Raw genomic sequence first — 56054 nt, 5'->3', positions numbered from 1 at the left:
TCATGTCGATGTTGAGGACCTCGCACAGGACGAGGAGGTCGTCGCCGCCGCGGATCGGGTCCGGGCAGGAGAAGACCGGCTTGAGGACACGGTCCGAGGAGTGCCCCTCGGCCTGGTTCGTGGAGGACCCGTCGAAGCCCCAGATCGGCAGCTCGGCACCCTTGGCGTCGTCCGCGAGGATCTTCGTCTTGGAACGGAGCTTGGCGGTCGGCTGGGTGCCGTCGATCCAGATGTACTCAGCCTTGAAGGTCACGGGCCACTTCCTTCGGGGATGTGTCTACGCACTTGCGGGTGCTGCGGCGCTGCGGCACTGGGGCGCCGCGGTGGATGCCCGCGAGCCTGTCAACAGGCGATTTCCCGTCGATTGCTCAAATGTGAACCCCGCGTTACCTGGCGTTCGTGTGGCGCGATTCACGGTGTGAGGGCGGGTGGGGCACAGCAAGTCGACAGGTCGACGCGTCCGGCGGCCGCGGACCGGCGATCGTGCGGCGGCTCGTATGCGATGGGGTTGCGCAGTGGCCGCCCAGGGCGCGAGGCGCTGCGCGGCTCGAGCGGAGTACTACATGGCTGTCGGTGCCGCCCACGGCGGGAAGGGGACGTGTCGAGGCCGGCGACCGTCACCCCCGTACGGTCGCCGACCTGGTGGCCTGGCTGGACGCGGTCCTGGACGACCTCGGCATCGAGGGGGCGCACCTGGGCGGACACTCCTACGGCGGCGGCCGCCGGCTTCCCCTCCGTGTCGAAGCCGGTGACCGGTCCGCGCCCGGATCCGGAGGCACTGCGCGAGCTGAACATGCCGGTCCTGCTGCTCCTGGCCGGGAGCAGCAGGACACATGACACGTACGAGGTGGCGGCGAAGGCGAGTGCGCTGGTGTCGCGCGCGCAGGTGGACGTGGTCCCCGAACTCGGCCGCCGCCTCACGGAGTTGCTGAGCCCTTGAGCCTCACCCCACCTTCTCGATCAGTGCATGGCGGATCAGGAACTTGCCGGGCTCCCGGACCTGTTCGAAGGCCGCGTTGTTGAGCAGGGCGCAGCTGCCGGAGACCGAAGTCACCTTCACCGTCGTGGACTTGTTGTTGTCCAGGTTGGTGACCTTCAGCGTCGTCCCCGCCGGGAACTGGTTGCTGGAGGCGGCAGGCGCTCCGCCCTCGCCGGAGAGGGTGACGGTGGAGCCGTTGCACACCTGCTGACCCGAGGCGGCAGCGCCACCGGCGTTCCCGTTCGCGTTTCCCGCCGGTGCCGAGGCCGTCTGCGAGGGCTGCGCGGACTGCTGCGCGCCCCCCGCCTGCTGTCCCGCACCGTTCTGCGCCGGCTGCGTCGCCTGGGAGTCCTGAGCCGACTCCCCAACAGCGCAACCGGACGCCTTCTGCTGGACCTTGATCTGCGCGATGACCGCCTCGCGGTTGGCGATCCGCGCCGCGGACTGGGCGTCGGGGTTGGCCTTCTGCCCGTCGATGAACTTCTGGTTGTTGCCGAGGGCGGTGGCGAGCCCCTGGCAGACGTTCGAGTCCGCGGCGGACAGGGTCCTGGCCCCCGGACTCTGCGCGGCGTTCGAGGTGCTCGCCATGACGAAGGCCCCGCCTCCCGCCACCGCCGCCGCGCTCACCAGCAGCGCGATCTTCTTCTTCGTACCGAGACTTCTCCTACGCGACATGCGCGCCTCCTGAGAGGTAGGGGAGCGTACGCCGCTATGTACGAGATACCGAACGAGGTTACTCAGCGGTTACAGGAGTCACTGAAGTAACGTACGTCACACGGGTGTTAACGGGAGAGGGCATCTCGTACGGTCTCCTCCGACCGCCCCACCACCGCCGTGCCGTCGTCCGCCGTGATGATCGGACGCTGGATCAACTTGGGGTGCTGGGCAAGCGCCTTGACCCACTGGTCGCGCGCCGACTCGTCCCGCGCCCACTCCTTCAGTCCGAGCTCCTTGGCCGCGGCCTCCTGGGTACGCGTGATGTCCCACGGCTCGAGGCCGAGACGGTCGAGTACGGCCCTGATCTCGTCCTCGCTCGGTACGTCCTCCAGGTAGCGGCGGACGGTGTAGTCGGCGCCCTCGGCGTCGAGCAGGCTGATGGCGCTGCGGCACTTCGAACAGGCGGGGTTGATCCAGATTTCCATGTGGCCCACGGTACCCCTGAGGATCCCCGAAAGGCCTTGTGGCCAGGGGCGATTGTCAGTGCCGGGCGGTACACTAGAAGAAGTGTTCGAGGGTGTTGGGGGGTTGCCGAAACCCCCGTTCCGACTCCCTCACCGCGACAGGAGGATGCCTGTGCCCGCTGCCGCACTGAAGCCGAAGCCGACCCAGTCCACCGCCAAGCGCGCCGTCCTGCTCGACCTGCCGTACGACCCCGTGGAGAAGCGTCCGCTGCCGCCGGGCCGTCCGCGCGAGTGGTATGTCACCCACAACCGCCGCCTCAAGGCGATGCGGCTCGCCATCGCGCTGCTCGACTCGGGGGTGTACATGCCGAACCAGGCCCGCAACGAGACGATACGGAGCACGGCGGAGGTGATCGGGATCCATCCGCCGTCGGACATGACGTGCCACATGGTGCGGGCGCTCATGCGGTACACGCGTTGAGCTGAATCCAGCACTCCGGGCGGTGAACTGAATCCAGCCCCTCCGGCGTTTGAGGAGCGGGGGTCCGGGGGCTGGCCCCCGGAATCGGGGTCGAAGGGGCAGCGCCCCTGGGGGCGGGACGGGTAGGGGCGGCGGGGGCGAGAAAATCCTCGGCGCCACCGACCCGTCCCTACCCCGCCAACTCCCGTTCCAGCGGCGTCCGGAAGCGCGGAGTGACCTTCGTCGCCCCCACCCACCCCCGCAGCCGCTCCGCCTCCGCCGCGATCGCGGCCTCGCCCTCCCGCCCGACACCGTCCGTGTCGAGCAGCCGCCAGGCGATCTCGCCGTCGGGGCGCTGGGCCCAGCCGCCCACCACCCGGCCGTTCCACCACACCGTCGGCCCCACGTTCCCGCTGTAGTCGAACAGCGGCGGACGCAACTCCGGTGCGAGATACCAGTCCCGCTCCCGCCAGCCCATCGCCGTCGGATCCAGCGCGGGCAACAGCGCGGCCCACGGCTCGGCGGGGTCGGCCACCGGATCGACGTCGCCGGCGACGACGTACCCCGTGCCCTCGTCCAGCGACACCGGCTGCGCGCCGATCGCCGCCAGTGCACGCCGTACGTCCGTCACCTTCCAACCCGTCCACCACTTCAGGTCGGCCTCCGTGGCCGGACCGCACGCCGTGAGCCAGCGGCCGAGCAGGGCCGCCTGCGCCTCGGCCACGTCGAGTTCGGGGTGCGGCGGCGCCACCGCCCACCGGAACTGGCTGGACGTCCACGAGCCGAGCGGCCGCCCCCGTACGACCTTGCCCTCCACGCCCAGCACCCTCAGCAGCCGGGTCGAGACGGTGTGCATGCCCTCGTAGCTCTTCCCGGCCGCGTACACGAACTGCTCTCTCAACCGCGGTTCGTCCTGGGCGAGTTCGGCCGCCGTCGCCTGACCGCGCCGGGCCAGCGCGGCGAGCGCGGACTCCTCGACGTCCTTCAGCCAGGCCGCGTCCGGTGCCCCGGCCTTCGCCATGTCCTTGAGCAGGGAGGCCCGTTCGCGTCCGGCGACCGTGAGGCCGGTCGAGGCGTGCACGACGGCGGTGAGGTCCGTCGGGAACACGAACACGGTGTGCCGCATGCCGTGCATACGGACCAGGGAACGGTCCCCGTACAGCGCCCGCTCGGTCTCCGGCACGGTTCTCGCCGCGTCCGCGAGCCGTGCGCCCACGGCCAGATGCACCGTCGCCGGATCCGACCCGTGCAGCGCGACCAGCGTGCCGGCCACCTCCTCCGGGCTGTCCGCCCGCGCCGCCGGGGCCAGCCGCTGCCGCAGCGCAAGCCGAGCCCTCCGCTCCGCCGCCCCGATGTACCGCATACCGTCGCCCATACCGGCCTCCCCGTCCCCCGTCCAATGACCACCCGTGATCTCATCCTGCACGACGGCACTGACAACGGGCCCGGGAAGCCTGTTTCACCCGATCCCCGTGCCCGGCATGTGCGCACCCCCTCGTACGCCTTCACTGCGATCAAGAGGCGGCGGGAGGCGTGATGGGCAGGCGCCGGATGCAGCGGTGGGCGTCATGATCACGCCCGTGGCCCGTGCCGAGGTCGGCCGGGCCGCCGGCAAACGCGTCTCCGTTCCGCGCACGCCGCGTGGATCCCGCCGTCGACCGGCACGACCCCGTCGCCGTACTGGAGCGGCAGGGGCGCGACCGGCTGCCCGAGCTGCTGCCGATCCGGTACGGGCGGATGGCCGCGTCGCCGTCCGCCTTCCTGCGCGGGGCGGCCGCCGTGATGGCCGCCGACCTCGCGTCCCGGGCGCACACCGGGCTCACCGTGCAGCTGTGCGGCGACGCTCACCTGCTGAACTTCGGTCTGTACGCCTCCCCGGAGCGGGCGCTGCTCTTCGATCTCAACGACTTCGACGAGACGTTCCCCGGGCCCTTCGAGTGGGACGTCCAACGGCTTGCGGCCTCCGTCGCCGTGGCCGGGCGTGCGAACGGGCACTCCGAGGACAAGGTCCGCCGCGCCACGCTGGAGGCGGCGGCCGCCTACCGGACCGCCATGCGGCGCCTGGCCCGGCGGGGCGAGCTCGCCGTCTGCTACGAGCGCATCGAGGCCGAGCAGCTGCTGCCCCTCGCCCGCTCGGCCCGCAGGCGCCGCGATGTCGAGTACAGCCTCACCCGGGCCCGCCGCCGCACCAGCCTGCAGGCCGTCGGCAAGCTCACCGAGGTGATCGACGGGCGGCGAAGGATCATCCAGGATCCGCCGCTCCTCCAACCCGCCGGCGCCTGCGACAGATCAAGGAGGCCCGGAAGTCCGTACTGGAGGAGCATCTGCCGAGCGGGCCGTACGTTCATCCCGGGTATCGGGTCGTCGCAGGTCAGCGGCTGTTGCAGGCGGCGAGTGACATCTTCCTGGGGTGGATGTCCGGGCCCCGGGGGGCGGGCCTTCTACTGGCGGCAGCTGCGCGATATGAAGGGCTCCGCGGACGTCGCCGGGATGAGCCCTGCCGACCTCCTGGCGTACGCCCGGCTGTGCGGGACCGCCCTGGCCCGCGCGCACGCCCGCTCCGGTGACCGCATTGCGATCGCCGCCTACCTGGGCGGCGCCGACACCTTCGAGCAGGCCGTCGCCGACTTCGCACTGGCCTACGCCGACCAGACCGCAGCCGACCATGCCACTCTGGGTGCCGCGATCGCCGCAGGCGTGGTCCGGGCGGCCCCAGAGTCGTGACATCGGGCCTACGCTGGCCTCGTGGAGTCCACTTCGCCCGCACCCGACGGCTTCGAGGTCGTCGCCGTCGCCTCCTCAGCCGGCGGCATCAACGGCCTCGGTACCCTGCTCAGCGCCCTGGACGCCGACCTCCCGGTGCCGGTCCTGGTCGTGCAGCACCTCGACCCCCGGCACCGCACCGTGATCGCCGAGGTCCTCGCCCGTCGTACGCCGCTGCAGGTGAAGCTCGCCGGCGACCACGAGCGGACCTGCCCCGGCACGGTCTACATCGCACCGCCCGACCGGCACCTCCTCGTCCGCCCCGGCGGCCTGCTCACCCTCACCGACAGCGAGCTGGTCCACTTCGTGCGCCCCTCCGCCGACCTGCTGTTCGAGTCGGTGGCGGGGGCGTACGGACCGAAGGCCATCGCATGCGTGCTCACCGGGACGGGGCGGGACGGGGCGATGGGGGTGGACGCCGTCAAGTCGCGCGGCGGCACGGTCATCGTGCAGGATCCGGCGACGGCGGAATTCAGAGGCATGCCGGACGCCGCGGTGGGTACGGGCTCAGTGGACTTCGTGCTACCTCTGGAAGAGATCGCCGCGGTGATCCGCGGACTTGTCGAAACCAAGAGGCAATAGCAGCAGTGATGGCAGCGATGGGTGACGGACAGACGGATCTGGAGACCGACGAGGAACTGGAGGAACTCCTCGGTTTCCTCAGGGATGCCCGCGGCTTCGATTTCACCGGTTACAAGCGGTCCTCGCTCGGCCGCCGCATCCGCAAGCGCATGTCCGACGCACACGTGCAGTCGTACTCCGACTACCGCGACCGCCTGGAGACCAATGCGGATGAATTCAACGCTCTGTTCAACACCATCCTGATCAACGTCACCTCCCTCTTCCGCGACCCCGACGCCTGGACCTTCCTGCAGCGCGAGGTGATGCCCGAGCTGCTCGCGCAGACCGGAACGGACGAGGAGATCCGGGTGTGGAGCGCGGGCTGCTCCAGCGGCGAGGAGGCGTACTCCCTGGCGATCATGTTCGCCGAGACGCTGGGCTTTGACGAAACACTGGAGCGGGTCAAGATCTACGGCACGGACGTCGACGACGAGGCCCTGCGCGACGCCCGCTCCGGTCTGTATCCGGCCAAGGTCCTCGCGCAGCTGGATCCCGAGCTGCGCGACAAGTACTTCGACCAGAGCGGCGCCCGCTTCGTCTTCCGCCCCGACCTGCGCCGCAGGGTGATCTTCGGCCGCCACGACATCACCCGTGACGCCCCGATCTCCCGGCTCGACCTGCTGGTGTGCCGCAACACGCTGATGTACTTCAACGTCGAGGCGCAGACACAGATCGTCGACCGGTTCCGCTTCGCGCTGCGCGAGAACGGCTTCCTGTTCCTCGGCAAGGCGGAGATGCTGCTCAACGACACCGAACGGTTCGACGTGGTGAGCATGCGGCAGCGCGTCTTCCGGCGCCGCCCCGGCGAGGCCGCCCCGCCCTACCACCCCGCCCCGGTGAAGATCAGGACCGGAATGAGCGGCGAGCTGCACAGCATGGCCCGTCACCGGCAGCTGCGTGACCTCATCCTCGACTCGACGCCGAGCGCGGCCGTGGCCGTCGACCGCGACGGCCTGGTCATCTTCGTCAACAGCCACGCGCGCGTGCAGTTCGGCCTCTCCCCGAACGACATCGGGCGCCCCTTCCAGGATCTGGAGATCTCCTACCGCCCCGTCGAACTGCGTTCCCTGATCGAACAGGCGACTCACGAGCGGCGCACCCTGCGGGTCAACGGCGCCGAGCGCCGGGCCGGCGACGATGTGCAGTACTTCGACATCCTCGTCCAACCGCTGACCGGCCTCGACGGATTGGCGGCTGCCATCAACATCACGTTCACCGACGTGACCCTCGCCACCCAGCTCAAGTCCGAGATCAAGCGCGTACGCGAGGATCTTGAGACGGCGTACGAGGAACTCCAGTCCACCAATGAGGAGTTGGAGACGACGAACGAGGAACTCCAGTCGAGCATCGAGGAGCTGGAGACCACGAACGAGGAACTCCAGTCCACCAATGAGGAGTTGGAGACGACGAACGAGGAACTCCAGTCCGGCAACGAGGAACTGGAGACCATGAACGAGGAGATGCGGGTCCGCACCGAGGAGCTGGACGAGGCCCGCACCTTCCTGGAGGCCGTGCTGACCTCCGTCGCCGCCGGAGTCGTCGTCCTGGACCAGGACCTGAAGGTCAAGAGCTGGAATCGCGGCGCCGTCGACCTGTGGGGCCTGCGCCCCGACGAGGTCATCGACCAGCCCTTCTACACCTTGGACTTCGGGCTGCCCACCGAGAAGCTGCGCCAGGCCATCCAGATGTGCCTCAAGACGGGCAGGCGGGGCGCGCCGCTGCCCGTGGCAGCCATGAACCGCCTGGGCAGGTCGATCACCTGCATGGTGCAGTCCAGCCCCTTCGACGGGCACAACGGCGGAGTAGTTCTGCTCATGGAAGAAGGCCGGACAAACAGCTCCGGATGAGAACCCGGGGCGTAGGCTTTCGGCATGGCCACCGGAGATGGGGCCCGCGATCCCATGGCTTCCGCGCAGCGGAACGCCGATGCGGCGCGTGCTCGTTCGGCGCACGAGACCGGTCGCGCCGAGCACCACGAGACCCTCGCCGACGACGCCCCCACGGATGTGCTCAGGAGTGTTCATCTGCGGATCGCCGCTCTGCACCGGTCGACGGCCGCCTGTCACGACATCTCCGCGCGTCTGCAGAGCGACTATGTGGCCCGGTTCGGGAAATGGGCCGGAGCGGGGAACACGCCGCGCCCCATGTTCATGACCGGAGTCGCGGCGGCCTGCGGCACCCGCAGCGCCGCCCTCACGCTGGTCGGGGCGACCCTCGACCAGCTCGCCCTGGCCGCCTCCGACGAACCGTCCCGCTCCGCCCAGGAGCTGGAGTTCCTGCTCGGCGAAGGCCCGGCCAGGGACGCCACGGCCGAGATCCGCCCGGTGTCGGCGACCGGTCCGGCGCTGGCCGAGCGCTGGCCCGGCTACGGGCCCGCCGTCACGGAACTCGGCATCGCCGAGGTGGCAGCCGTACCGCTCAGCCTGGCGGGGGTGTGCGTCGGCGCTCTCGCGGTCTTCGACCCGGCGCCGGGCCTGGTCGGTTCGGGCACCTTTCGCGAGGTCGCCGAGGCCCTGACAGAGTCCATGATCCTCAACCCGGACGGCGACCCCGGGCTCTACGGCGCCGTCGACCTGAGGGCCTTGGTGCACCAGGCCACCGGCATGGTCTCCGAACAGCTCGACTGCTCGGTGACCGATGCACTCGAACTGATCAAGGCACACGCCTTCGCCGAAGGCGTCTCCGCGCACACCGTGGCGGACCGCATCGTGCGGCGCGAGCTGCGTCTCGGCTGAAGCAGAGGGAGACGCCAGGACATGGACAAGGAACACTGCGGAACTCGGTCCGCGACGGACGTCCGAAACGCCAAGGGGAACCGATGACCTCCATGCCACTGACACAGCAGCGGCTCGCACGGGCGTTCGTCGACCTGGCCAGGAGCCCGGTCACCGAGCCCTCCGACCCGGCCGGGCTGCTCGCGTCCCTCGCCGCGCACGCAACCGAGCTCCTCGGAGACTGCGCCGCGATCGTGCTGTACGTCCCCGACGAACACACGCCCGCCCAGGTGGCCGGCACCGGCGAGGAACTGATGCGGCTGGCGCAGGACGCCGCCGACCTCAGTGAGGGACCGGGACGGGAAGCCTGCCGCACCGGACGCCCGGTGCCGGACACCGCCCTCGACGGAGAACAGGCCCGCCGGGACTGGCCGCGCTACACAGCCCGGGCCCGGCAACTGGGCTACGGCCGCACCGCCGCCCTGCCCCTGCACGTCGGCGACGACACCCTGGGCGCCCTGGTGCTGCTGGGCCGCGGCGGCACACCGCTGCCCGCCGAGCTCCTGGCGCTCGGCCAGTCACTCACCGACGCCGCCGGCTGGCCCCTGGAACGGGACCGGCGCCTGCGCGAGACCCGCGCCCTGGCCGACCAGCTGGGCCAGGCTCTGACCAGCCGTATCGTCATCGAACAGGCCAAGGGCACCCTCGCCGCCCGGCTCTCCATCACGGTCGACGAGGCCTTCCGTCTGCTGCGCAGCCATGCCCGCTCGAACCGCCGTCGTCTGACGGATGTGGCCCGCGAGGTAGTGGAACGGCGGCTGGAGGTGCCCGCGGAGTAGGCGGGGCGCGGAAAACCAGATGCACGGCGAGTGATCGCGTCCGTACTCTGGACACACGTTGCGGAGCTGCCCACCCCCTCTTTCCGCAGGACAGGCATCACCCTGCGGACTCGGGGCTACTCTCTACGCACCGACGGACGGACGCCCTTCCCCCAGCGCCCCGTCGGGAGGACACACCAACACCGCTCGATCACTCACGCCCAAACGGAGGCCCGTCATGGGCACCATCGTCATATCCGGGACCGTCGTCCTGGTCGTCTTAGGATTCGGGAACCACGTCTGGTGGCTGGCCGCGGTCGCCGTGCTCTTCCTGTACTTGCAGTACGGGCGGGACGCGTCGTCGGGGTCCTCGTCGGGCGGTGGCGGCGCGTCGTCGTCGGGGGGCGGCGGCTCCTCGTCGTCGGGGACCATGCCGTCGACCTACCGCGCGTACCGCGACCGCCGTGACAAGCAGGCCAAGTGGGATCGCCGCTACCGCCGCGAGCGCCCGCTGGAGTCCCGGCGCCAGGAGCGCGAGAAGAGCAACTGAGACCGGTGGTGGTAGCCCTCGGTCACAGACCCGGGGCGCCCCACACCGGGAACCACCGGCTCAGATCCTGCTCCATCCGCAGGTCACCGGCGAGCGCCGCCTTCACCTGCAGTTCCAGTGCGTTGTCGCGCCGCTGCCCCTCGCCGGGCAGCGGTGCGAACGGATAGAACGTGCCGCGCTTGTAGAGATAGACCAGCGCGAGCGGCCTGCCCCCCTCGCCCTGGAAACCGGCCAGGGAGCACAGCAGCTGCGGTCCGAAGCCGTTGACCTCCATCGAGCTGTTCACCGCGTGCAGATCGTTGACCAGCTCGGACAGCTGCTCGGGGGAGCGGCGGGAGAGCAGCCAGGAGTAGCCGAACTCGTCCTGCTTGAGTTCCACCGGAGGGCCGTCCCGGTCGGCGTCCGCGTCCAGCAGGGCCTGGACCTCCCGGTGTGTCTGCTCGAAGGCCGAGCCCTCGACCGTGGCGAAGCACACGGCACCCGTGCCGGTCGGCGTGAAACCGGCCGCGGCCTCAAGGGTCACGGCCGCCGACGGCAGCCCGAAGAGCTGGTCCAGGTCGGGCAGGACCGGCTTCGTACGGCCGAGCAGAATGTCCAAGAGCCCCATGCATCATCCCTTTCCGGGGGTCGCCGCCTCACCCAACTCGGCGGAGATCCGCCCCAGTTGGTCGAGCCGCTGCTCCAGGCTCGGGTGCGTGGAGAAGTACCGCTCGATGCCGGGCTCCTTGCCGGTCGCCGGGGTGAAGTAGAAGGCGTTGAAGGCCTGCGCCGTGCGCAGATCCTTGGTCGGGATCCGGGCGATGTCGCCGGAGACCTTGGTCAGCGCGGACGCCAGCGCCGAGGGCCGCCCGGTGAGCAGCGCCGCCGCCCGGTCCGCGGCCAGCTCCCGATACCGGGACAGCGCCCTGATCAGCAGGAAGCTGATCGCGTACACGGCCGCCGACACAGCCATGACCACGGCGAAGACGGCAGCGGTGTTCTGATCCCGCCGTCCGCCGCCGAACAGTTGGCTGTAGAAGGCGAACCGCACGATCAGCCCCGCGATCACGCCGAGGAACGACGCGATCGTGATCACGGCGACGTCCTTGTGCGCCACGTGCGACAGCTCGTGCGCGAGTACGCCCTCCAGCTCCGCGGGCTCCAGCCGGCGCAGCAGCCCGGTCGTCACGCACACCACCGCGTGATCCGGATTCCGCCCGGTGGCGAACGCGTTCGGCATGTCCATCTCGGACACGGCGACCACCGGCTTCGGCATATCGGCGATCGCACACAGCCGGTCGATCACCGCATGCAGCTCGGGATACTCCTCGCGCTCCACGACCCGCCCGCGCATGGCGAACATCGCGATCCGGTCGGAGAACCAGAACTGCGCGACGAACATCGCCGCCACCAGTACGACGACCAGCAGCCACGACTTCAGCAAAACGATCAACGCGGCAACGAAGGCCACGTACAGCAACCCGAGCAGGAACATCGTGACCGTCATCCGCACGGTCAGCCGCCGGTCGCTCCGGAAGCGGCTCTGCATCTGCATCACCCCGCAGTCAGGCACTCGTCCCACTGCAAGTGTGCACCCGGCCGGGCCCATGAGGTGGTTCCGATCGGCCCTAGGAGCTGCAAAAGGTCCCTGTGTGTCCCTGTGAACAGCCGCAGCTCAGCACAGCCCCTCTAGTACGGCGCCCGGAACTGCACGTACCCCAGCAGCAGAATGATCGCGGCGACGCTGCCCAGCACGACGGCCGTCGACACCCACGAGGACCGGCGGGGCCCCGCCTGGTCCGGGTCGGCACGAAACGGCTGCGGCTCGGGCGGGTTCTCCTTCCACCGCGCGGCCAGCATCCTGGCCCGCGCCGAGGGCTCCTTGTGCTCGGCGTTCTCCGCCCACCTCAGGTCGAACTCGCGCTCGTGGTCGTTGTGTTCGTGCTCCGGCATTCCGTCCACCCCCGTGTCGTGTCATCGGCAGAATAGAACATACGCCCGCGCCCCCGCTGTCGGTACCGACAACGGGGGCGCGGGCGTAGTGCCTGGGTCAGGCGACGATCACACGTCGAAGTAGAGCTCGAACTCGTGCGGGTGCGGACGCAGCTGCAGCGGGGCGATCTCGTTCGCGCGCTTGAAGTCGATCCACGTCTCGATCAGGTCGGACGTGAAGACGTCGCCGGCGAGCAGGAACTCGTGGTCGCGCTCGAGGGAGTCGAGGACGGCCGGGAGCGAGGTCGGGACCTGCGCGACGTTCGCGTGCTCCTCGGGAGCCAGCTCGTAGAGGTCCTTGTCGATCGGCTCGGCCGGCTCGATCTTGTTCTTGATGCCGTCCAGGCCCGCGAGCAGCAGCGCGGAGAACGCCAGGTACGGGTTGCCGGAGGAGTCGGGCGCACGGAACTCGACGCGCTTGGCCTTCGGGTTCGATCCGGTGATCGGGATACGCATGGCCGCGGAGCGGTTGCGCTGCGAGTACACCAGGTTGATCGGCGCCTCGAAGCCCGGGACCAGACGGTGGTAGGAGTTCACCGTCGGGTTGGTGAAGGCCAGCAGCGACGGTGCGTGCTTGAGGATGCCGCCGATGTAGTAGCGGGCGGTGTCCGACAGGCCCGCGTAGCCGGCCTCGTCGTAGAACAGCGGGTCGCCGTTGGCCCACAGCGACTGGTGGACGTGCATGCCCGAGCCGTTGTCACCGAAGATCGGCTTCGGCATGAAGGTCGCGGTCTTGCCGTTGCGCCAGGCGACGTTCTTCACGATGTACTTGAAGAGCTGGAGGTCGTCGGCCGCGGCGAGCAGCGTGTTGAACTTGTAGTTGATCTCGGCCTGGCCGGCGGTGCCCACCTCGTGGTGCTGGCGCTCGACCTGGAGGCCGGACGCGGCCAGCTCCAGGGAGATCTCCGCACGCAGGTCGGCGAAGTGGTCGACCGGCGGGGTCGGGAAGTAGCCGCCCTTGTAGCGGACCTTGTAACCACGGTTGTCCTCGAGGGCACCGGTGTTCCAGGCGCCGGCCTCGGAGTCGATGTGGTAGAAGGCCTCGTTCGCGGAGGTCTGGAAACGCACGCTGTCGAAGACGTAGAACTCGGCCTCGGGGCCGAAGTACGCGGTGTCGGCGATACCGGTGGACGCCAGGTAGGCCTCCGCCTTCTTCGCCACGTTGCGCGGGTCACGGGAGTACTGCTCGCCCGTGATCGGGTCGTGGATGAAGAAGTTGATGTTGACCGTCTTGTCGCGGCGGAAGGGGTCGACGCGCGCGGTGGACAGGTCGGCGCGGAGCGCCATGTCGGACTCGTGGATGGCCTGGAAGCCGCGGATCGAGGAGCCGTCGAAGGCGAGCTCCTCGGCCGGGTCGAAGGCCTCTGCCGGCACCGTGAAGTGCTGCATCACGCCAGGCAGGTCGCAGAACCGGACGTCGATGAACTTGACGTCCTCGTCCGCGATGAACTTCTTGGCCTCGTCGGCGTTCTGGAACATCCAGCTCCTCCTACTCCCGACCGTCCTGCCGGGGTGGTAGTTCGTTCGTGCGGCCAGTGCGGTGGCACACGTTGTCCTCGACCCTAGGGACGCGTGATTTCTCGGGCGTGACCCATTTGTTTCGCACAAGTTAACCGGCCTCGGCCCGGTTGACCCCACCTGTCCGTATCGCGAAACGGGCGCAGTACCGTGGACGGGTGGACAACAGGGATGCAATCGGCTCGTGGCTCTCGGGCCCCCGCGCGGCCGCAGAGGAAGCCGGTGTCGACTTCGGATACCGCGGCGAGCAGCTGGGTCTGCCGGAGGAGGGGCCGGGCTCGATCGCCCGCCCGGGCCGCCGGTTCGGCGCCCTCGTCGTCGACTGGGGCCTGTGCCTCTTGATCGCATACGGTCTTATCACTCACGGCTACAACCAGGCCACCGGCAACTGGGCCCTGCTCATCTTCTTCCTGCTCGGCGTCCTGACGGTCGGCACGATCGGCTTCACCCCCGGTAAGCGCCTCTTCGGCCTCCGCGTGGTCGCCCTGGACACCGGCCGCCCGAACCCCCTCCGCGCCGCCCTCCGCACGGCCCTCCTGTGCATCGCGATCCCGGCCCTGATCTGGGACCGCGACGGCAGGGGCCTGCACGACCGGCTGGCCCGCACGGTCGAGGTTCGCGGCTAGCCGCTCTGCGCCCGGTAGGGGCGCGGGGAACTGCGCGACCAGCCCCCACCGGCCCGCGCACGACCAAGGCCCCTAAGCGCCTCGTACGAGCGAAGTCAGCGGGCCTTCGGCCCGCCCTTCGGCAGCTTCATGCCCTTGGGCATCGGACCCTTCGGCAGCGGCATGTTGGTCATCAGGTCGCCCATGGCGCGTAGCCGGTCATTGGTGGCCGTCACCTGCGGACCGGTCAGAACGCGCGGGAGCTTCAGCATGGTGGTCCGCACCTTCTTCAGCTCGACCTGGCCCTCGCCCGTGCCGACGATGATGTCGTGCACCGGCACGTCCGCGACGATGCGGTTCATCTTCTTCTTCTCGGCGGCCAGCAGGGTCTTCACCCGGTTCGGGTTGCCCTCGGCGACCAGGACGATGCCGGCCTTGCCGACGGCCCGGTGCACCACGTCCTGGCTGCGGTTCATCGCCACCGCGGGCGTCGTCGTCCAGCCCCGGCCGACGTTGTCGAGCACCGCCGCGGCTGCGCCCGGCTGGCCCTCCATCTGCCCGAAGGCCGCCCGCTCGGCCCGGCGCCCGAACACGATCGCCGCCGTGAGGAAGGCGAGGAACAGGCCCAGGATGCCGAGATAGATGGGGTGACCGAGCAAGAAACCGATCGCGAGGAAGACACCGAAGACGCTGATGCCGACAGCCGCGAGTACAAGACCGATCTTCTTGTCGGCCTTGCGGGTCATCTTGTAGGTCAGAGCGATCTGCTTCAGTCGCCCGGGGTTCGCAGCGTCCGCTGCAGGTTCCTTCCTCGCCATGCCACGAAGTCTACGTGGCCCCGGAAGCGCCGTACGACGGCAGTGCCCGGAGGGCGGGTTCAGGGGCGGCCGACGAGGGTCTGGTCCATGACGCGCTGGGCCTCGACGCGGTCCTTGGCGCGGCGGCGGTCCTCCAGCACGGAGGTCCAGGCGTTGCGACGGGCGGTGCGCTGACCGCTGCTCATGAGCAGCGACTCGACTGCACGCAGTGCAGTGGTGAACGACGGGATGGCGGTGGCGCGAACCGGCGCGGCCTGCATGGTGGAGGTCCCCCCTCGGGTACGGGCTGCTTGGTGTGGGTGTACGTGGCGTGAGTCCAGCGTCACTGATTGGTGTTACCAGGGCGTGACCGACCGGTCAAACACCAATGAAGCCTTGATGCGACGGGCGAAAACGCTGACGCGGCCCTGACGGCGTCCTCATCTGCGAGGACGGTCAGGACCGCGTCGAATCGGCCGTTACCGGCAAGTAATTTCTTGTGCTCAGGTTCACACGGAATCGTGGCACTCCGTGCCATCTGGTGGTGTTCGGTGCGAGCCTCAAACGGCCTGCGAGGCGACGTACGAACCTCGCTTCTCGATGGCCATCTGGTAGAGGCGACCCGCGCGGTACGAGGAACGCACCAGCGGACCGGACATGACCCCCGAGAAGCCGATCTGCTCGGCCTCCTCCTTCAGCTCCACGAACTCGTGCGGCTTGACCCAGCGCTCGACGGGGTGGTGTCGCACGGACGGGCGCAGGTACTGCGTGATGGTGACCAGCTCGCAGCCGGCCTCGTGCAGCTGCCGGAGCGCGTCGCTGACCTCCTCGCGGGTCTCGCCCATGCCGAGGATCAGGTTCGACTTGGTGACCAGGCCGTAGTCGCGGGCGGCCGTGATGACCTTGAGGGAACGGTCGTAGCGGAAGCCCGGGCGGATGCGCTTGAAGATCCGGGGAACCGTCTCGACGTTGTGCGCGAAGACCTCGGGGCGGGACGAGAAGACCTCTTCGAGCTGCTCGGGGATCGCGTTGAAGTCGGGGGCGAGGAGCTCGACCTTCGTGCGGCCGGCCTCGCGGTCCGCCGTCTGTGCGTGGATCTGGCGGACCGTCTCCGCGTACAGCCAGGCGCCGCCGTCCTCCAGGTCGTCGCGGGCGACGCCGGTGATGGTGGCGTAGTTCAGGTCCATCGTGACCACGGACTCGCCCACGCGGCGCGGCTCGTCACGGTCCAGCGCCTCGGGCTTGCCGGTGTCGATCTGGCAGAAGTCGCAGCGCCGGGTGCACTGGTCGCCGCCGATGAGGAAGGTCGCCTCGCGGTCCTCCCAGCACTCGTAGATGTTGGGGCAGCCGGCTTCCTGGCAGACCGTGTGCAGGCCCTCGCTCTTCACGAGGTTCTGCATCTTGGTGTACTCGGGACCCATTTTCGCCCGGGTCTTGATCCACTCGGGCTTGCGCTCGATGGGGGTCTGGGCGTTCCTGACCTCCAGGCGCAGCATCTTGCGTCCGTCGGGTGCGACTGCGGACACGATGGGCTCCCTAGCGATTGATTCCTCGGCGCCCCCAAGGGTACGCCCGTTGATTTGAAAGCCCGGCGTCGGTGCTGGCCCTCTGGGGGCTGCGCCCCCAGACCCCCGCTTCAGCCTGAACGGCCTCGTCCTCAAGCGCCGGACGGGCTGAGTTATGCCGGCGTCTTCTCAATGAGGCGCGGCTTCAGCTCCGCGTTCTCCAGTACGTCCCTCAAGTGCCGCTCCGCGACCGGCAGCACCTCGGCGATCGTCACGTCGCGGCCCAGTTCGCCGGCCAGGGAGGCGACGCCCGCGTCGCGGATGCCGCACGGGATGATGCGGTCGAACCAGCGGTTGTCCGGGTTCACGTTCAGCGCGAAGCCGTGCATGGTGACGCCCTTGGCCACGCGGATGCCGATCGCCGCGATCTTGCGGTCCTCGCGGCGCTGGCCGGCGTTGGAGGGGGCGTACTCCGGGCCGTTCATACGCGGGTCGAACTCCTCGTCGTGCAGACGGGGGTCGAAGTCGAGGGACAGCCCGCCGAGCGTCGGGCGCTGCTCCACCGGGTCCCCGAGGACCCACACTCCGCTGCGGCCCTCGACCCGGGTCGTCCGCACCCCGAACTCCGCGCACGTGCGGATCAGGGCCTCCTCCAGGCGCCGTACATGGGCCACCACGTCCACCGGGCGCGGGAGCTTCTGGATGGGGTAGCCCACCAGCTGGCCCGGGCCGTGCCAGGTGATCTTGCCGCCGCGGTCCACGTCGATGACGGGGGTGCCGTCCAGGGGACGTTCGCTGTCCGCCGTGCGCCGGCCCGCCGTATACACCGGCGGGTGCTCCAGGAGCAGCACGGTGTCAGGGATCTCGTCGGCGAAGCGCGCCGCGTGCACCCGGCGTTGCTCGTCCCACGCCACCTGGTACTCGACGGCCTCGGCACCGAATCCCATGCGGACGAACCGCAGCTCACTCACGGCAAGCGCCTCCCTAGAAGGTCGTAAGGCGCGAAACGCGCCTACGCCACTGTACGACCGACCGTCTCGCGTCAGCCCCGCGGCCAATCCTCACACGATCGGATGAACGAGTGTCGAAGTGTGCGACCGACTGCTCACTCTCCGCTACATTCGCGCCGTTCACAGAGGCCATAAGGGCTGCTCACAGGCAATCCGGGCACAGCAGGGCCGACAGCGGCCCTGGAGGCCCGAAAGGCAGGAGACCGCACCGCAGATGACGGAACGACCCGCGCAGCGCACTCCCAACCGCCAGCTCGCCGCGCTCATCGCAGAAGCCGGGTTCTCCAACGCGGGTCTCGCCCGTCGAGTCGACCAGCTCGGGCTCGAACACGGGCTTGATCTGAGATACGACAAGACGTCCGTGACCAGGTGGCTGCGTGGCCAGCAGCCCCGCGGCACCACTCCTGCCCTGATCGCCGAGGTCTTCACCCGCCGCCTCGGCCGCCGCCTCACCGCCCAGGATCTCGGCCTCGACGCCTGTGCGCCGGTGTACGCCGGGCTCGAGTTCGCCGCCACCCCCGAGGAGGCCGTCGACATCGTCGGAGGGCTGTGGCGCAAGGACTCCGGTTCGCACGCCGAGCTCCGCAAGATCGCGTTCACACCGGCCGGTCTGGTCGTGCCCAGCCGCGACTGGCTGATCGGCCGCGCCGACGACAAGGTCGCCCGCGGCGAACAGCTCTCCCGCGTCCCCGCCCAGGGCCGCCCGGCAGTGCCCCGCCAGCGCGGCCAGGCCGAACGCGGCCCCGGCCAGAAGGTCACCGGCGGCGACATCGCCGCACTCCGCTCGGTCGGCGAACTGTTCCGCACCCTCGACGACAAGTACGGCGGCGGCCACGCCCGCCAGGCCCTGGTGCGCTACCTGGAGCACGAGTGCGAGCCCATGCTGCGCGGCACCTACGGCGAGCAGACCGGCCGCCGGCTGTTCGGCGCGGCCGCCGACCTGACCAGGCTCGCCGGCTGGACGTCGTACGACATCGCCGCGCACGGGCTTGCACAGCGGTACTTCGTGCAGGCGCTGCGTCTTGCGCAGGCGGCGGGGGACCGGGCGTACGGCTCCTATGTGCTGGTCACCATGAGCCGGCAGGCCGTCTATCTCGGCCACGGGCGGGAGGCCGTCCAGCTCTCGCGGGTCGCCCAGCAGGGCGTCGGGACCAATGCCCCGCCCGTCGTGCAGGCCCTGCTGCACTCGGCCGAGGCGCGCGGGCACGGTGTGCTCGGCGAGGTGCGCAACTGCACCGCCTCGCTGGTGCGGGCGGAGCGCGCCCTTGAGGCGGCACGTCCCGGCGATGAAGTCCCCTACTGGGCGCGGTTCTTCGACGAGGCGCAGCTCGCCGACGAGTTCGGGCATGCGCATCGGGATCTGCAGCAGTTCCGGGCGGCTGCGCAGCATGCCGAGCGGTCGCTGCAGTTGCGTGCGCCTGCGTATGCGCGGAGTCGGTTGTTCTGCCGGGTTGTGCTGGCCTCCGCCCGCCTGGGGCTTGGGGAGCTTGATCAGGCCTGTGCGTTGGGGGCGGAGGCGGCCGGCGCTGCCGCGGAGATGCGGTCTGTGCGTGCTGTTGAGTATGTGCGGGACTTTGAGCGGCGGTTGGAGCCTTATAAGGATGCGGCGCCTGTGCGGGGTTATCGCGACAAGGTCGCTGCGCTGGGCTAGGCGGGGTATCGCCGTAACTCCGACTGTCGGATGCCCAGCGCGCGTTCGTCGTGGTTGATCGCGCAGTTCCCCGCGCCCCTTTAGGGGCGCGGTTGCTCAGGCCGCCTGCTTGACTGTGCTGCTTGGTGGGTCTGCCCTGTGTATTGAGCCTGCTGCTCGCAGGTCCGTGAGGATTGCTGTTGAGGCGCGGTGGCCCGAGTGCAGGGCGCCCTGGACTGTGCTGGTGTCGCGGTGGTCGCCGCAGACGTACAGGCCCGCCAGGAGGCGCACCGGGCGGCGTAGGTCGTGTGGGGGGCGCATGGCGGGGACGGCCTCGGGGGTGTGGTGGACGGTCAGGGTCTCCCAGCGGCGGGTCGACGTGCCGTAGAGGCGGGCGAGGTGCATGCGTACGGCTGCGTCGAGGTCGAGCGGGGGTGGGCCCAGGATCGTGGAGGAGACGAGGGTGCGGCCTGCGGGGGCCCGGCTGGGGTCTATGGCGCTGATGACCGCCGTGTGTGCGATCGGGCCGCCGCGGTCGGCGTCCAGGAGGAGGGATGCGCCTGTTGTTGGCGGCTCGTCCGTTGTGTGGTGCACGACCGTCAGGGGGTGGAAGTCCGGTACGCGCAGGCCGGGCAGGAGGGCGGCGGCGGCGCGGGCGTCCGTTGCCAGGAGGACGGCGCGGCAGCGGATCTCGCCGTGCTCGGCGGTCGTGACCGCGCTGGTCGACACCGAGGTGACGCGGACGCCGGTGTGGACCGTGCCCGGCGGCAGTGCTCGTGCGAGCAGTTCCGGGAGCATCTCGGCGCCGCCCTCCGGCAGGCACAGGCGCCCGCATGCGAAGGCGCGCAGCGCGAGGTCGGCGCACCGGCTGGAGGTTGTCAGCTCCGGGTCGCACAGCAGGGCGGCGAGCAGCGGGCGCAGGAAGCCGTCGATCGTGCGGGCGGGGACGCCGTGGGCCTTGAGGGCCTGGGCGGCGGGCAACTCCGGGCGGGAGAGGAGTCGTTCGACCGGGGTCGCCGCCAGCCGGGACAGCGCGGTGGCCAGGCGGGCCTGGTCCACGGCGGTGCCGAGTGGGGCGGCGGTCCGGGGGGCGCTCTTGGTGGGGGCGCTCGCCAGGGCGCGTACTGCATGGAGTGCGCCCCTTGCGCCCCCTGCGCTCGGCTGAGCGCCCGCGCGGTGGTGGCGTCCGTCCCTGTGCAGCAGGACGCCCGGCGCGAAGGGGCGCAGTACGAGCGCGTCGAGCCCGGGGGTCAGCCGCAGCTCGGGATACGCCGTGGACAGCAGCTGGCCGATCCGGTCGAGCCGGAACCCGTCGACCTTCTCCGTCGACATGCGGCCCCCCACCCAAGGGGCGGCCTCCAGAACCGCGGTCGTCACTCCTGCGCTGGTCAGCCGATGCGCCGCCGAGAGTCCGGCAACCCCGGCTCCCACGATCACGACGTCCGCCTGGTACGCGGGCTCAAGCACGTGCCCCTCCTCGAGGTTGCGCGGCCGGTGGAGACGTGATGCCCCCAACAGGCCCTGGGGATACCCGAGTTCGGGTCGAGGTTAGGGCCGTGATCGGTCAAGAACAGTCGCGCATCAACAGGGCACGGTCGCACAGCGGTCGCATACGGTCACGATGTGGCTCCGTGTGGGGTCACAGCGCTGCTTTGATCGCCCCCTCGATGTCCGGGAAGGCGAACGAGAACCCGGACTCCAGCAGCCGCTTCGGCAGCACCCGCGCGCTGCCCAGCACATCCCCCGCCATCTCGCCGAGCACGGTCCGCAGTACGGGCGCGGGCACCGTGAGCAGTGTCGGCCGGTGCAGTACGCGCCCCATGGCCGCGGTGATCTCACGGTTCGTCAGCGGGTTCGGAGCGGTGAGGTTGAACGGCCCGGACAGGCCGTCGGTGTCGATGAGGTGCCGGATCGCGGCCACCTCGTCATGCAGCGAGATGTACGACCAGTACTGCCGGCCGTTGCCCATGCGTCCCCCGAGGCCCGCCCTGAACAGCGGGAACAGCCGGCCCCAGGCGCCGCCCTCGCGGGCCACCACCAGCCCCGTCCGGGTGAACACGGTCCGTACGCCCGCCTCCCGCGCGGGCGCCGCGGCGGCCTCCCATTCCACACACAGCTCGGGCAGGAAGCCGGTCCCGGGCGGCGCGCTCTCGTCGACCGCCCGGTCGCCGGTCTCGCCGTAGTAACCCATCGCACTGCCGTTCACGAACACCCGCGGCTTCTCGTCCAGTGCGGCGATCGCCTCGGCCAGCGCTGTGGTGCCGAGCACCCGGCTGCACCGGATCCGCGTCTTGTACGCGTCCGTCCAGCGCCGGTCGCCCACGCCGGCGCCCGCGAGGTTGACCACGACGTCGCACCCGGCGAGCCCGGCCGCGTCGACGGTCCCGCCCTCCGGGTCCCACCGGACCTCGTCCTTCGTCCGGGGCGCCCGGCGCACCAGCCGCACCACCTCGTGCCCGTCGGCGGTCAGGGACCGCACCAGGGCGCCACCGATGAGCCCGGACGCACCGGCCACCGCGATTCGGGAACGTTCCATGGGGCCCATTCTGCGCGGGGGGCGCGTAAAACCCCGGTCGGGTTTCCGTCACCTCCGCCGTAGGGTGGCAGTCATGCCCGTTCCGTACATACGCCACGCAACCCTCGACGACGAGGAGACGCTGGGCCTTCTCGACCGTGTCACCTGGTCCCCGCTGCACTCCGTGCAGCCGCGGCCCCAACCGCCGTACGAGCCCTTCTACAACGAGCGGTTCGGGCCCCGGGACCATCTGGTCGCCGAGCTCGACGGCGCGGTCGTCGGCTACGTCCGGCTCGGCCATCCGACGCCCCTCGCGTGCAACTCCCACGTCCGTCAGATCCAGGGGCTCGCCGTCGCCGAGGAGGCGCGGGGCGCCGGGGTCGCGCGGGCGCTGCTGCGGGCCGTGCGGGACGAGGCCCGACGGCACGGGGCGCGCCGCCTCACCCTGCGCGTGCTGGGGCACAACACCCCGGCCCGGGGGCTCTACGAGGCCGAGGGGTTCGTGGTCGAGGGGATTCTGCCCGAGGAGTTCCTGCTGGCGGGCGAGTACGTGGACGACGTGCTCATGGGGTGCAGTCTCTGACCCGCGTCACGACGTGACGAGTTCGCCCGTGTCCACCGACGCCGTCGCGTCCGCCGCGCGACCGGCGTCGGAGGCGACCTCGGCCGCGGTCAGGACGTAGCCCGTCTCGTTGTCGGACGTCGAGCGGGCGAAGACCACGCCGTAGACCCGGCCGTCGGTGGTCAGCAGCGGTCCGCCGGAGTTGCCGGGGCGGACGGTCGAGCGGATCGAGTAGATCTCGCGCGTCACCGTGGCGTCGCTGTAGATGTTCTGGCCGGTGGCCCGGACGCGGTTGGCCACCGTCGCCGCCTGCAGGTTCAGGTCGCCGTCCTGCGGATAGCCGGCCACGACCGCCGAGTCACCGCGCGCGGCGCCGTCGTCGAACCTCAGGACCGGGGCGCCGAGGCCCGGCACATACAGCACGGCCACGTCCTTGTCGGGGTCGAAGAGCACCACCCGCGCCTCGTACGACCGCCCGACCCCGCCGATCCGCACGCTCGGGTTGTCGATGCCGGCCACCACGTGCGCGTTGGTCATCACATGGTCGCGCGCGTACACGAACCCGCTGCCCTCGCGCCCCTGATTGCCGGAGACGCCCTCGATCTTCACCGTGCTGCGCTTGGCCGCGTTGGTGGCGCTCGCCGTGACGCTGTCGCCGGTGGGCTTGGCGACCTCGGCCGTCGACTCGTTCTCGAACGGATTGAAGACCTGCGGGAAGCCCGCCTGGGTGAGCGCCGAGGTGGCCCGGGAGAACCAGGTGGGCGTGGTGTCCGGCATGGCGTCCTGTACGGCGCCGAGCAGCGCCGAGTCCCGGATCGCGGTCGTGACCAGCGGCGACGAGGAGGCGCCCAGCACACTCGCGGCCACCCACGCCACGATCAGCACGGCGACCGAGTTGGCCACGGCACCGCCCACCCCGTCGGCCACCCTCAGCGGCCCCCGGTCCAGCTCCCGGCGCAGCCGCAGCGCGAGGCGCCCCGCCAGCTCGTGCCCCACCACGGCCGGGAGCAGCACGGTCAGCACCGCGGTCACGGTCGCCCGGGTCGTCCCCGCCGTCACCAGGTCCATCATCCACGGCAGGATCCACACGCCGAGCACCGCGCCGCCGACGAACCCGGCGAGCGAGACACAGCCGGCCACCAGTCCGCGCCGGTAGCCCGATGCCGCGTAAGCCACGACCACCAGCAACAGCAGGATGTCGAGCAGGTCCACAGAGCCGCCTTTCTCTCAGACCTCTTAGTACGCGCGGGACGGGCCCAGTGATCAGCCACCCGGATCCTTCACGCGCGCGTGGAGCCCGGAACCAGCCACGTGTGCGTGCATCAGGAGAAACGCCCCGGACCGGGACGATGGTTCCACCGGGTGGCACAGCACACATCGCGGACCGGGCGGATCGGGCCGAGAGTGGGGTCATGCGTGTCCGAAGATCGCGAGGACCACGGCACGCGGGCGCCGCGCCCGCGCGGCGGAGCCGCATATCGGCCGTGACATCAGCCGCTGCCGGGGCGGGGCCCCGCACCCCGCGCGTGCTGCTCTCCTGCCTGCCCGGACTGGCCGCCGCCCTGGGACTGGTCCTGTGCGCGGACGGCATCGGACACCCGCGGGCGAAACCCCCGCCGCCCGTCGCCGCCCGCCCCGCCGCGCCGCACACGGCGGCCAAGCCCCACATCGTGCCCAGATCGGCCTGGCTGGACTCGCTCACCCGGCACGCCCAGCCGCCCCCGCGCTACGACGACAAGGTCGTCGCGGTCTTCGTCCACCACACCGACTCGCCGAACGGCTACGACTGCGCCGACGCGCCCCGCATCATCCGCTACCTCTACGCGGGCCAGACCGGCGCCCGCCAGTGGGACGACATCGGCTACAACTTCCTCGTCGACCGCTGCGGCACCATCTACGAGGGCCGCGCGGGCGGCATCGACCGGCCCGTCACCGGCGCCCACACCCAGGGCTTCAACCACCGCACGGCCGGTATCGCCGCCCTCGGCACCTTCACGGCGGGCGCCACCGTCCCGAAGGCGATGACCGATGCGATAGCCGCCCTCACCGCCTGGAAACTCGGGCTCGCCGACATCGACCCGCGCGCCCAAGTGCGCCTGGTCTCCAGCAACAGCCTCAGCCGCTACCGGTCCGGCACCACCGCCACACTCCCCGCCCTCGCCGGCCACAAGGAGGCGTACATGACGAGCTGCCCCGGCCTGGCCCTCATCGCCACTCTCCCCGGGATCAGACAGCTGGCGGCACGGCTCCAGGGCCGTACGCCCTAGAGGCGCGCACACGCCACCTCACCTGCGCCCGAGGTACGCCCCCAACGCCCGCTGCAGCACCTTGCCCTGGCTGCCCACCGGCAGCTTCCACTCCCCGAGGTACTCCACGGCCCGGCCGCCCGCGCCCGTCTTGAAGCGGAGCCGGTTCAGCAGACGGTCCTCGGTGAGGACGGGGGTGACGGAGCGCAGGTCGTACGTCTCGGCGCCCGCCGCGCGCGCGTCGCACAGCATCCGCCACAACAGCGCGCTGCTGGGCCGCAGTTCGCGCCCGTTGCGGCCGGACGCGGCGTACGAGTGCCAGGCGCGGGAGCCGACGTTGATCATGAGCGCCGCGGAGAGCACCTCGCCGTCGTACTCGGCGAGATACAGCCGCAGCCGGTCGTCGTCCTCGGCGTTCAGCGCCTTCCACATGCGGCGGAAGTAGTCCAGCGGGCGGGCCTTGAAGCCGTCGCGGGCGGCGGTCGAGGTGTACAGCCGGTGGAACTCGGCCAGGTCGGGGGCCCCGCCCCAGCCGACGCGCACACCCGCCAGTTCGGACGTACGCAGGCCCCGCTCCCAGTGCGGTGCCAGCGCCGCCCGCAGATCGTCCACCGAGCGCCCCGCCAGCGGTATGTGGCAGCCGTAGCGCGGCTGCCCCAGCCCGAAGCCGCTGCCCTCGTCCTCTTCGCACCGCCGCCACCCGAGCCGCCCCAGCCGCTCCGCCACGTCCAGCGCGTACCCGTCGAGCCCGTCCGCGGGGAGGTCGTGCAGATGGCGTACGTCGGGGTCGGCGATGCCCGCCGTGACGCCGGCCGCCTCCCAGTGGCGTACGACGAGGGGCGGTCCTATCCGGAGCGAGAACGCCCCGCGCTCCTCGACGTGGGCGACGAGCGGGTCCAGCAGGCGTTCCAGGCGAGGGCTCCGCCAGTCGATCGCGGGCCCGTCGGGGAGGTAGGCGAGACAGCGCCGGGTGCCGGGCAGCGGCCGGTACAGCACGAGCGCCGCCGCAACCATCGCCCGGTGCTCGAACCAACCGACGCTCTCCGCCTGCCAGTCGGGCTTCACCTCGCCCCACTCGGGGATCTGCAGATGGCTCGCATCGGGGTACTGCCGCAGCTGGGCAAGGTGTTCCTCGCGCGTGATCTCCCTTACGTACGGGCTGGTCATGGCCTCACAGGTTTCTCTCAGCCGCCTCACGGATCTTCCTGAGGCGCTCTCCCTATCGTCATGCACACGCACTGACTGGAGGTGGGGAAGAAGTGAACAGTCACCACAGCACCACGCACAAGACCGAAGGCCGGACCCGGACCACCGGCGGCCCCTGGGCGGCGCTCTGCGCGGCCGTCGCCGTCGTCCTCGGCCCGGCGGCCGTCACCGCGTCCGCGCTCGACCAGGCCAACGCCGCGCCGATGTACCACGCGGTGAAGGCCGACCAGGCCCAGGCGTACATCCCCTCGGACACGTCCCGCCGACGGACGGCCTGACGCTCACCCGGAGTCGCCGCCCACCAGTCCCAGGAATTGCTCCCCGGACGGGTCGACATCCACCCCGAGCCCGTTCATGAGGCCCGCCAGCATGACGTAGTAGCCGGTCGTGGTGACGATCTCGATCACCTGCCGGTCGGTGCTGCATTTCCCGGGGGATGACCCCCGGACCCCCAACAGAAACACACGCCGGCCAGCGCGACCGGCGAGGGACATCGCGAGGCAAACCTGAGTGAAGCAGGCGCGGAGAGCCGCCGGTGTGTCCTCGGACAGGGTGCGCCGGCCACCAGCTCGCAGACCGCCGACTCGGCCGCGTCCCGGCTGCGGACGGCCTGACGCTCACCCGGGGTCGCCGCCCACCAGTCCCAGGAATTGCTCCCCGGACGGGTCGACATCCACCCCGAGCCCGTTCATGAGGCCTGCCAGCATGACGTAGTAGCCGGTCGTGGTGACGATCTCGATCACCTGCCGGTCGGTGAAGCTGGCGCGGAGAGCCGCCAGCGTGTCCTCGGACAGGGTGTGCCGGGCCACCAGCTCGAACGCCGCGGTCACCGCCGCCGACTCCGCCTCGTCGAACTCCCGCCCGGCAGCGCGCCGTTCGGCGATCGCCGCCAGTTGCGCGGGCGTCACCCCCGCGTTCAGGGCGATCGGGTGGTGCTGGACGGACTCGTACTCGCACTGCGTACCGGCCGCGACCGCCAGCACGACCAGCTCGCGCAGCCGGACCGGGAGCGTCGACTCACGCAGCACCGCCAGGCCCAGCTCGATCGTCGGACCCGTCAGCGGCGGGGCGTGCGAGAGCATACGGAAGGCGTTGAGCGGCACGGGCAGCCGGGCGACGGCGTCGGACGGCCGCTCCGGGTACGGAATTCGAGCCATGGTCCCCCTCATTGCACAGATGTGAACGTCAGTCCCGGAACCGCTCCCACAGCTTGGGATAGCGCTCCGCCAGCACCTGCTCGTTCTCGAAGTCGAGCGGTGTGCCCTCCGGCTCGGCGGCCGCGGGCGGGATGCCCAGGTCCGGGGCGATGGTCCCGGTGAGCTGCTCATAGGCCTCGTCCGCCGCGTAGCCCAGTTCCTCCCCGTCCCCGTCGATCTCCTCGTCGAAGTCGTCCAGGAGGTCCGCCAGCGAGTCCGGCTGGTGCACCGCTCCCTCGTACACCTCCCGCCCCTGCCCGATCAGCCAGCACCGGAAGAAGTCGAACGCGTCGTCGCTCGCCCCGTCGAGCAGCACCCAGGCGGCACCCCACAGATCCCAGCTGTACGCCCGGTTGTAGCGGGACTCGAAGTGACGGGCGAAGTCCAGGACCGTCTCCGGGTCGAGCTCCAGAAGCCGCTCCACGAGCAGGTCCGCCTGCTCCTCCGGGTCGCCCTCGGCGGCCTCGCGGGCGGCGTCCACCAGCTCCCAGAACTCCGACTCTTCCATCACGGGTCCAGCATCGGCCCTGGGCGGGTGGGGCGCACGTGGAGTGCGGCGGATTGTTATGTCCCGTTCAGCCGGTCGTACAACCGGGCCAGCCGTGCCGCATCGTCCGCGAAACGCCCGCGCAGGCTCTCGGGCGCCAGCACCTCCACCTCCGGACCGAGCCCCGTCAGCTGCGAGTGGGCGACCTTCTCGGACTCCACGGGAAGCGTCACCGTCAGCCACCCGTCCTCGTCCGGCGACCCGGCGGCCGCCAACGCCTCCCGTGCGGATGCCGGATCGACGACGTACGGAAGTCTCCGGACACCGTCCCCCGACAGTCGTACGACGACCTCGGCCAGCAGGATCGACCGCGCGAACTGCTCGGCCTGTGCCTCCCAGAAGCCGGGCAGGTCGAACTCCTCGTCCCGCGAGAACCGGTCGGCGCAGACGTCCACCGCCGTGAACCGGTCGATGCGGTAGACGCGGTACGGGCCGCGGTGGTCCGGTTCGGCGACCCGCGCGCACAGGTACCAGACCCCCGCCTTGAGCACGAGTCCGTACGGCTCCAGTACCCGCTCGACCTCGGTCTCCCGGCTCCGGTAGCGCGCGGTGATCCGGCGGTCGTCCCACACGGCGTCCGCGACGGCGGGTAGCAGGGCGGGGGCCTTGGGCTCGGTGAACCAGTTCGGCGCGTCGAGGTGGAAACGCTGCGCGGCCGTACGGGAGGCGTCCCGCAGGGACGGAAGCAGCGCGGCGGACACCTTCAGCTGTGCCGCCGAGGCCGCGTCCTCCAGCCCCATCTCGCGCAGGGCGCCCGGCACACCGGACAGGAACAACGCCTCGGCCTCGCTGCGGGCCAGCCCGGTCAGCCGGGTGCGATACCCGCCGATGAGGCGGTAGCCGCCGGCCCGGCCGCGGTCCGCGTACACGGGTACGCCCGCCTCGGACAGCGCCTGCGCATCCCGTGTCACGGTCCGCTCGGAGACCTCCAGCTCCCGCGCCAGCTCGGCGGCGGTCATGGAGGGGCGGGACTGGAGGAGCAGCACCATCTTGATGAGGCGGGCAGCACGCATACCGCCATGATGCCGGGGGTTTGCGTGGTCGGGTGCGGGCCGGATGTGGCTGGTCGCGCCCACGCGGCGGAGCCGCATATCGACACAGCCCCGCGCCCCTGAAGACAAAAGCCAGGCACGCCGGAGCGGACCTGGCTTTTAAGGGGCGCGGGGAACTGCGCGACCAGCCCCCACGCACCCGCAGCCGAACTACAACCCGTACCGCTCCCGGGCCTCCTTCACGGCCGTCGCCTTGACCTCACCGCGCCGGGCGAGCTGGGCCAGGGCCGCGACGACGATCGACTCGGCGTCCACCCCGAAGTACCGGCGAGCCGCGTCACGCGTGTCGGAGAGACCGAAACCGTCCGCGCCCAGCGAGGAGTAGTCCTGCTCCACCCACTGCGCGATCTGGTCCGGCACCTGCCGCATGTAGTCCGAGACGGCCAGCACCGGCCCCTCGGCCCCCTGCAGCGCCTGCCGCACGAACGGCACCCGCTCCTCGCCGCGCAGCAGCGCCGCGTCGGCCTCCAGCGCGTCACGGCGCAGCTCCGTCCAGGACGTGGCCGACCAGACATCGGCCGCCACACCCCACTCCTCCGCAAGCAGCTTCTGCGCGCCCAGCACCCAGTGGATCGCCGTACCGGAACCCAGCAGCTGGATGCGCGGCGCGTTGGCCACCGGCGAAAGCCCGGCGGACTCGGCCGTGTTGAAGCGGTACAGGCCCTTGACGATGCCCTCGTCGATGCCCAGGCCGGCCGGCTTCGCGGGCTGCGGCAGCGGCTCGTTGTACACGGTGAGGTAGTAGAAGACGTTCGGGTCCTCGCCCGGCGCCGCCTCGCCGTACATGCGGCGCAGACCGTCACGCACGATCGTCGCCACCTCGTATGCGAACGCCGGGTCGTACGACAGCGCCGCCGGGTTGGTCGCCGCGATCACCGGCGAGTGGCCGTCGGCGTGCTGCAGGCCCTCGCCCGTCAGGGTCGTACGGCCGGCCGTCGCACCGACCAGGAAGCCGCGGCCGAGCTGGTCGCCGAGCTGCCACATCTGGTCGGCCGTGCGCTGCCAGCCGAACATCGAGTAGAAGATGTAGAACGGGATCATCGCTTCGCCGTGCGTGGAGTACGCGGTGGACGCGGCGATGAAGTCGGCCATCGAACCGGCCTCGGTGATCCCCTCGTTGAGGATCTGGCCGTTCTTGGCCTCCTTGTAGTACATCAGCTGGTCGCGGTCGACCGGCTCGTACGTCTGGCCCTTGGGGGAGTAGATCCCGAGGGACGGGAAGAGCGACTCCATACCGAAGGTGCGCGCCTCGTCCGGGACGATCGGCACCCAGCGCTTGCCGGTCTCCTTGTCGCGGACCAGGTCCTTGATGAGGCGTACGAAGGCCATCGTCGTCGCCACGTTCTGCGTGCCGGAGCCCTTGTCGAAGGAGGCGAAGGCCTTCTCGGCGGGGGCGGGCAGCGGGGCGAGCGCGTGCGTACGGCGGGCCGGGGCCGGGCCGCCGAGGGCCGCGCGGCGCTCCTGGAGGTAACGGACCTCGGGGGAGTCGGTGCCGGGGTGGCCGTAGGGCACCTGGCCGTCGACGAACTGGCTGTCGGAGATCGGCAGTTCAAGGAGATCACGCATCTTCTTGAACTCGTCCACCGTCAGCTTCTTCATCTGGTGGTTGGCGTTCTTCGACGCGAAGCCCTCACCGAGGGTGAAGCCCTTGACGGTCTGGGCCAGGATCACGGTCGGCGCGCCCTTGTGGTCGACGGCGGCCTTGTAGGCGGCGTAGACCTTCCGCGCCTCGTGACCACCGCGCGACAGGTGGAAGCATTCGAGGATCTTGTCGTCGCTCAGCAGCTTCGCCATCTCGACGAGCGCCGGGTCCTTGCCGAAGAAGTCCGCGCGGATGTAGGCGGCGTCGCGCGTCTGGTACGTCTGCACCTGCGCGTCCGGTACCTCGCGCAGCCGGCGTACGAGCGCGCCCGTGGTGTCGAGCTGGAACAGCTCGTCCCAGGCGGAGCCCCACAGCGACTTCACGACGTTCCAGCCCGCACCGCGGAACTGGGCCTCCAGCTCCTGCACGATCTTGAAGTTCGCGCGGACCGGGCCGTCCAGGCGCTGCAGATTGCAGTTGATGACGAAGGTGAGGTTGTCCAGGCCCTCGCGAGAAGCGAGTGCGAGTGCGGCCGTGGACTCCGGCTCGTCCATCTCGCCGTCGCCCAGGAACGCCCAGACGTGGGAGGACGAGACGTCCTTGATGCCGCGCGCCGTCAGATAACGGTTGAAGCGGGCCTGGTAGATCGCCGACAGCGGGCCGAGGCCCATCGACACCGTCGGGAACTCCCAGAGCCAGGGCAGGCGCCGCGGGTGCGGGTACGACGGAAGGCCGCCGCCGCCCGCCTCCTGGCGGAAGTTGTCGAGGTGCGCCTCGGTCAGGCGGCCGTCGAGGAAGGCACGGGCGTAGATGCCGGGGGAGGCGTGGCCCTGGATGTAGAGCTGGTCGCCCGAACCGTCGGCCTCCTTGCCCTGGAAGAAGTGGTTGAAGCCGGTCTCGTACAGCCAGGCCGCGGAGGCGAAGGTGGCGATATGGCCGCCGACGCCGTGTTTCGCGCCCCGGGTCACCATCGCGGCCGCGTTCCAGCGGTTCCACGCGGTGATACGGCGCTCCATCTCCTCGTCACCGGGCACACCCGGCTCGGCGGCGGTGGGGATGGTGTTGACGTAGTCCGTCTCAAGGAGCTTGGGCAGCGCGATGCCGTTGCCCTCCGCGCGCTCCAGTGTGCGGCGCATCAGATACGCGGCACGGTGCGGGCCCGCCGCCTTGGCGACCGCGTCCAGGGAGGCCTGCCATTCGGCGGTCTCCTCGGGGTCCCGGTCGGGGAGCTGGTCGAGCTCGCTCGGCTGGATGGCGTTGGGGTCGGTCATGTCGCCGCCTTCCTCAGTCGAAGGGGGTTCCCTCATCGGTTAAGGGTTCGGGGTTGCCCTTGGTCTTTGGCAGGACAGGGCGTGGACCTTGGTGCTGTGACACCGTGCGGCTGCCGCCGCGTGGTCCGTCGGCGACTCTAACTCCCTGATCGATGATCGATCAAAGGGGTGAGGGGCAAAACTTCTCGATTACGAGAAAGTAGGCACGGGGTGCCTTTCGGACGGGCACCCGGTGCCGCGAATTTCGGAGGTTTTCGCAGGTCGGAGGCACGTTTGAGCGCCGCCTCGCTCAGGACTCAGGCGCGCGGCGCGCAGCCCAGCACATGTGCCTTCACCAGTTCCGCGATACGGGGGTCCCGCCGCCGGAACGCCTGCACCAGCTCCTCGTGCTCCTCGGCGTACGACTGCTGCACCGTCCCCAGCCAGCGGATCGACAGCGCCGTGAACACCTCGATGCCCAGGCCCTCCCAGGTGTGCAGCAGTACGGAGTTGCCCGCGGCGCGCACCAGCTCGCGGTGGAAGGCGACCGTGTGCCGCACCTGGCCCGTGCCGTCGGCGTTGCGGTCGGCCTCGTAGAGGGCGACGACATGCGGTTCCAGGGCCGAGCAGTCCTCCGCCAGCTTCTCCGCCGCCAGTTCCGCCGCGATCGCCTCCAGGCCGGCCCGCACCGGGTAGCTCTCCTCCAGGTCGGCCGCCGTCAGGTTCCGTACCCGTACGCCCTTGTTCGGCGCCGACTCGATCAGCCGCAGCGACTCCAGCTCGCGCAGCGCCTCCCGTACCGGCGTCTGGCTGACCTCCAGCTCGGTCGCGATCCGTCGCTCCACGATCCGCTCGCCCGGCTTCCAGCGCCCGCTGACGATCCCCTCCACGATGTGCTCGCGGATCTGTTCGCGCAGCGAGTGGACGACGGGCGCGGTCATGAGTGCTCCTTAGGGAGGGGCCGCCCATCGGCCCCGGGGGCGTTTGACGTTTAGACAATAAGGCCGCGGGCCCGTTCGGGAGGGGCGCACGGGGGCGCTTTCATGCAGGTGAGACGAGACTTACACGCCCTGCAGACTGCCGCCCCCTGTAAAGACCCGTACCGGGCCCACCGCGGAGTCGTCACCGCCGTGTCACGGCGAGAACCCCCGAGCCGCCCATGCCGTCGCGGTCGGCAAGGAGTTCCTGTGCGGGGAGCTCCTGGAACGTCAGGGGGACGGCATGTACAGCAGGGAACGGCGCAGCAGGCGACGGTGGATGCTCGCAGTGGTGGTCGTGGCGGCGCTCGTGGGCGCGATCATCGCCCTCACGGGCTGCCGGCCGACGCCCACGGAGGCATCCGGTGGACCCACCGAGGCGGCGGCCACCGGGACGCCGAGCGTCGGCGGTACGGAGGTGCAGGGCATGGCCGGCTCGGCCGGGCCCGGCGGAGCCTGCGTCTTCGTCAAGCCGGACGGTGCCCAGAACTTCGGGCACGTCGGCTGGGGCTTCCGGGTCACGGGGACGAACCAGTGGGTCTACGGCGCCGTGGAGAACCCCACGAACAAGCTGTACACCCCGCCAGGCGGCTACATCGGCGCCTGGCACGCGCAGGGGACGTACAGGCGGATGCTCAGTGATATGTCCCGGGACGCCCACTACCCCGGCAAGTCCACGCATCCGTACAGCCGTTACCGCTGCGTCTCATCCTCCACCAGCGACGTCAACAACGCCTGGGCGATGATCCGCACCGTCGAGAGCCGCGGCTTCCTGGTCGGCTTCGACCCGAAGACCGGCGAACTGACCTCCCGGGACTGCCTCGACGCGACGTACGACGTCCTGCACGCCTACCGGACGCGGCATCTGACGTACGCGCCGCACCTGGACATCCCCAACGTGTGGGTGGAGACGCTGTGGGACTGGAGCGACCACACGCTCACGCCCCGGTAGCGATACGACGGCGCCCCCGCCCGGAAAAGCTCCGGACGGGGGCGCCGTATGACCCGATGGGGGTTACAGACCGAGCTCGACCTCGAACTCGCCCGCCTCCAGGATCGCCTTGACTGCGGTCAGGTAGCGGGCCGCGTCGGCGCCGTCCACCAGACGGTGGTCGTAGGAGAGGGTCAGGTACGTCATGTCGCGGACGCCGATGACCGTGCCCTCCTCGGTCTCGATGACCGCCGGGCGCTTGACCGTGGCACCGATGCCGAGGATCGCGACCTGGCCCGGCGGCACGATGATCGTGTCGAAGAGCGCACCGCGCGAACCGGTGTTGGAGATGGTGAAGGTCGCGCCGGACAGCTCGTCGGGCGTGATCTTGTTGGCGCGGACCTTGCCCGCCAGGTCGGCCGTGGCCTTGGCGATACCGGCGATGTTGAGGTCACCGGCGTGCTTGATGACCGGGGTCATCAGGCCCTTCTCGGAGTCCACCGCGATACCGATGTTCTCGGTGTCGAAGTAGGTGATGGTCCCCTCGGCCTCGTTGATCTTGGCGTTGATGGGCGCGTGTGCCTTCAGCGCCTGGGCCGCGGCCTTGACGAAGAACGGCATCGGGGAGAGCTTCACGCCCTCGCGGGCCGCGAAGGAGTCCTTCGCCCGGGCGCGCAGCTTCATCAGACGCGTGACGTCGACCTCGACGACCGAGGACAGCTGCGCCTGCTCGTGCAGCGCCTTGACCATGTTGTCGCCGATGACCTTGCGGATGCGCGGCATCTTGACGGTCTGGCCACGGAGGGGGGAGGCCTCCAGGGTCGGCGCCTTCTTGGCGGCCGGAGCAGCGGCAGCGGCCGGAGCCGGAGCAGCGGCGGCGGCCTTCGCGGCCTCGGCGGCGGCGATGACGTCCTGCTTGCGGATACGGCCGCCGACGCCGGTGCCCTTGACGCCGGCCAGGTCGACGCCGTTCTCGGCGGCGAGCTTGCGCACCAGCGGGGTGACGTAGGCGCCCTCGTCGGTGGCCTGCGCGGCGGGCGCCGGAGCGGCCGGAGCCGGGGTGACCGGGGCCGGAGCGACCGGCGCGGGGGCCGGAGCAGCGGCGACCGGGGCGGGCGCGGGAGCCGGAGCGGCGGGCGCCGGGGTGACCGGAGCCACGGGGGCAGCCGGAGCCGGGGCAGCGGCGACGGGCGCCGGGGCGGCCGGGGCCGGAGCAGCCGCCGGAGCGGCACCCGGGGCGCCGATGACGGCGAGCTTGGCGCCGACCTCGGCGGTCTCGTCCTCGGCGACCGTGATCTCAAGCAGCACACCGGAGGTGGGCGCCGGGATCTCGGTGTCGACCTTGTCGGTGGAGACCTCGAGCAGCGGCTCGTCGGCCTCGACGGAGTCGCCGACCGACTTCAGCCAGCGGGTGACGGTGCCCTCGGTGACGGACTCACCGAGAGCCGGGAGGACCACGTCCGTGCCGGACGCGGCACCGGCCGGAGCGGCAGCGGCGGGCGCGGGGGCGGCCGGGGCCTCGGCGACCGGCGCCGGGGCGGGCTCGGCCACGGGGGCCGGAGCCGGCTCGGCGACCGGGGCCGGGGCGGCAGCGGGGGCGCCGGTGCCGTCGTCGATGACGGCCAGCTCGGCGCCGACCTCAACGGTCTCGTCCTCGGCGACCTTGATGGAGGCGAGGACACCGGCGGCCGGCGAAGGGATCTCGGTGTCGACCTTGTCGGTCGACACCTCGAGCAGCGGCTCGTCGGCCTCGACGCGCTCGCCCTCGGCCTTCAGCCAGCGGGTGACAGTGCCCTCGGTGACGCTCTCGCCGAGCGCCGGAAGGGTTACGGAAACCGCCATGGTTTCGGTTGCTCCTTACGAATTGCGGAAGTCTGAAGTCGTCGCTTCGTCGACCGAGGGTCAGTCGTGCGAGTGCAGCGGCTTGCCGGCCAGTGCCAGGTGGGCTTCGCCGAGCGCCTCGTTCTGCGTCGGGTGGGCGTGGATGAGCTGGGCGACCTCGGCGGGCAGCGCTTCCCAGTTGTAGATCAGCTGGGCCTCGCCGACCTGCTCGCCCATGCGGTCGCCGACCATGTGGACGCCGACCACGGCACCGTCCTTCACCTGGACGAGCTTGATCTCGCCCGCGGTGTTGAGGATCTTGCTCTTGCCGTTGCCCGCGAGGTTGTACTTCAGAGCGACGACCTTGTCCGCACCGTAGATCTCCTTGGCCTTGGCCTCGGTGATGCCCACGGAGGCGACCTCGGGGTGGCAGTAGGTCACCCGCGGCACGCCGTCGTAGTCGATCGGGACGGTCTTCAGACCGGCCAGCCGCTCCGCCACCAGGATGCCCTCGGCGAAGCCGACGTGCGCGAGCTGGAGCGTCGGGACGAGGTCGCCGACGGCGGAGATGCTGGGCACGTTGGTGCGCATGTACTCGTCGACCAGGACGTAGCCGCGGTCCATCGCGACGCCCTGCTCCTCGTAGCCGAGACCGGCCGAGACCGGGCCGCGGCCCACGGCGACGAGCAGGACCTCGGCCTCGAACTCCTTGCCGTCGGCGAGGGTGACCTTGACGCCGTCGGCGGTGTACTCGGCCTTCGAGAAGAAGGTGCCCAGGTTGAACTTGATGCCGCGCTTGCGGAACGCGCGCTCAAGAAGCTTGGAGGAGTTCTCGTCCTCGACCGGGACGAGGTGCTTGAGGCCCTCGACGACGGTGACGTCCGACCCGAAGGACTTCCAGGCGGAGGCGAACTCGACGCCGATGACGCCGCCGCCCAGGATGATCGCGGACTTGGGCACGCGGTCCAGGACGAGGGCGTGGTCCGAGGAGATGATGCGGTTGCCGTCGATCTCCAGGCCCGGCAGCGACTTCGGCACGGAGCCGGTCGCGAGGAGCACGTGACGGCCCTGGATGCGCTGGCCGTTGACGTCGACGGAGGTCGGGGAGGACAGTCGGCCCTCACCCTCGATGTATGTCACCTTGCGGGAGGCGACGAGACCCTGCAGGCCCTTGTACAGGCCGGAGATCACGCCGTCCTTGTACTTGTGGACCCCGGCGATGTCGATGCCCTCGAAGGTGGCCTTGACGCCGAACTGCTCGCTCTCGCGGGCCTGGTCGGCGATCTCGCCCGCGTGCAGCAGGGCCTTGGTGGGGATGCACCCCCGGTGCAGGCAGGTACCGCCGACCTTGTCCTTCTCGATCAGGGCGACGTCCAGGCCCAGCTGGGCCCCGCGCAGCGCCGCGGCGTAACCACCGCTACCACCGCCGAGGATCACTAGGTCGAAAACGGTGCTGGCGTCGTTCGCCACGTCACGTCCTCCATGCATGTGCGCCACGCCGGTCAGCCGTGACCGGTCGGCGGCTGGTGTCCGGCCGCTCTTTCTTCGGCCCTGTGATGGGGGCCCTGTCCTGCCGAGCCCCATCTTCGCACTTGTCGGAGGTGAACGAGACGCCGGGCCGGTGTGTGAGACGTCCCACGTTCAGTTGAGCGCATGCAGGACCGGACATGAGTGAGGGGGCTCCGCCCTACCCGCGCGCGGAGCCCCCTCGTTCGCAGCGACGTCAGCCCAGGTCGCCCGAGGCGGACAGCTCCGCCAGCCGGACCAGCGTCCGCACGGCCGTTCCCGTACCGCCCTTGGGCGTGTACCCGAACGGTCCGCCCTCGTTGAAGGCCGGCCCCGCGATGTCCAGGTGCGCCCAGGTGATCCCCTCGCCCACGAACTCGCGCAGGAAGAGACCGGCGACCAGGCCGCCGCCCATCCGCTCGCCCATGTTCGCGATGTCGGCGGTGGGGGAGTCCATGCCCTTGCGCAGGTGCTCGGGCAGCGGCATCGGCCAGGCCGGCTCGCCGACCTCCTCGGCCGCTTCGTGCACCGCGGAGCGGAACGCGTCGTCGTTCGCCATGATCCCGAACGTCCGGCTGCCCAGCGCCAGCATCATCGCGCCGGTCAGGGTCGCGACGTCCACGATCGCGTCCGGCTTCTCCGCGGAGGCGGCCCACAGCGCGTCCGCGAGGACCAGCCGGCCCTCGGCGTCGGTGTTGAGGACCTCGACCGTCTTGCCGCTGTACATGCGCAGCACATCACCGGGACGGGTCGCGGAACCCGACGGCATGTTCTCCGCCAGCGCCAGCCAGCCGGTGACATTGACCTCAAGTCCCAGGCGCGCGACGGCGACCACGGCGGCGAAGACCGCAGCGGCACCGCTCATGTCGCACTTCATCGTCTCGTTGTGCCCGGCCGGCTTCAGCGAGATGCCGCCCGAGTCGTAGGTGATGCCCTTGCCGACGAGCGCGAGGTGCTTCTTCGCCTTGGAGGAGGTGTACGACAGCTTCACCAGCCGCGGACCGGCCGCCGAGCCGGCGCCGACGCCGAGGATGCCGCCGTAGCCGCCCTTCTCCAGGGCCTTCACGTCGAGCACCTGCACCTTGATGCCGTGCTCCTTGGCCGCGGCCGTCGCGACGGCGGCGAACGCCTCCGGGTCGAGGTCGTTCGGCGGGGTGTTGATCAGGTCGCGGGCGCGGTTGAGCTCCTCGGCGACGGCGATGGCGCGGTCGACGGCCGCCTTGTGCTCCTTGTCGCGGGGCTTGCCGCCCAGGAGGGACGCCTCGGCGAGCGGCGCCTTGCCGTTCTTGTCCTTGGCGGCGCTGTTCGAAGGCGCGTTGTTCTTGTAGGCGTCGAAGGAGTACGCGCCGAGCAGCACGCCCTCGCCGATCGCGCCGATGTCGGAGGCGTCCCCGACGGGGAGGGCGAAGGCGGCCTTCTTGGCACCGGTCAGGGCGCGGGCGGCGGCACCGGCGGCCTTGCGCAGTGCCTCGGCGTCGTACGCGGAGTCCTTCTCGGGCTCCGAGCCCAGGCCGACCGCCACCACGAGCGGGGCCTTGAAGCCGGACGGCGCGGGCAGCTTCGTCACCTCGCCCTCGGCGCCGGCGGCACCGAGGGTTTCCAGGACGCCGGCGAGCCTGCCGTCATAGGCCTTGTCCACGGCCTCGGCGCCCGGTGCGACGACCGGGCCCTTCGCGCCCTTGGCCACACCGATCACGATCGCGTCGGCCCGAAGACCGGGCGCCGCGGCGGTGCTGAGAGTGAGAGCAGTCACGGTGGTGAATTCTCGCTTCCAATGTGAAGTTTCTGTGGTCGATCTGTGTGGGTCGACCGGGCCCGACAGCCGACCCTAGGCCCGGCCTCAGGGTGCGGTCTCCGCGGGGCCTTCCCCGGTACGGCGAACACTCGGGATGAGCCTACGCGTGTGTGCGCGTTCACTCATTCCTTAACGGCGGGGGGTTGCGTTCTTGCAGTCCCCGCCATCGGAGATCATCCGTGGAGAACACGAGAACACTTCCCCACACCCTGGAGCCAGCACGTTGAGACGCCCGCCCCTCCTGCTCGCCCTGCTTCTGCTGCTGACGGGCTGCAGCACCGCGCACGACTCCGAGTCCTCCGGGGAACACTGGCAGCCCCGCCCGGGCGTGGCCTGGCAGTGGCAGCTCAGCGGCCGCGTCGACACCTCCGTGGACGTGCCGGTCTACGACATCGACGGCTTCGACCAGCCGAAAGGGACCGTAACCGCCCTGCACCGCAAGGGTCGTAAGGTCATCTGCTACCTCTCGACCGGCGCGTGGGAGGACTGGCGCCCCGACGCGAAGAAGTTCCCCAAGTCGGTGCTCGGCAAGGGCAACGGCTGGAAGGGCGAGCGCTGGTTCGACATCCGCCGTACCGACGTCCTGGAGCCGCTGATGGCGGCCCGCTTCGACATGTGCCGCAAGAAGGGCTTCGACGCGGTGGAGCCCGACAACATGGACGGCTACAAGAACAGCACCGGCTTCCCCCTCAAGGCCGCCGACCAGCTCCGCTACAACCGCCTGATAGCGAAACTGGCCCACGACCGCGCCATGGCGGTCGGCCTGAAGAACGACCTCGACCAAATCCCGGAACTGGTGCGGGACTTCGACTTCGCGGTCAACGAACAGTGCGCCCAGTACGGCGAGTGCAACGCCATGAAGCCCTTCATCAAGGCGGACAAGGCCGTCTTCCACGTCGAGTACGAGCTGCCGACCAGCCGCTTCTGCGCACAGTCCCGCCGGCTGAAGCTCAGCTCGATGCTCAAAAAGTACGAACTGGGGGTGTGGCGCCGGGCGTGCTGACCCCGAGTGCGGTGACCGCCGTGCCGGCCAGCCGGTCGGCGAGGGAACGGCGGGTGGGGGAGAAGACCGGCAGCGCGTTGAGAAGAAAGACGACGACCGCCACCGCCCACACCAGCACCGACAGCCCGAACCGGCCCTCTATCAGCAGCATGCAGGCGACCGCGTAGACGGCGATGTCGGCGGCCGTGGTGACGGCGGCGCGCACCGCGGCCCGGCGGGGCGCGCTCGGGGAGACCCTCAGCCCGAGCAGCCCCTTGCCGAGGGTCCGTCCGGCGAGGGCGAGGCAGCCCCACTGGTAGAGGAACGTCGCCACTATCAGTGCCCCGAAGGCCTCCTCGACGTCGAGCACCGCCTTGTCCCACAGCGACAGCCCGAGGTGCTCCGAGGCGCCGACGACGTTGCCGTGCGAGGTCAGCAGGTCGAAGCCGCCGTGGACGGCGAGGCCGGGGACGTCGGTGACCAGCGCGGCTATCCGGTGGAAGGTCAGGACGGCGAGCAAGGACGCCAGCGTCAGCACCAGCGCGAAGTCGATGAACCAGGCCACGGCGCGGCGAAGCTTCGGCACGAACATCCCCCGATCACGATCATTTGTCCGTGTACGGCGAAAGAGACTACTGCCCCAGCGACAACACCACGAGCGACACCGTCGCGGCCGTCTCCGCCAGCCCCCCGAACACATCGCCGGTGACCCCGCCGAAGCGGCGCGTGCAGTGCCGGAGCAGGAGTTCGGCGACGCCGAGGGAGACGATCACCGCCGTCGCCGTACGGACGATGTCGTACGTCCCCACGAGCGCACCCCCGGCGGCGGCTGCCCCGGTCACGGCCACCGCCGCGACCGCCGCCGCCCGCACCGGCACCACGCCCGCGACCGCCGCCCCCAGCCCCTCGGGCCGGGCGGCCGGCACCCCCGACCGCGCGGCCAGGGTGAGCGCGAGCCGGGCGGCCGTCGCCGAGACGACGGCGGCGAGTGCGCCCCGGGCCCACGAGTCGCCGTACGCCTGAGCCAGCGCGGCCACCTGCGCGAGCAGTACGAGGACGAGCGTGATCACCCCGAACGGCCCGATGTCCGACTGCTTCATGATCCGCAGCGCGTCCTCGGCGGGCTTCCCGCTGCCGAGTCCGTCCGCGGTGTCCGCGAGCCCGTCGAGGTGCAGTCCGCGGGTGAGGACGGCGGGTACGGCGGCGGAGGCGACGGCGGCGAGCAGCGCACCCGCGCCCAGCGCCAGCAGCACCACGCCGGCCAGGGCCGCGCAGCCGCCGACGACCAGCCCGGCGAGCGGGGCGCAGAGCATGCCGCCGCGTGCGGCGTCCCGGTCCCAGCGGGTCACCGGCACGGGGAGCACCGTGAGGGTGCCGAAGGCGAAGCGGAGGCCGTCCGGCCAGGGGGTCTTGGAGGGTTCGGGCACCGGCGCAGGCTACCCGGCGGTCGGGATGGCGGATACGGAGAGGCGGAAGGAGCTCATGGCTAAAGTGCGCATATGGGACATTGGCTCCAGCGCAACATCATCGAGCCCGGCAAGCTGCCGCTGCTGCTCGCCCTCACCGCGTTCGTGCTGACATTCCTGATCACGCGGGTCATCACCCGCCTCATCCGGGCCGGCCGGGGGCCCTTCGGCAATGTCAAGGCGGGCGGGCTGCACATCCATCACGTGGTGCCGGGAGTGGTGCTCGCGATCGTCGGCGGCTTCGGGGCGGTGGCCAGCAGCCGGCACGGGCTCGGCTCGGCCGTGTTCGCGGTCCTCTTCGGCATGGGGGCGGGGCTGGTCCTCGACGAGTTCGCGCTGATCCTGCACCTCGACGACGTCTACTGGACCGAGGAGGGCCGCAAGAGCGTCGAGGCCGTCGTTCTCACGGCGGCCCTGGTGGGGTTGATGCTCTCGGGGTTCTCGCCGTTCGGTGTCAACGACATGAGCCAGCAGGAGCTGAATGACCGGGGGAGCGTGATCTCGACCGTCGTGGTGAACTTCCTGTTCTCGCTGGCCGTGCTCAGCAAGGGCAAGACGCGGATGGCGATCTTCAGCGTGATCGTCCCGTTCATCGGTCTGATCGGCCTGGTCCGGCTGGCCCGCCCAGGCTCGCCCTGGGCCAAGCGCTTCTACCGCCGCCGCCCGCGCGCCCGGGCCAGGTCAGCCCTGCGCGCCTACCACCACGACCGCCGCTGGGTCGGCCCCCGCCGCAGATTCCAGGATCTGCTCGGCGGCAAGCCCGACCCGACGCCGGACCGCGCCCTCGGCCGGTGAGGCGCGCCCTGGTTTTTTTAGGGGCGCGGGGCTGTATCCATTTGCGGCTCCGCCGCGTGGGCGCGACCAACCACGACGGTGCCGCAGTCAAGATCTCGCCGACGGAAAACCCGGCCCCGAACCGATCCGCGCCACCGGCCGGTGGCGATGCCGCAGCGCCGAGATGAAGCACAGCACCCCCACCGCCGCGATCGCCGCCATGTGCTCCTTGCCCGCAAGGTTCCCCTTCAGCATCACCTCGACCGCCATCGCCGCCGTCACCGCACACGCCGTGACATACGCCCCGTAGCGCCACCCGAGGAACACGGCGAGCCCCACCACCGCAGCCGACGGGCCGGTGTCCACGACCCGGGCGTCGGAGGAGGGCAGTCCGAAGGGGTTGTCGAACCCCAGCCAGATGCCCAGGCGGGCATACAGCGTCCCGGCGAGCGTGGCGGCGTACGCGATGACGAGCGTGCGCCAGCGGCCGATACAGATCTCCGCGATCCCGAACACGAACAGGATCTGCGCGAGCGCACCCCAGACCGGAAGGTCCAGCGCCGGGACGAACAACGACAGGGGAGTGCGCAGCAGCGACAGCCACAGCGGGTCCTCGGCGCGCACGGCCCCGATGTTCTGCACGAACTGATAGCCCCACGACTGGTTCTGCACGAGCTGTATGACCGTTGTCAGCACCACCGCCCCGAGAGTCATCGGGATCACCCGCCGGCGCCGCTTGAGCAGCGGCTCGCGCACGGTGACGTACAGGAGTCCCCATTCGGCGCGGGCCCAGCGGGCGAGCGTCTTCATCCGGCGGTCCTCATCCGTGCGTCTCCAGGTGCTTCATCTGTGCGTTTCGAGGTGCTTGCGGTTCAGCCACTTCGGCAGTCCCGGGACCTCCAGGAACCCCTCCGCGCGCGCCGACGCGATGCCGATGCGCGGCAGGTCAGCGCTCTTCTCGAAGAGCAGGAACCGCGGCTCCCAGATGGGCCGGTACTTGGCGTTGGCGCGGTACAGCGACTCGATCTGCCACCAGCGAGAGAAGAAGCTGAGCAGCGAGCGCCACAGCCTCAGCACCGGCCCGGCGCCGAGGCGTGCGCCACGTTCGAAGACCGAACGGAACATCGCGAAGTTGAGAGACACCTGCGTGATCTCGATCTCTCGGGCGCGCTGCAGCAGCTCGATGACCATGAACTCCATCAGGCCGTTGTCGGAGTCGCGGTCACGGCGCATGAGGTCGAGGGAGAGCCCGTGCGGGCCCCAGGGAACGAAGGAGAGCAGCGCCCTCAACTCCCCCGCCCCTTCCCCAGCGCGGCTATCCCTGCATTCGAGCATCACGCACTGCCCGTCCTCGGGGTCCCCGAGCCGCCCCAGCGCCATGCTGAACCCGCGCTCGGTGGCCCCGTCGCGCCAGTCGTCCGCCCGCTTCAGCAGATACGCCATCTCGTCGGCCGGGATGTCCTCGTGCCGTCGGATCCGCACCGTGTACCCGGCCCGCTTCACCCGGTTGTAGGCCTGCCGCACGGTCCGCATGGCGCGCCCTTCGAGGGTGAAGTCGGCGACCTCCACGAGGGCCTCGTCGCCGAGCTCCAGCGCGTCCAGGCCGTGCCGTGCGTACACGGTCCCGGCCTCCTCGCTCGCCCCCATCACGGCGGGGATCCACCCGTGTGCCCGCGCCTCGGCGAGCCATGGCTCGATGGCGCCGGGCCAGGCCTCCGGGTCACCGATGGGATCACCGGACGCCAGCGAGACACCCCCGACGACCCGGTACGCGACGGCCGCCTTGCCGGTCGGCGACCAGACCACGCTCTTCTCCCGCCGCAGCGAGAAGTAGCCCAGCGAGTCGCGCTCGCCCTGCCGCTCCAGCAGCTCCCGCAGCCGCTTCTCGTCGTCCTCGGTGAGCGGGTCGACGGCGCGCCGGGAGCGGAAGGCGGCGTAGAAGACGGCGAGGACGAGGACCGTGCTGAGCACGTTGATGGCGACGTTGACCCAGTTCGGTGCGTCGATGCCGGGGAAGCGGGACTCGTCGACGGCGACGGAGACGAGCCGGAGGGTGCCGTAGCGCCAGCGCTCCGGGAACGTCGAACTCGCCGCGTCCGGATCCTGGTTGGTGACCGTCACCAGCAGCGCGGCGAGCAGCGAGGCGACCAGTGTGCCGCCCACCGCGACGGCGGCGGCGAGCTTCGGGTTCGAGCGGTCGCCCTTGGCGTAGAACTCCCGCCGCCCGACCAGCAGGGCGACGACGAAGAGGGCCGTGAGGGCGAGCGAGATCCAGTTCTGGGCGTACTGCCGGATCTCCGGGAACGACATCGCGAAGGCGAACAGTCCGAGGAACGAGCCGGCGAGTGCGAGGTTGAGGATCCATGCGGCGCGCTTGCGGCGCCGCATGGTGATGGCGAGGAACGCCGTGAACACACCGGAGGCGAAGCCTGCGGTCAGCAGATACGGGGTGAAGAAGTTCTCCTGGTTGTGCCGTCGCACGTCCTGCCCCAGAGAGACCCAGACGGCACTGAGGAAATTGACGAACGCGACGGCCCGCAAATACCAGACGGCGAATGCGGCGGCTCGCCGCGAGGCAATTCGGGCATGTCCCATGAGTGAGGATCATATGGGCGATGCACTGATGAACTCGTCCATCTTTGGTCTGCGGTTCTGCCGACTTTCGGCCCCTCCCTGGGCCTACTCGGTCTCCTCCTTCGCGTCGACCTCTTCCGAAGGTTCCTCCTTCTCAGGTACCTCCTCGGGCGCCTCGGAGACCTGCGGCTTCTCCGGCAGCTCCGCGGCCAGCGCCGCCGCGGCCTGCACCAGCGGCAGGGCCAGCAGCGCCCCCGCGCCCTCGCCCACGGTCACCCCGTGCGAGAGCAGCGGCTCCAGCGCCATCCGGTCCAGTGCCTTCGCCTGCCCGGGCTCCCCGCTGTCGTGCGCGGCCAGCCACCAGTCCGGCGCGCGGAATGCGATGCGCTGCCCCACCAGGGCGCAGGCGGCCGTCACGACCCCGTCCAGGATCACCGGCATCTTCCGCACCGCGCTCTGCAGCAGGAAGCCGGTGATCGCGGCGAGGTCGGCCCCGCCCACGGTCGCCAGCAGCTGCAGCTGGTCGCCGAGCACGGGCCGGGCCCGGCGCAGCGAGTCCCGGATCGCCGCGCACTTGCGCATCCAGGCCAGGTCGTCGATGGCGAGCCCGCCCCGCCCGGTGACGACGGACGCGTCGGTCCCGCACAGCGCGGCGATCAGCACGCCGGCCGCGGTCGTCCCGCCCACGCTCACATCGCCGAGCACCACCAGATCCGTACCGGAGTCGGCCTCCTCGTCGGCCACCGCGATCCCGGCGCGGAACGCTGCCTCCGCCTCCTCGGCCGTCAGCGCGTCCTCGCGGTCGATCCGTCCGCTGCCGCGCCGCACCCGGTGCCGTACGACCTCGGCGGGCAGCGTCCCGGGGTCGCAGTCCAGGGCCATGTCGACGATCCGCACCGGCACACCGAGCCGCCGGGCGAGCACCGACACCGGACGGCCGCCCTCCAGGACCTCCCGCACGAGCTGGTCCGCGGTTCCCACCGGCCGTGCCGAGACGCCCAGTTCGGCGATTCCGTGGTCGCCGGCGAAGAGCACCACCCGGGGCCGTTCGATCGGCCGCACCGGCACGGCGGACTGGGCCGCCGACAGCCACTCACCCAGGTCGTCGAGGCGGCCCAGCGACCCGGGGGGCACGATCTGACGCTCCCGACGCGCCTCGGCGTCGCGCCGCACCCCGCCGTCGGGGCGCTCGATCAGATCGGTGAAGTCGTCGAGATTAAGCGAGCTCATTCGCCGAACAGTACCGGCACCGGTCGAACGGAACAGCGCCACATGGCCCGATGACGGTCACCACGCGCGCGTGACGTCATTGCTCCCGGGACAGAGATCCCATACGTTCCGTTTTGCAGCGGATTGTCCTATGTCTTCGGGAGCCGCCATGACACGCCTGCAACGGCACCACCGCGCGACGGCACGCGTGATCCTGCGGCTCCTTCCCGAACCGGAGAGCTGGCTGGACGTGGGCACGGGCGACGCCCGCTTCCCCGAGACGGCACGCGAACTCTTCCCCTACACCTGCTTCGACGGCCTCGACCCCACCCCGCGCGTGTCGTACGCCCGTCATGCCGAGCGCGTCGAGGAGGCCTTCGTGGGTGATGTGACGGACCCTCACATCACCACGATCCTGCGCGCCCGCTACGACGTCGTCACGCTCCTGAGACACCGCACACCCGCCCCGGACTTCCGCGCCGAACTCCGCGCCGCCCTCATGCTCGTCCGCCGCGGCGGCCTCCTCCTCGTAGAGGCCCGCCCTTCGCAGTTGCGCGCCCTGCGCACCCAACTCCAGTTCCACGGCTGCGCGACCGTCGCGACGAGCCGTCACTTCCTCGGCCAGTTCCCGTACACGCACAGGACCATCGCCCGCCGCATCGGACGAACCGCCGGGTCAGCCCCGTAGCACCAGCGCCTGCCCCGCCACCACCAGCACCACCTGCTCGCACTCCCCGGCGAACGCCGCGTTCAGCCGCCCGAGTTCGTCGCGGTAACGGCGCCCGGAAGCCGTGGCCGGCACGATTCCCGAGCCGACCTCATTCGATACGGCGACCACGGTCCGCCGGGTCGCCCGCACCGCGTCCGTCAGCTCCCGCACCCGCTCCCGCAGAGCCCGTTCCCCGCCGTCCGCCCACTGCGCGTCGTCCCACGCGCCCACGGAGTCCATCGCGTCCGTCAGCCACAGCGACAGACAGTCGATGAGCAGCGGCGGCCCGTCGACCGCCAGCAGCGGCACCAGGTCGCAGGTCTCGGCCGTCCGCCAGGACCCCGGCCGCCGGTCCCGGTGGACGGCCACCCGGGACGCCCACTCCTTGTCCCCGTTCCGCGAGCCGCCCGTCGCCACGTACAGCACATCGGGAAAGGCCTCCAGCCGCCGCTCGGCCTCCACCGACTTCCCGGACCGCGCCCCGCCCAGCACCAGCGTCCGCCGCGGCACATCGGGCACGTCCTCGTACACCCCCACGGTCAGCGTCGTCCCGTCCGGCACGGCCCGCGCCCCCGCGGCCGCGAGCCGCCGCCGCAACTCGGGCCCCGGCGGCACGTCATGGTCGAGATGTACGGCGACGACGTCCGTGGTCGGGCCGAGGGCACCGACCGCGCGCAGCTTGGCCAGCGCGTCGGGGCGCCCCACGACATCGGCCAGTACCATGTCACACACCACAGCCCCGTGAGCCCCGTTGTTCTCCAGCCCGGCGGGCGCACCCCCCGGCGGCAGATACAGCACCCGCTGCCCGTTCGGCCCGGTCACCGCATACCCCGTGCCCGGCCCGTCCATCGCCACCGCCCGCACCCGATGCCCCGTCAGCAGCGCCAACTCCCGCCCGTCCGGCACCCGCGCGGGCTGCGGCAGCCCGGCCGGCACCTCGACCGCGGGCCCGTCGTGCGGATGCGACAACAGCACCTGCCGTACACCGCCGAGCGAATGCCCGGCCCGCGCGGCCGCGAACGCCGCACCGGGTGTCAGATCGAGCAGCAGGGTCCCGTCGACGAGTAGCGCGGTGGCGGCGCGGGCATCCTCGCCGAGCGCGGTCGCGCAGGCGGCGCAGGGACAGTCGGGGCGGGGCAGGCCCGCGGGGGCACCGGTGCCGAGCAGAGTCACTTCCACGGAAGTGATTTTCGCGTGTCTGCGCAGGTGCTGCCCATCCGACTAGGCTTCGGGCAGGAGGCGGACCAAGATCCGCCTTCTGCTCTGCAGGTGCTCAGACACGGGAGGCGTAGATGGCGTCATGGACGTGGCGGTTCGAGAAGACCGACGGGGCGGAGGTCCAGCCGGCGGTCCAGCCCGAGGAGTTCACCACGCAGGGGGACGCCGAGTCCTGGATCGGGGAGCACTGGAAGGCCCTGCAGGACGGCGGCGCCGACCAGGTGACGCTGTTCGAGGACTCCGCGGTGATCTACGGGCCGATGAGCCTGCACGCCGAAGAGGCGTAGTCCGTACGGACGCAGGCGATACGGACGCCGGCGGTACGGAAAGGGAGGGGGCGGCCGCGATCCGGCCGCCCCCTCCTCACTGCTCGCCGAGCGTCACCTCGACCTTCTTCCGACTCCCGTTCCGGGTGAACGTCACCGACGTCCTGTCGCCCGGCTTCTGGGCCGCCAGCGCCTCGGACAGGGACGTGATGGTGGTGATGGCCGTACCGCCCAGGCTGGTGATCACGTCCCCGGGCCGGATGCCGGCCTTCTCGGCCGCACCGCCGCTCCTCACGGCGACCCCGGCGACCCCGGTGGCCCGGTAGCTGTCGTCGACGACCGTACGGCCCGTGATGCCCAGCGCGGCCCGCCCCGAGTCGGTGACCCTGCCGCTCTTGATGATCTGCCCGGCGATCGTCCTGACCATCGACGAGGGGATCGCGAACCCGATGCCGGGCGCCGCGCCGTTCCCGAGGGCGGGGTCGGTGGCGGCGAGCGTCGGAATCCCGATGACCTGTCCGTCGAGGTCGACGAGGGCGCCGCCGCTGTTGCCGGGGTTGATGGCCGCGGACGTCTGCACCATGTTGGCGATCGTCGCGCCCGTGCCCCCGCCGGTACGGCCCTCGCTCACGGTCCGCCCGGTCGCCGACACGATCCCCTGCGTCACGCTGGACGACAGCCCGAGCGGCGAACCCATCGCCAGTACGATCTGCCCGACCGCCACCTTCGAGGAGTCCGCGAAGGCCGCCGCCTTCAGCCCGCTCGGCACCCTGTCCAGCTTGATGACGGCGAGATCCTGGTCCGGGTACGAGTAGACGAGCCCGGCGGTGAGCACGCCCTCGCTGTTGGCGGTCGTCACCTTGAAGGACTTCGAGTCCCCCACGACATGCGCGTTGGTGACGATGCGCCCCGCGCCGTCGTAGACGATCCCCGACCCCAGATCGCTGCCGGCCTGGATCTGCACGACCGACGGCAGAACGTTCTTGATCACCTTCTGGTAGGCGCTCTGCAGGTCGCTGCCCGACATGGGGGCGACGGCTTGCGCGGCCCGTGCGGCTTGCGCGGCCTCCGTGGCCTCCGCAGCCTGTGCGGTCGACTTCCCCTGCTCGCCGAAGGAACGGGAGGTGCAGCCCGAGACGAGCGCGAGCGAACAGACGAGCACGCCGACGGCGATGCGCAGACGGAAGGCACGGGTACGGGCATGGGTGACGTCCATGCCCCGAGTGTCTCCACGGGGTGAATGTCCGGCTTGCGATATGCGCCCGAACGGGCTCAGTCGCGCACTCCGCACAGGTGCAGCAAAGCCGCCACCCCGCGGTACGGATCCGTCCGCCCGGCCCGCTCCTCGACCGCGAGCAACGTCTCCACGTCGGCCGGGATCTCCGCCCCGTCCGCGGCGGTGTCCGTGAACACCCGCACCCCGTACCAGGCGTGCAGTGGCGCGGCGATCCCGGCGAGCGTCGAGGTCAGCGTCCGGAGCCGGTCGGCGCGGACGTCGAGCCCCAGTCGATTCGTGTACGACAGCGTGTCGAAGGCGTCCAGCGCACCCGCCCAGTCCCCGGACAGTCCCGGCCGCATCGCCAGCGCGTCGCCGTTGCGTACGAGCAGCGACAGCAGCCCGCCGTGGGCGAGCATCCGGGCCAGCCCGGCCAGCAGCGGATCCGGCTCCTCGACGTACATCAGCACCCCGTGGCACAGCACCACGTCGAAGCTGCCCGGCAGGAAGTGCACCCCGGTGTCCCGGCCGTCGCCCTCGACGATCCGCACCCGCTCCCGGATGCCCTCGGGCTCACCGGACAGAGCCTCGCGCGCGGCCGCGACCATCGTGGGGTCCTGCTCGACGCCGGTCACCTGATGCCCGGCCCGCGCCAGCCGCAGCGCCTGCGTGCCCTGGCCCATGCCCACGTCCAGCACCCGCAGCCGCTGCCCGACCGGGAAGCGCCCCGCTATCTGCTCGTCGAGCTGCCGGGCCACCAGCTCCTGCCGTACGACATCACGCAGACCGCCGAGTTTGCTCAGCCAGGAATCCGCCGCGCCCCCGGAGAACGACGTCGTGCTCAGGGCCGCTCTCCGCGCTTGACCTGCGGCTTCGGCAGCCGGAGCCGACGCATCTGGAGGGAGCGCATCAGGGCGTACCGGGTGGCGCCCTTGGTGTTCTGGTCCGGGAAGCGCTCGGCGAGCGCCTTCCTCAGCCGGAAGGTGCTGACGATCGCGTCCAGCACGATCAGCACGATCACGACCAGCCACAGCAGCAGCGCAATGCTCTGCAGCGCACCCACCCGCACCACGCTCAGCACGAGGATGATCACGGCCATCGGCAGGAAGAACTCCGCGACGTTGTACCGCGAGTCGATCCAGTCGCGGGCGAACTTCCGCACCGGACCCTTGTCGCGGGCGGGCAGATAACGCTCGTCACCGCCGGCCAGCGCCTGGCGCTGCCGGTCCAGCGCGGCACGCCGCTCCTCGCGCTGGCGCTTGGAGGCGTCCTTGCGCGTCATCGAGGTGTTGGCGACGCTGCGGCGCTGGGACTGGGCCTCACTGCGCTTGGGCGTGGGCCGACCCTTCTTGGCCTGCGGGTCACGGGGCTGCTTGGAGTCGGTCAGTGACGCCTTGTCGGCGACTGCTGCCTTCTCATCCTTGGCACGGCTACGGAACACAAAACCCAAGGGTACGGGGTGCCCGGGGTTGGACCCCAGCCCGGCGGGGAACGATCCGGCAACACCAGTCGTCATGTAAGGGACAGAGGGGGCGGTTTCCCCAGGGGACACCTACTCCTCACGCCGGAGCGGGGTCGGACGCAGTCGTCCTTGGGGATGAGCGCATCCGTCCCGGAACAGTGCGTCAATAGATGCAGGGCCCGTACTGTGGGTTCTGTCGCAGAGCTGGAGCTGGAAGTCCGTCAGAAGGGGGCGCGCGAAGCCCATGAGCGGTGTCATGAAGCGTATGGGGATGATCTTCCGCGCGAAGGCGAACAAGGCCCTTGACCGGGCCGAGGACCCGCGCGAAACCCTCGATTACTCGTACCAGAAGCAGTTGGAGCTGCTCCAGAAGGTGCGCCGAGGCGTCGCCGACGTGGCGACGTCCCGCAAGCGCCTTGAGCTCCAGCTGAACCAGCTGCAGTCGCAGTCCACCAAGCTGGAGGACCAGGGCCGCAAGGCGCTCGCGCTGGGCCGTGAGGACCTGGCCCGCGAGGCGCTGTCCCGCCGCGCCGCCCTCCAGCAGCAGGTGACGGACCTGGAGACGCAGCACGCCACGCTGCAGGGCGAGGAGGAGAAGCTCACCCTCGCGGCCCAGCGCCTGCAGGCGAAGGTCGACGCCTTCCGCACGAAGAAGGAGACGATCAAGGCCACGTACACGGCCGCCCAGGCCCAGACCCGCATCGGCGAGGCCTTCTCCGGCATCTCGGAGGAAATGGGCGACGTGGGCCTGGCGATCCAGCGCGCCGAGGACAAGACAGCGCAGCTGCAGGCCCGCGCCGGCGCCATCGACGAACTCCTCGCCTCCGGCGCCCTCGACGACCAGTCCGGTATGCACAAGGACGAGATCCAGGCCGAGCTGGATCGGATCTCCGGTGGTACGGATGTAGAGCTGGAACTGCAGCGCATGAAGGCGGAGCTCGCCGGAGGAACGCCCCAGCAGGCGATCGAAGGCGGCACCGGCCAGTCGCAGTCCCAGCAGCAGCCGCAGGACACCCCGCGCTTCGACAAGCAGTGACAAGCAGCAGGGGCCACGCCTAGGAGGCCTACATGGGCGACATGATCGTAAGGATCATGGGGGAGGGGCAGGTGAGGCTGGCCGACAGCCACCTCACCGAACTCAACAAGCTGGACGACGAACTCCTGCAGGAAATGGAGAAGGGCGACGGCCCCGGCTTCCGCCGCACCCTCGGGGCCCTCCTCACCAAGGTCCGCGATCTGGGCGACCCGCTGCCGGACGACTCCCTGGAACCGTCGGAGCTGATCCTGCCGTCCCCGGACGCCACCTTGGAGGAGGTCCGGGAGCTGCTGAGCGACGACGGTCTGATTCCGGGCTAGGGCACCCCAGCCCGTCCGGCGTTTGAGGACGAGGCCCCTTAAGGGCCGAAGCGGGGGTCTGGGGGCGGCAGCCCCCAGATACGGCCCGGCCAAGGTACGGCCACCACCAGTTCCGGCCCGGCGGAGCGCCCCGTACTGTTCAAACGTGAGCGGCACCCTGGAACGCACGAGATGTCGGCTGACGGCACACCCCCTCGCGCTGGACGCGACCCTGGCGGCCGGTGTACTCGCCTGCATGGTGGCCGGCTCCTTCGTCGACCCGCACGGCAAGAACGGCGTCACCTGGGGCGTCCGCACCCCCGACGCCCTCGCCCTCGTGCTCATGGTCCTCGGCGCCCTCGCCCTGGTCTTCCGGCGCCGCGCGCCCAGAACGGTCCTCGCCCTCACCGGCACCGTCTCCCTCATCGAGTGCGTCGTCGGCGACCCCCGGGCGCCCGTCGCCATGTCCGCGGTCATCGCCCTCTACACGGTCGCCGCCACCACCGACCGCCCCACCACCTGGCGCCTCGGCCTGCTCACCATGACGGTCCTCACCGGCGCAGCGATGCTCGGCGGCCCCCTGCCCTGGTACGCCCAGGAGAACCTCGGCGTCTTCGCCTGGACCGGCATCGGCGCCACCGCCGGTGACGCCGTCCGCAGCCGCCGCGCCGTCGTCCAGGCCATCCGCGAACGCGCCGAGCGGGCCGAACGCACCCGTGAGGAGGAGGCCCGCCGCCGGGTCGCCGAGGAACGCCTGCGTATCGCCCGCGACCTGCACGATGTCGTCGCCCACCACATCGCCCTGGTCAACGTCCAGGCGGGGGTGGCCGCGCACGTCATGGACAAGCGCCCCGACCAGGCCAAGGAGGCCCTCGCCCACGTCCGCGAGGCCAGCCGCTCCGCGCTCAACGAACTCCGCGCCACCGTCGGCCTGTTGCGCCAGTCCGGCGACCCCGAGGCGCCGACCGAACCCGCCCCCGGCCTGGACCGCCTCGACGAACTCGTCGGCACCTTCCGCAGCGCGGGGCTCCATGTCGAGGTCGCCCGCGCCGACAACGGCACCACTCTCCCCGCCGCCGTCGACCTGGCCGCGTACCGCGTCATCCAGGAAGCCCTCACCAACGTCCAGAAGCACGCCGGTTCGGAGGCGAAGGCCGAGGTCAGCGTCGTACGCGTCGGCCCGAACGTCGAGATCACCGTCCTCGACAACGGCTCCGGCGAGGACTCCGCCCCCGACAGCGAAGCCGACAGCGGCGGCGGCCACGGCCTCCTCGGCATGCGCGAACGCGTCGGCGCCCTGCACGGCACCCTCACCACCGGCCCCCGCTACGGCGGCGGCTTCCGCGTCCATGCGATCCTGCCGGTCAAGACCCGTACGGCCACCCCAGGGGGAAGTGCATGACCATCCGCGTCCTGCTCGCCGACGACCAGGCCCTGCTGCGCAGCGCCTTCCGCGTACTCGTCGACTCCGAGCCCGACATGGAGGTCGTCGGCGAGGCGTCCGACGGCGCGGAGGCGGTACGGCTGGCCAAGGAGGAGCGGGCCGACGTCGTACTGATGGACATCCGGATGCCCGGCACCGACGGCCTCGCGGCCACCCGCATGATCAGCACCGACCCCACCCTCGCCCATGTCCGCATCGTCATTCTCACCACCTTCGAGGTCGACGACTACGTCGTGCAGTCCCTGCGGGCCGGTGCCTCCGGCTTCCTCGGCAAGGGCAGCGAACCGGACGAGCTGCTGAGCGCCATCCGCGTCGCGGCCGGCGGCGAGGCCCTGCTCTCCCCGGCCGCCACCAAGGGCCTGATCGCCCGCTTCCTCGCCCAGGGCGACGCCGACGACGGCCGCGACCCCACCCGCACCGAACGCCTCGAAGCGCTCACCGTCCGCGAGCGCGAGGTCCTGGTCCAGGTCGCCGGCGGCCACTCCAACGACGAGATCGCCGAACGCCTGGAGGTCAGCCCGCTCACGGTGAAAACCCACGTCAACCGGGCCATGGCCAAGCTGGGCGCCCGCGACCGGGCCCAACTGGTCGTGATCGCGTACGAGTCCGGGCTGGTACGCCCGCGGGTGGAGTGAGCTCAACCCGGCCGTACTGCGGCCGGAGTATGCGCCGTATAAGGAAATGGACCTGGGGCCTACGGATCACGGCACAGGGATGGCACAGGGTGTAGGTGGCCACTTCTGCCGCCGCTCACAGAATCGAGAACCCTGACCCATGTCCTGGCTGTCCAGGTTCAGCCTCGCGCAACGGGCCCTGATCGGTCTGATGTCCATCATCGCGCTCGCCTTCGGGGCGATAGCGATACCCCAGCTCAAGCAGCAGCTGCTGCCCTCCATCGAACTGCCCGTGGTGTCCGTCCTGGCGCCGTATCAGGGCGCGTCTCCGGACGTGGTCGAGAAGCAGGTCGTGGAGCCCGTCGAGAACAACCTCGAAGCCGTGGACGGCATTTCGGGCGTCACCTCCACCGCCAGTGAGGGCAACGCCGTCATCATGGCGTCCTTCGACTACGGCAACGACACCAAGCAGCTCGTCGCCGACGTCCAGCAGGCCGTCAACCGGGCCCGCGCCCAGCTCCCGGACGGTGTCGATCCGCAGGTCGTCGCGGGCTCGACCGACGACATCCCGACCGTCGTCCTCGCCGTCACCTCGGGCAAGGACCAGCAGGCTCTCGCCGACCGGCTCGACAAGACCGTCGTACCGGATCTGAAGGACATCGACGGCGTCGGTCAGGTCACGGTCGACGGCGTACGGGACCTGCAGGTCACCGTCACACCGGACGACAGGAAGCTGGCGCGGGCGGGCCTCAGCAGTGCTTCGTTGGGCCAGGCCCTGCAGGCGGGCGGCGCGACCGTCCCGGCCGGTTCCTTCGACGAGGGCGGCCACAACCGCACCGTCCAGGTCGGCGGCGGCTTCACCTCGCTCGCCCAGATCGAGGACCTGATGGTCACGGGCGAGGGCACCGCTTCGGCCGCGGCGAAGAAGCCGGTGCGCCTGGGTGACGTGGCCACCGTCAAGCAGCAGCAGGCCACCGCCGACTCCATCACGCGCACCGATGGCAAGCCGTCCCTCGCCGTGACGGTCACCATGGACCACGACGGCAGCGCGGTCGCCATCTCGAAGGCGGTCAAGGACAAACTCCCGGGCCTGCGGGGCGACTTGGGCTCCGGCACGAAGATCACGGTCGTCAGCGACCAGGGCCCGGCGGTCTCGAAGGCCATCAGCGGCCTGACGACGGAGGGCGGACTGGGCCTGCTCTTCGCGGTCCTGGTGATCCTGGTCTTCCTGGCGTCGGTCCGCTCGACGCTCGTCACGGCGGTGAGCATCCCGCTCTCGGTCGTACTGGCCCTGATCGTCCTGTGGACGCGCGACCTGTCCCTCAACATGCTGACGCTCGGCGCCCTGACCATAGCCATCGGCCGGGTCGTGGACGACTCGATCGTCGTCCTGGAGAACATCAAACGCCACCTCGGCTACGGCGAGGAGCGCCAGGCGGCGATTCTGAGTGCCGTCCGCGAGGTGGCCGGCGCGGTGACGTCCTCGACCCTCACCACGGTCGCCGTCTTCCTCCCGATCGGCCTGGTCGGCGGCATGGTGGGCCAGCTGTTCGGCCCGTTCAGCCTGACGGTGACGGCGGCCCTGCTGGCGTCGCTGGTCGTCTCCCTGACGGTCGTACCGGTCCTGTCGTACTGGTTCCTGCGCGCCCCGAAGGGCACGCCGGAAGACGCGGAAGAGGCCCGCCGCAAGGCCGAGCAGAAGGAGGCGAGCAGCCGTCTCCAGCGCTTCTACGTCCCTGTCCTGCGCTTCGCCACCCGCCGCCGGCTGACCAGCGTGCTGCTGGCGGTCGTGATCCTGGTGGGCACGTTCGGTATGGCGCCCCTCCTCAAGACGAACTTCTTCGACCAGGGCGATCAGGAAGTCCTCACCGTCAAGCAGGAGTTGAAGCCGGGAACCAGCCTGGCGGCGACCGACGTACAGGCGAAGAAGGTCGAGCAGCTGCTCGCCGGAGTGAAGGGCGTCAAGGACTACCAGGTGACGGTCGGCTCGTCCGGCTTCATGGCGGCCTTCGGCGGCAGCACGGACACCAACCATGCGTCGTACCAGGTGATGCTGGCGGACGGCGCGTCGGCCACACATGTCCAGGACGACATCGAATCGGGCCTGAAGAAGCTCTCCGGCATCGGTACGACCACCGTCTCGGCCGGCGACGGCTTCGGCAACCAGGACCTGAGCGTGGTCGTGAAGGCGGCCGACGGGGATGTCCTGCGCAAGGCCTCGGAACAGGTGCGCGCAGCGGTGGCGGGCCTGGACCACGTCACGGACGTCACCAGCGACCTCTCGCAGAGCGTGCCGCGCATCTCGGTCAAGGCCAACTCCCGTGCCGCCGCGGCGGGTTTCAACGACCAGACGCTGGGAGCGGCGGTGGCCCAATCAGTAAAGGGCACCACGGCGGCCAAGGCGATCCTGGACGACACCGAACGCGACGTAGTCATCAAATCGGCGAGCCCGGCGACAACGCTCGACCAACTGAAGAGGTTGCAGCTCGGCCCGGTGAAACTGGGCGACATCGCAACGGTGAAGCTGACCGACGGCC

At 70.7% G+C, this 56054-nt stretch carries 56 protein-coding genes and 1 pseudogene (2 of these 57 cut by a window edge); 23 read left to right on the top strand and 34 right to left on the bottom strand.

Features of this window, described 5'->3' with window-relative positions:
• Positions 1-253, bottom strand: partial view of a glutamine synthetase gene (gene glnII / locus P2Q00_RS10155; RefSeq protein WP_275771617.1) — the 5' portion only. 776 nt of this gene lie to the left of the window's left edge; only the first 253 of its 1029 coding nucleotides appear in the window; it begins with the start codon at positions 251-253; its stop codon lies off the left edge, out of view.
• Between the two features lie 345 nt (positions 254-598).
• Here glnII and P2Q00_RS10150 point away from each other — a divergent pair, with 345 nt between their 5' ends.
• Positions 599-940, top strand: coding sequence for a hypothetical protein (locus tag P2Q00_RS10150; protein ID WP_425579527.1), 342 nt, complete (start codon positions 599-601; stop codon positions 938-940).
• A gap of 3 nt (positions 941-943) precedes the next feature.
• Here P2Q00_RS10150 and P2Q00_RS10145 read toward each other — a convergent pair whose 3' ends face one another.
• Both P2Q00_RS10145 and P2Q00_RS10140 read right to left on the bottom strand, forming a co-directional pair.
• Complete coding sequence (locus P2Q00_RS10145; RefSeq protein WP_275771615.1) at positions 944-1654, bottom strand: SCO2207 family protein; 711 nt, start codon at positions 1652-1654, stop codon at positions 944-946.
• A 107-nt stretch (positions 1655-1761) separates the two neighbouring features.
• On the bottom strand, positions 1762-2121 hold the full coding sequence (locus P2Q00_RS10140) for an arsenate reductase family protein (RefSeq protein ID WP_275771614.1): 360 nt from the start codon (positions 2119-2121) through the stop codon (positions 1762-1764).
• A gap of 151 nt (positions 2122-2272) precedes the next feature.
• Here P2Q00_RS10140 and P2Q00_RS10135 point away from each other — a divergent pair, with 151 nt between their 5' ends.
• Positions 2273-2581, top strand: coding sequence for a hypothetical protein (locus P2Q00_RS10135; RefSeq protein WP_275771612.1), 309 nt, complete (start codon positions 2273-2275; stop codon positions 2579-2581).
• Between the two features lie 169 nt (positions 2582-2750).
• Here the strand turns inward: P2Q00_RS10135 and P2Q00_RS10130 are convergent, their stop codons facing one another.
• Entirely contained in the window at positions 2751-3935 is a 1185-nt protein-coding gene (locus P2Q00_RS10130) for a winged helix DNA-binding domain-containing protein (RefSeq protein ID WP_275771610.1), read from the bottom strand.
• A gap of 193 nt (positions 3936-4128) precedes the next feature.
• On the opposite strand from P2Q00_RS10130, the pseudogene P2Q00_RS10125 reads away from it, so the two are divergent.
• The 6 genes and pseudogenes from P2Q00_RS10125 (at position 4129) to P2Q00_RS10100 (ending at position 10026) form a co-directional block, all read left to right on the top strand.
• Positions 4129-5284 (top strand): annotated as a pseudogene (locus P2Q00_RS10125) (DUF2252 domain-containing protein).
• A gap of 21 nt (positions 5285-5305) precedes the next feature.
• Complete coding sequence (locus tag P2Q00_RS10120; RefSeq protein WP_275771607.1) at positions 5306-5905, top strand: chemotaxis protein CheB; 600 nt, start codon at positions 5306-5308, stop codon at positions 5903-5905.
• Positions 5906-5922: 17 nt separating this feature from the next.
• Entirely contained in the window at positions 5923-7791 is a 1869-nt protein-coding gene (locus P2Q00_RS10115; protein ID WP_425579535.1) for a CheR family methyltransferase, read from the top strand.
• A 24-nt stretch (positions 7792-7815) separates the two neighbouring features.
• Positions 7816-8679: an ANTAR domain-containing protein gene (locus P2Q00_RS10110; protein WP_275771603.1), complete on the top strand. Its 864-nt coding sequence runs from the start codon at positions 7816-7818 to the stop codon at positions 8677-8679.
• 83 nt (positions 8680-8762) lie between these two features.
• On the top strand, positions 8763-9497 hold the full coding sequence (locus P2Q00_RS10105) for a GAF and ANTAR domain-containing protein (protein ID WP_275771602.1): 735 nt from the start codon (positions 8763-8765) through the stop codon (positions 9495-9497).
• Between the two features lie 217 nt (positions 9498-9714).
• Positions 9715-10026, top strand: a complete 312-nt coding sequence (locus P2Q00_RS10100) for a hypothetical protein (protein WP_275771600.1) — start codon at positions 9715-9717, stop codon at positions 10024-10026.
• A gap of 22 nt (positions 10027-10048) precedes the next feature.
• Here the strand turns inward: P2Q00_RS10100 and pspAB are convergent, their stop codons facing one another.
• The 4 genes from pspAB to glnA all read right to left on the bottom strand — a co-directional run bounded on the left by pspAB (position 10049) and on the right by glnA (position 13476).
• Positions 10049-10633 (bottom strand): PspA-associated protein PspAB, encoded by a 585-nt coding sequence (pspAB, locus tag P2Q00_RS10095; RefSeq protein WP_275771598.1) that lies wholly within the window; start codon positions 10631-10633, stop codon positions 10049-10051.
• Positions 10634-10636: 3 nt separating this feature from the next.
• The gene (gene htpX, locus P2Q00_RS10090) at positions 10637-11554 is read right to left on the bottom strand and encodes a zinc metalloprotease HtpX (protein WP_275771596.1); all 918 of its coding nucleotides are present in this window, start codon (positions 11552-11554) and stop codon (positions 10637-10639) included.
• A 140-nt stretch (positions 11555-11694) separates the two neighbouring features.
• A complete protein-coding gene (locus P2Q00_RS10085) occupies positions 11695-11958 on the bottom strand; it encodes an SCO2583/SCO2584 N-terminal domain-containing protein (RefSeq protein ID WP_275771595.1) in 264 nt (87 codons plus the stop codon).
• A 108-nt stretch (positions 11959-12066) separates the two neighbouring features.
• Positions 12067-13476, bottom strand: coding sequence for a type I glutamate--ammonia ligase (glnA, locus tag P2Q00_RS10080; RefSeq protein ID WP_275771594.1), 1410 nt, complete (start codon positions 13474-13476; stop codon positions 12067-12069).
• A 197-nt stretch (positions 13477-13673) separates the two neighbouring features.
• On the opposite strand from glnA, the gene P2Q00_RS10075 reads away from it, so the two are divergent.
• The gene (locus tag P2Q00_RS10075) at positions 13674-14141 is read left to right on the top strand and encodes an RDD family protein (protein ID WP_275771593.1); all 468 of its coding nucleotides are present in this window, start codon (positions 13674-13676) and stop codon (positions 14139-14141) included.
• A 95-nt stretch (positions 14142-14236) separates the two neighbouring features.
• On the opposite strand, the gene P2Q00_RS10070 is transcribed toward P2Q00_RS10075, so the two are convergent.
• From P2Q00_RS10070 to lipB, 4 genes are all read right to left on the bottom strand, one after another.
• Positions 14237-14938 carry a DUF4191 domain-containing protein gene (locus P2Q00_RS10070; protein ID WP_275771591.1) on the bottom strand — a complete coding sequence of 234 codons (702 nt, stop codon included), beginning with the start codon at positions 14936-14938 and terminating at the stop codon, positions 14237-14239.
• Between the two features lie 59 nt (positions 14939-14997).
• Positions 14998-15198: an SCO2195 family GlnR-regulated protein gene (locus P2Q00_RS10065; protein WP_275771590.1), complete on the bottom strand. Its 201-nt coding sequence runs from the start codon at positions 15196-15198 to the stop codon at positions 14998-15000.
• Positions 15199-15477: 279 nt separating this feature from the next.
• Positions 15478-16443 (bottom strand): lipoyl synthase, encoded by a 966-nt coding sequence (gene lipA, locus P2Q00_RS10060; protein WP_275771589.1) that lies wholly within the window; start codon positions 16441-16443, stop codon positions 15478-15480.
• A 152-nt stretch (positions 16444-16595) separates the two neighbouring features.
• Positions 16596-17393: a lipoyl(octanoyl) transferase LipB gene (gene lipB / locus P2Q00_RS10055; protein ID WP_275771587.1), complete on the bottom strand. Its 798-nt coding sequence runs from the start codon at positions 17391-17393 to the stop codon at positions 16596-16598.
• Positions 17394-17646: 253 nt separating this feature from the next.
• Here lipB and P2Q00_RS10050 point away from each other — a divergent pair, with 253 nt between their 5' ends.
• The gene (locus tag P2Q00_RS10050) at positions 17647-19083 is read left to right on the top strand and encodes an NsdA family TPR-like regulatory protein (protein ID WP_275771585.1); all 1437 of its coding nucleotides are present in this window, start codon (positions 17647-17649) and stop codon (positions 19081-19083) included.
• A gap of 96 nt (positions 19084-19179) precedes the next feature.
• Here the strand turns inward: P2Q00_RS10050 and P2Q00_RS10045 are convergent, their stop codons facing one another.
• Positions 19180-20529 (bottom strand): NAD(P)/FAD-dependent oxidoreductase, encoded by a 1350-nt coding sequence (locus tag P2Q00_RS10045; RefSeq protein WP_275771584.1) that lies wholly within the window; start codon positions 20527-20529, stop codon positions 19180-19182.
• A gap of 172 nt (positions 20530-20701) precedes the next feature.
• On the bottom strand, positions 20702-21598 hold the full coding sequence (locus P2Q00_RS10040; RefSeq protein WP_275771583.1) for a TIGR01777 family oxidoreductase: 897 nt from the start codon (positions 21596-21598) through the stop codon (positions 20702-20704).
• Positions 21599-21671: 73 nt separating this feature from the next.
• On the opposite strand from P2Q00_RS10040, the gene P2Q00_RS10035 reads away from it, so the two are divergent.
• Positions 21672-22160, top strand: a complete 489-nt coding sequence (locus P2Q00_RS10035; RefSeq protein ID WP_275771582.1) for a GNAT family N-acetyltransferase — start codon at positions 21672-21674, stop codon at positions 22158-22160.
• A 6-nt stretch (positions 22161-22166) separates the two neighbouring features.
• On the opposite strand, the gene P2Q00_RS10030 is transcribed toward P2Q00_RS10035, so the two are convergent.
• A complete protein-coding gene (locus P2Q00_RS10030) occupies positions 22167-23351 on the bottom strand; it encodes a MarP family serine protease (RefSeq protein ID WP_275771581.1) in 1185 nt (394 codons plus the stop codon).
• A 137-nt stretch (positions 23352-23488) separates the two neighbouring features.
• Here P2Q00_RS10030 and P2Q00_RS10025 point away from each other — a divergent pair, with 137 nt between their 5' ends.
• Positions 23489-24406, top strand: a complete 918-nt coding sequence (locus P2Q00_RS10025; protein ID WP_425579528.1) for a peptidoglycan recognition protein family protein — start codon at positions 23489-23491, stop codon at positions 24404-24406.
• Between the two features lie 18 nt (positions 24407-24424).
• On the opposite strand, the gene P2Q00_RS10020 is transcribed toward P2Q00_RS10025, so the two are convergent.
• Positions 24425-25552: a lipid II:glycine glycyltransferase FemX gene (locus P2Q00_RS10020; RefSeq protein ID WP_275771580.1), complete on the bottom strand. Its 1128-nt coding sequence runs from the start codon at positions 25550-25552 to the stop codon at positions 24425-24427.
• Between the two features lie 92 nt (positions 25553-25644).
• Here P2Q00_RS10020 and P2Q00_RS10015 point away from each other — a divergent pair, with 92 nt between their 5' ends.
• Positions 25645-25869 (top strand): hypothetical protein, encoded by a 225-nt coding sequence (locus P2Q00_RS10015; protein WP_275771579.1) that lies wholly within the window; start codon positions 25645-25647, stop codon positions 25867-25869.
• Positions 25870-25872: 3 nt separating this feature from the next.
• On the opposite strand, the gene P2Q00_RS10010 is transcribed toward P2Q00_RS10015, so the two are convergent.
• The 6 genes from P2Q00_RS10010 to P2Q00_RS09985 form a co-directional block, all read right to left on the bottom strand.
• Positions 25873-25998, bottom strand: coding sequence for a hypothetical protein (locus P2Q00_RS10010; protein WP_275771577.1), 126 nt, complete (start codon positions 25996-25998; stop codon positions 25873-25875).
• A gap of 210 nt (positions 25999-26208) precedes the next feature.
• The gene (locus P2Q00_RS10005; RefSeq protein WP_275771576.1) at positions 26209-26748 is read right to left on the bottom strand and encodes a carboxymuconolactone decarboxylase family protein; all 540 of its coding nucleotides are present in this window, start codon (positions 26746-26748) and stop codon (positions 26209-26211) included.
• 28 nt (positions 26749-26776) lie between these two features.
• Positions 26777-27295, bottom strand: coding sequence for a DUF4240 domain-containing protein (locus P2Q00_RS10000; RefSeq protein WP_275771879.1), 519 nt, complete (start codon positions 27293-27295; stop codon positions 26777-26779).
• Positions 27296-27351: 56 nt separating this feature from the next.
• Complete coding sequence (locus P2Q00_RS09995; protein WP_275771575.1) at positions 27352-28347, bottom strand: helix-turn-helix transcriptional regulator; 996 nt, start codon at positions 28345-28347, stop codon at positions 27352-27354.
• A 189-nt stretch (positions 28348-28536) separates the two neighbouring features.
• Positions 28537-31239, bottom strand: coding sequence for a pyruvate dehydrogenase (acetyl-transferring), homodimeric type (gene aceE, locus P2Q00_RS09990; RefSeq protein WP_275771574.1), 2703 nt, complete (start codon positions 31237-31239; stop codon positions 28537-28539).
• Positions 31240-31535: 296 nt separating this feature from the next.
• A complete protein-coding gene (locus tag P2Q00_RS09985; protein ID WP_275771573.1) occupies positions 31536-32159 on the bottom strand; it encodes a GntR family transcriptional regulator in 624 nt (207 codons plus the stop codon).
• Between the two features lie 280 nt (positions 32160-32439).
• Here P2Q00_RS09985 and P2Q00_RS09980 point away from each other — a divergent pair, with 280 nt between their 5' ends.
• Entirely contained in the window at positions 32440-33147 is a 708-nt protein-coding gene (locus P2Q00_RS09980; protein WP_275771571.1) for a hypothetical protein, read from the top strand.
• Positions 33148-33210: 63 nt separating this feature from the next.
• Here the strand turns inward: P2Q00_RS09980 and sucB are convergent, their stop codons facing one another.
• The 3 genes from sucB to P2Q00_RS09965 all read right to left on the bottom strand — a co-directional run bounded on the left by sucB (position 33211) and on the right by P2Q00_RS09965 (position 38206).
• A complete protein-coding gene (sucB, locus tag P2Q00_RS09975) occupies positions 33211-34968 on the bottom strand; it encodes a 2-oxoglutarate dehydrogenase, E2 component, dihydrolipoamide succinyltransferase (RefSeq protein WP_275771569.1) in 1758 nt (585 codons plus the stop codon).
• A 60-nt stretch (positions 34969-35028) separates the two neighbouring features.
• Entirely contained in the window at positions 35029-36417 is a 1389-nt protein-coding gene (gene lpdA / locus P2Q00_RS09970; RefSeq protein ID WP_275771568.1) for a dihydrolipoyl dehydrogenase, read from the bottom strand.
• A 253-nt stretch (positions 36418-36670) separates the two neighbouring features.
• Complete coding sequence (locus P2Q00_RS09965; RefSeq protein WP_275771565.1) at positions 36671-38206, bottom strand: leucyl aminopeptidase; 1536 nt, start codon at positions 38204-38206, stop codon at positions 36671-36673.
• Positions 38207-38471: 265 nt separating this feature from the next.
• On the opposite strand from P2Q00_RS09965, the gene P2Q00_RS09960 reads away from it, so the two are divergent.
• On the top strand, positions 38472-39251 hold the full coding sequence (locus P2Q00_RS09960; RefSeq protein ID WP_275771564.1) for an endo alpha-1,4 polygalactosaminidase: 780 nt from the start codon (positions 38472-38474) through the stop codon (positions 39249-39251).
• On the opposite strand, the gene P2Q00_RS09955 is transcribed toward P2Q00_RS09960, so the two are convergent.
• Positions 39211-39816, bottom strand: a complete 606-nt coding sequence (locus tag P2Q00_RS09955) for an RDD family protein (protein WP_275771562.1) — start codon at positions 39814-39816, stop codon at positions 39211-39213. The two genes, P2Q00_RS09960 and P2Q00_RS09955, sit on opposite strands and share 41 nt — an antisense overlap.
• Before the next feature lie 46 nt (positions 39817-39862).
• Positions 39863-40657, bottom strand: coding sequence for an adenosylcobinamide-GDP ribazoletransferase (locus tag P2Q00_RS09950; RefSeq protein ID WP_275771560.1), 795 nt, complete (start codon positions 40655-40657; stop codon positions 39863-39865).
• A gap of 72 nt (positions 40658-40729) precedes the next feature.
• On the opposite strand from P2Q00_RS09950, the gene P2Q00_RS09945 reads away from it, so the two are divergent.
• Positions 40730-41491: a hypothetical protein gene (locus tag P2Q00_RS09945; protein WP_275771558.1), complete on the top strand. Its 762-nt coding sequence runs from the start codon at positions 40730-40732 to the stop codon at positions 41489-41491.
• Positions 41492-41578: 87 nt separating this feature from the next.
• Here P2Q00_RS09945 and P2Q00_RS09940 read toward each other — a convergent pair whose 3' ends face one another.
• The 3 genes from P2Q00_RS09940 to cobT form a co-directional block, all read right to left on the bottom strand.
• A complete protein-coding gene (locus tag P2Q00_RS09940; protein WP_275771557.1) occupies positions 41579-42280 on the bottom strand; it encodes a hypothetical protein in 702 nt (233 codons plus the stop codon).
• 33 nt (positions 42281-42313) lie between these two features.
• Positions 42314-44065 (bottom strand): phosphatidylglycerol lysyltransferase domain-containing protein, encoded by a 1752-nt coding sequence (locus P2Q00_RS09935; protein WP_275771555.1) that lies wholly within the window; start codon positions 44063-44065, stop codon positions 42314-42316.
• An 84-nt stretch (positions 44066-44149) separates the two neighbouring features.
• A complete protein-coding gene (gene cobT / locus P2Q00_RS09930; RefSeq protein ID WP_275771554.1) occupies positions 44150-45274 on the bottom strand; it encodes a nicotinate-nucleotide--dimethylbenzimidazole phosphoribosyltransferase in 1125 nt (374 codons plus the stop codon).
• A 148-nt stretch (positions 45275-45422) separates the two neighbouring features.
• On the opposite strand from cobT, the gene P2Q00_RS09925 reads away from it, so the two are divergent.
• Entirely contained in the window at positions 45423-45941 is a 519-nt protein-coding gene (locus P2Q00_RS09925; protein WP_275771552.1) for a methyltransferase domain-containing protein, read from the top strand.
• Here P2Q00_RS09925 and P2Q00_RS09920 read toward each other — a convergent pair.
• On the bottom strand, positions 45930-47141 hold the full coding sequence (locus tag P2Q00_RS09920) for a bifunctional adenosylcobinamide kinase/adenosylcobinamide-phosphate guanylyltransferase (protein ID WP_275771551.1): 1212 nt from the start codon (positions 47139-47141) through the stop codon (positions 45930-45932). The genes P2Q00_RS09925 and P2Q00_RS09920 overlap by 12 nt on opposite strands.
• A 113-nt stretch (positions 47142-47254) precedes the next feature.
• Here P2Q00_RS09920 and P2Q00_RS09915 point away from each other — a divergent pair, with 113 nt between their 5' ends.
• Positions 47255-47467, top strand: a complete 213-nt coding sequence (locus P2Q00_RS09915; protein WP_275771550.1) for a hypothetical protein — start codon at positions 47255-47257, stop codon at positions 47465-47467.
• 76 nt (positions 47468-47543) lie between these two features.
• Here the strand turns inward: P2Q00_RS09915 and P2Q00_RS09910 are convergent, their stop codons facing one another.
• From P2Q00_RS09910 to P2Q00_RS09900, 3 genes are all read right to left on the bottom strand, one after another.
• On the bottom strand, positions 47544-48662 hold the full coding sequence (locus tag P2Q00_RS09910) for a S1C family serine protease (protein WP_275771548.1): 1119 nt from the start codon (positions 48660-48662) through the stop codon (positions 47544-47546).
• 56 nt (positions 48663-48718) lie between these two features.
• Positions 48719-49420: a class I SAM-dependent methyltransferase gene (locus P2Q00_RS09905; protein WP_275771546.1), complete on the bottom strand. Its 702-nt coding sequence runs from the start codon at positions 49418-49420 to the stop codon at positions 48719-48721.
• 83 nt (positions 49421-49503) lie between these two features.
• Entirely contained in the window at positions 49504-50178 is a 675-nt protein-coding gene (locus tag P2Q00_RS09900) for a DUF3043 domain-containing protein (protein ID WP_275771545.1), read from the bottom strand.
• Between the two features lie 217 nt (positions 50179-50395).
• Between P2Q00_RS09900 and P2Q00_RS09895 the strand changes: the two genes are divergently transcribed.
• The 5 genes from P2Q00_RS09895 to P2Q00_RS09875 form a co-directional block, all read left to right on the top strand.
• The gene (locus P2Q00_RS09895; RefSeq protein ID WP_425579536.1) at positions 50396-51160 is read left to right on the top strand and encodes a PspA/IM30 family protein; all 765 of its coding nucleotides are present in this window, start codon (positions 50396-50398) and stop codon (positions 51158-51160) included.
• Between the two features lie 41 nt (positions 51161-51201).
• Complete coding sequence (gene pspAA, locus P2Q00_RS09890; protein ID WP_275771878.1) at positions 51202-51480, top strand: PspA-associated protein PspAA; 279 nt, start codon at positions 51202-51204, stop codon at positions 51478-51480.
• Positions 51481-51625: 145 nt separating this feature from the next.
• Positions 51626-52861, top strand: coding sequence for a sensor histidine kinase (locus P2Q00_RS09885; RefSeq protein WP_275771541.1), 1236 nt, complete (start codon positions 51626-51628; stop codon positions 52859-52861).
• Positions 52858-53538, top strand: a complete 681-nt coding sequence (locus tag P2Q00_RS09880; protein WP_275771539.1) for a response regulator — start codon at positions 52858-52860, stop codon at positions 53536-53538. Before P2Q00_RS09885 ends, P2Q00_RS09880 begins: the two co-directional genes overlap by 4 nt.
• A 139-nt stretch (positions 53539-53677) precedes the next feature.
• Positions 53678-56054 carry the 5' portion of an efflux RND transporter permease subunit gene (locus P2Q00_RS09875; protein ID WP_275771537.1) on the top strand. Its footprint extends 749 nt past the window's final position, so the window shows 2377 of its 3126 coding nt (coding positions 1-2377); its start codon is at positions 53678-53680; its stop codon lies beyond the right edge, outside the window.

Origin of the sequence: Streptomyces coacervatus (genome assembly GCF_029223485.1) — a bacterium.
Lineage (GTDB): Bacteria > Actinomycetota > Actinomycetes > Streptomycetales > Streptomycetaceae > Streptomyces > Streptomyces coacervatus.
The sequence above is the reverse complement of the archived record's forward strand: the minus strand, read 5'-3'. Positions and strand labels throughout refer to the sequence as shown.

Excerpts from the sequence above, each read along its gene's own strand:
- P2Q00_RS10145 (WP_275771615.1), bottom strand. The coding sequence starts at position 1,654 with ATGTCGCGTAGGAGAAGTCTCGGTACGAAGAAGAAGATCGCGCTGCTG.
- P2Q00_RS10140 (WP_275771614.1), bottom strand. The coding sequence starts at position 2,121 with ATGGAAATCTGGATCAACCCCGCCTGTTCGAAGTGCCGCAGCGCCATC.
- P2Q00_RS10130 (WP_275771610.1), bottom strand. The coding sequence starts at position 3,935 with ATGGGCGACGGTATGCGGTACATCGGGGCGGCGGAGCGGAGGGCTCGG.
- P2Q00_RS10115 (WP_425579535.1), top strand. The coding sequence starts at position 5,923 with ATGGGTGACGGACAGACGGATCTGGAGACCGACGAGGAACTGGAGGAA.
- P2Q00_RS10110 (WP_275771603.1), top strand. The coding sequence starts at position 7,816 with ATGGCCACCGGAGATGGGGCCCGCGATCCCATGGCTTCCGCGCAGCGG.
- P2Q00_RS10105 (WP_275771602.1), top strand. The coding sequence starts at position 8,763 with ATGACCTCCATGCCACTGACACAGCAGCGGCTCGCACGGGCGTTCGTC.
- P2Q00_RS10100 (WP_275771600.1), top strand. The coding sequence starts at position 9,715 with ATGGGCACCATCGTCATATCCGGGACCGTCGTCCTGGTCGTCTTAGGA.
- pspAB (WP_275771598.1), bottom strand. The coding sequence starts at position 10,633 with ATGGGGCTCTTGGACATTCTGCTCGGCCGTACGAAGCCGGTCCTGCCC.
- htpX (WP_275771596.1), bottom strand. The coding sequence starts at position 11,554 with ATGCAGAGCCGCTTCCGGAGCGACCGGCGGCTGACCGTGCGGATGACG.
- P2Q00_RS10085 (WP_275771595.1), bottom strand. The coding sequence starts at position 11,958 with ATGCCGGAGCACGAACACAACGACCACGAGCGCGAGTTCGACCTGAGG.
- glnA (WP_275771594.1), bottom strand. The coding sequence starts at position 13,476 with ATGTTCCAGAACGCCGACGAGGCCAAGAAGTTCATCGCGGACGAGGAC.
- P2Q00_RS10070 (WP_275771591.1), bottom strand. The coding sequence starts at position 14,938 with ATGGCGAGGAAGGAACCTGCAGCGGACGCTGCGAACCCCGGGCGACTG.
- P2Q00_RS10065 (WP_275771590.1), bottom strand. The coding sequence starts at position 15,198 with ATGCAGGCCGCGCCGGTTCGCGCCACCGCCATCCCGTCGTTCACCACT.
- P2Q00_RS10050 (WP_275771585.1), top strand. The coding sequence starts at position 17,647 with ATGACGGAACGACCCGCGCAGCGCACTCCCAACCGCCAGCTCGCCGCG.
- P2Q00_RS10040 (WP_275771583.1), bottom strand. The coding sequence starts at position 21,598 with ATGGAACGTTCCCGAATCGCGGTGGCCGGTGCGTCCGGGCTCATCGGT.
- P2Q00_RS10035 (WP_275771582.1), top strand. The coding sequence starts at position 21,672 with ATGCCCGTTCCGTACATACGCCACGCAACCCTCGACGACGAGGAGACG.
- P2Q00_RS10025 (WP_425579528.1), top strand. The coding sequence starts at position 23,489 with ATGGTTCCACCGGGTGGCACAGCACACATCGCGGACCGGGCGGATCGG.
- P2Q00_RS10020 (WP_275771580.1), bottom strand. The coding sequence starts at position 25,552 with ATGACCAGCCCGTACGTAAGGGAGATCACGCGCGAGGAACACCTTGCC.
- P2Q00_RS10005 (WP_275771576.1), bottom strand. The coding sequence starts at position 26,748 with ATGGCTCGAATTCCGTACCCGGAGCGGCCGTCCGACGCCGTCGCCCGG.
- P2Q00_RS10000 (WP_275771879.1), bottom strand. The coding sequence starts at position 27,295 with ATGGAAGAGTCGGAGTTCTGGGAGCTGGTGGACGCCGCCCGCGAGGCC.
- P2Q00_RS09995 (WP_275771575.1), bottom strand. The coding sequence starts at position 28,347 with ATGCGTGCTGCCCGCCTCATCAAGATGGTGCTGCTCCTCCAGTCCCGC.
- aceE (WP_275771574.1), bottom strand. The coding sequence starts at position 31,239 with ATGACCGACCCCAACGCCATCCAGCCGAGCGAGCTCGACCAGCTCCCC.
- P2Q00_RS09985 (WP_275771573.1), bottom strand. The coding sequence starts at position 32,159 with ATGACCGCGCCCGTCGTCCACTCGCTGCGCGAACAGATCCGCGAGCAC.
- P2Q00_RS09980 (WP_275771571.1), top strand. The coding sequence starts at position 32,440 with ATGTACAGCAGGGAACGGCGCAGCAGGCGACGGTGGATGCTCGCAGTG.
- sucB (WP_275771569.1), bottom strand. The coding sequence starts at position 34,968 with ATGGCGGTTTCCGTAACCCTTCCGGCGCTCGGCGAGAGCGTCACCGAG.
- P2Q00_RS09945 (WP_275771558.1), top strand. The coding sequence starts at position 40,730 with ATGGGACATTGGCTCCAGCGCAACATCATCGAGCCCGGCAAGCTGCCG.
- P2Q00_RS09940 (WP_275771557.1), bottom strand. The coding sequence starts at position 42,280 with ATGAAGACGCTCGCCCGCTGGGCCCGCGCCGAATGGGGACTCCTGTAC.
- P2Q00_RS09935 (WP_275771555.1), bottom strand. The coding sequence starts at position 44,065 with ATGGGACATGCCCGAATTGCCTCGCGGCGAGCCGCCGCATTCGCCGTC.
- cobT (WP_275771554.1), bottom strand. The coding sequence starts at position 45,274 with ATGAGCTCGCTTAATCTCGACGACTTCACCGATCTGATCGAGCGCCCC.
- P2Q00_RS09925 (WP_275771552.1), top strand. The coding sequence starts at position 45,423 with ATGACACGCCTGCAACGGCACCACCGCGCGACGGCACGCGTGATCCTG.
- P2Q00_RS09915 (WP_275771550.1), top strand. The coding sequence starts at position 47,255 with ATGGCGTCATGGACGTGGCGGTTCGAGAAGACCGACGGGGCGGAGGTC.
- P2Q00_RS09910 (WP_275771548.1), bottom strand. The coding sequence starts at position 48,662 with ATGGACGTCACCCATGCCCGTACCCGTGCCTTCCGTCTGCGCATCGCC.
- P2Q00_RS09900 (WP_275771545.1), bottom strand. The coding sequence starts at position 50,178 with ATGACGACTGGTGTTGCCGGATCGTTCCCCGCCGGGCTGGGGTCCAAC.
- P2Q00_RS09895 (WP_425579536.1), top strand. The coding sequence starts at position 50,396 with ATGATCTTCCGCGCGAAGGCGAACAAGGCCCTTGACCGGGCCGAGGAC.
- pspAA (WP_275771878.1), top strand. The coding sequence starts at position 51,202 with ATGATCGTAAGGATCATGGGGGAGGGGCAGGTGAGGCTGGCCGACAGC.
- P2Q00_RS09880 (WP_275771539.1), top strand. The coding sequence starts at position 52,858 with ATGACCATCCGCGTCCTGCTCGCCGACGACCAGGCCCTGCTGCGCAGC.